Here is a 55,796-nt window from a genome sequence, read left to right as displayed (position 1 = left end):
ATATCCCGGCGCGCGTTGGCGTCGTAGTGTGCTTTCACAATCTCATAGGCTGTGCGCATCGTTCTGCCTTTCAGACGGGTTCCTGCCCGGGGAGATAGTAGGTCATCGACGCCTTGCGGATGAAGGCGCCAGCCGGGCTGTTCTGGATACGGCCATCGCCGGTGATGCCGAGGAACTTGCCGGTCGAACGCATATCCTTGAAATTGTAGAAGAATGTCGAGGCGACAGCGATCTTGAATTCCCGGAAGGTGAAGATGTACTGGTCCTCGTCGAACTTATAGGTGGTCGTCAGGTCGACGTCACCGTGCCCCCGTTGCACGCCGACAAGGCATTGCCACGCATAGCGTTGCGACGAGAGATAGGTATGTTCGTAGACGTGGTTCGGGCTATAGGTGAAATGCGCCCTCAGCCCGATCAGGTCGCGGCTTTCGGTCGGCACCGGTCCGCTGACTGCGCCGCCTTCGAGAATACCGGGTCGGAAAATCTGCGCCACCTGCGGCTCTCCGATGGATTGCTCCTTTTCGCGCACGATCGAGTAGATCGACAGAACGCGTCGGCTGGAAACGTTCAGGATCAAGGTCTCGGCTTCTTTGGGTCGACCCGCGAAAATGATTTCGACGAAGAAGGTGTCGGGCGCGACCTCGATGACTTCGACCTTGTCGGTTGCGCTGTCATCGCCGTCCGACCATTGCAAATTGTTATCGTGGAAGGTGAGTTGAAGCTTGCGAGCATCGTCAAAGACGATCGTGTGGGATGAGCCGGAAAGGGCATTCGTCGCCGGCAGACGGTTCGCGTCGATCCCATATGCGAACTGATCGTAGGTTTTCCAGTCTTTCGGATTCTGGTTCATTATTGTCTCCTCCTCAGGTGAATGCGAGTGTGGGCAGATCGACGGTCCCGGCTCCGCCGTCGACGGTCAGGATGGCGCCGTTGACCATCGTGGCTTCCGCCGAGGCCAAGAAGCAGACGGCATTGGCGACATCTTCAGGCCTTGCGGCACGGCCAAGCGGCACGTCCTTCGTCACCAGGGCATAAGCGTCCTCGATGCTCTTCAGCTTGAATTTTTCCATGATGAATTCCATCTGCTCGTCGGCCATCGCCGTCATCACCCAGCCGGGGCAAACGGTGTTGGTCCTCACGCCAAGACGGCCATAGTCCCGAGCCAGCGACTTTGCCAGGCCGATACAGCCGTGTTTCATGGTGACGTAGCCTGCGGCATCCGGACCGGCAAAAAGTCCCGCGATCGAGGCAAGCACGACGATATTGCCCTTGCTCTCGATCAGATGCGGCAACGTCTCGCGCGCGCTGACGAAGGCCGTGTTGAGATTGAGCCTGATGGCCAGATCCCAAGTCTCGTCCGACATGCTGACCGTTGGGCCGACACCGTGGCCCCCGGCATTGGCCACGAGAATATCCAGTCCGCCGAACTGCTCTGCGACGGTAAGGACGGCAGCCTTCATGCTGGTGCCGTCAGCTGCATCGGCGACAACGACCGCGGCTCCGATCTCTTCGGCAACGGCGTGAAGTGGGTCCGGACGCCGTCCCACAAGCGCAACGTTGCCACCCTCCAACCGAATCCGGCGCGCAACCGCCGCACCGATTCCCGTTCCCCCGCCCGTAATCAAGGCGGTCTTGTTCTTGAAGCGCATGATGTCTCCTCTCACCTAGAGGAACATCATGGCCGAAAGCAGCGGAGCCGTCGTGTCTACGTCTGCAATTGGTTTTGACTGAGCGTGCACAGATGTTGATTTCGAGCCTAAGGCCTCGCGCCGCTGGCCGAGCAAGGGCTTAGACCGGCAGCGCAATAGTGGTTATCTGCAGGGCTTGTTGCGATGCTGAAAACGTCGCCGAAACATCACCGCGGACATCCAAGCTTCTCAAAGTGAGAAAAGTGCAGCGCAGCTTTGCCGTCGAGTACGGATCTGCGCGGCGAATAGTCAATTCCAATCCGAATTGGATCTGGGGAGACATGGATCTCAAGTTCGTAATAGCCCAAGACGAATCTTGTCAGCATGAGATTCATCGGTGATCGTCCCAAGGGCCACCATAGCACAGGATTTGCGGTTCAATTCCCATCAACAGCGGGATGACCATCATTCGATCGTGGTCAGAAGTGCGACGCGAGGTGCTCCTGGGAAGATCCTTGAGACACGTCATGCCGATGACCTCGGCACAAGCCGTCCCCGCATGACAACCATTTCGGCATCGCGCTTGCCCGTTATCATTGCGACCATGGCGTTGATCATCTCGTCGGTGGGCTGTTCGTAGCTGGTTAGTTCGTAGGCAGGAGCCCCGCCGAGTTCGATATTGTCGAAGCCGACGACTGCCAAGTCTTGCGGAACCCCAAGACCGAACTCTCTGCGGGCAACGTCCATCGCTCCCAGCGCCAAAATATCATTTTCACACATCAAAACATCGATGCGCGATGCGGGCGAAGTTGCGTTCAGATAAGTGCGTGCCGCTTCGGCGCCGGCCCGGGCGCTGTATCGTTCCGCGGCCAATTCTGCAACGCCTTCGACACCTTTTCGTCGCCAAAAATTTGCATAGTGATGACGCCTGCCGAGCGCCGTCGACAGGGTTCTCGCCCCGGTCATGAAGCCGGGACGGCGATAGCCCTTGTCGAACAGGTAATCGACGATCTCGCTGAGAGCGATTTCTGCATCGCAGGCAATCGCGGGAACGCCGGGGATTTGGCTGTCTCTCGCAAGAACGAACATCGGGGGGAAACCTCGGCCAAGCCGTCGATCACCCAGCGTTTCCTCGCGAAAGGCCGTACCGAACAGGATCACGGCATCGAATTGTCGTTGGTCAGCATTGATCAAGGCGTGAACGTGATCGAAATGGCGGTTGATGTTGATCAATACTGTCAGCAGACCCTCCGCCTGCAGGCGCTCGGTCAACGTCTCCAGAACCGGAAGCTTATGCGGATTGGCGAAGTCGTCGACGAAGACGGCCACCTGATGGGTGGTGTTCGTCGCGAGGCTTCGGGCAAGCAGGTTGGGCGAATAGTTCAGGGTCTCCGCCGCCCGAAGCACCTTTTGCCGGCTTGCGTCCGCAATGGACGCACCTGGCGTGAACGCACGGATGACGGTCCATTTCGACACGCCGGCGGCTTCCGCCACCTCTTTCGCCGTCGCCCGTTTGCGCATGACTGCCTCCTCTTGAATGGAATGAATATTCCACAAAAAAATAAAAATGGAATGGATGCTTGATTTTTGTCGACAATAAAGTAGTTTTGTCGAGCTTGCTACCGGGTGCAATCGGCGTTGCAACCGGTAGCATTCTAAAGTTCGCATGGAGCGGACTGTGTTTTGGGAGGGTCAAATGAAATTCTGTGTGAAATCGCTTCTCACGAGTGCGGCCGTTGCTGCTGTGCTCATGTGCTCTTCGGCAATCGCCAACGCGGCTGACATTCGCATCGTCGCCGTCACCCACGGCCAAGCCAATGATCCGTTCTGGTCGGTCGTCAAGAACGGCGTCAACGCAGCGGCGAAGGACATGGGTGTCAGCGTCGATTATCGCGCTCCGGAAACCTTCGACATGGTGTCTATGGGGCAGCTCATCGATGCTGCCGTCAATCAGAAGCCCGATGGGCTTATCGTCTCCATTCCAGACGCCTCGGCACTCGGTCCATCCATCAAGAAGGCTGTCGCCGCCGGTATCCCGGTTATCTCCATCAATTCCGGTTCTGACGTTTCAAAGGAGCTGGGAGCACTTCTCCATGTTGGCCAGGACGAATATACCGCCGGCAAGGCCGCCGGCGCGAAGCTGCATGAGTTGGGCGGCAAGGAAGGCCTGTGCGTGAACCAGGAGGTCGGCAATGTTTCGCTCGATCTGCGCTGCAAGGGCTTTGCCGACGGTTTCGGCGGCAAGGTCACGGTGCTGCCCGTCAGCAACGATCCGGCAGATGTCCGCGCGAAGGTCAAGGCGGCGCTGAGTTCCAATACTGCCGTCGACACTGTCATGGCGCTCGGTGCCGGCACGGCCGGCGAGCCGTCCCTGGCTGCCGTCGAGGATGTCGGAATGACCGGCAAGATCAAGGTGGCGACATTCGACCTTTCAGCTGATTTCCTGAAGGCCGTTGCCGATGGGAAGGCAGCTTTCGCGATCGATCAGCAGCAGTTCCTGCAGGGCTATCTGCCGGTCGTATTTTTGGCCAACTACGCCAAATACGGGCTTATCCCGGGAGGGAATGTTCCATCCGGCCCGAACCTTATCACCAAGGAAAAGGCTGCCCAAGTTGTGGATCTTTCCGCCAAGGGCATTCGCTAACCGCAATTGCCGTAAGGCATTCTCCCAGACTCTCCTCCTCCCAGTGGGGAGGGGGTTTGGCTGACCGATCGCGCTGCCGAACAGCGCCCCGCCACCCTAAATCACGATCCAGTCGGAGGAGTTATGGCTTCGCTTGAGCAGAGAACGGCAGCTACGCCGAAGACCGATGAGCGCGTCAAACAAGTGAGTTTTCTGACGCATATGATGCGGCGGCCAGAGCTTGGTGCTGTGGCAGGCCTTGTTCTCGTCATCGTCTTTTTCTTTCTCACCGCAGATTCGACGATGTTTTCGCTTTCCGGCCTGATGACCATCATGGCGCCGGCCTCGCAATTGGGAATCCTTGCCATTGCAGCAGCGCTTCTGATGATCGGAGGAGAGTTCGATCTCTCGATCGGCTCGATGGTGGCCTTTGCCGGACTGATCTTCGGCGTCATCCTCACGAATTTCGGCCAGCCGCTTTCGGTTGCCATCGTCGTGACGATGCTCTTCGCCGCGTTCATGGGAGCGATCAATGGGCAGATCGTCATTCGCACGCGCCTTCCGTCCTTCATCGTGACCCTGGCATTCCTTTTCATTCTCCGTGGCCTGACGCTCGTCGGCCTGAAATGGGCGACGGGCGGTTCGACGCAGCTTCGCGGCATCAGCGATCGTGTCAAAGACAGTCCGCTGCTTGGCTTTTTTTCCGGCGATGCGCTGAAGGGCGCATTTGTCTGGCTCGCGGATCACGATCTGATCGACAAGTTCCCCAACGGCATGCCGAAGGTCACGGGCGTCCCGGTTTCCGTATTGTGGTTTGTCGCGCTTGCGCTGGCTGCGACCTGGGTCCTCCTGCGCACCCGCACGGGCAACTGGATCTTTGCCGCCGGTGGCGATCCCAATGCGGCTAGAAACTCCGGCGTGCCCGTTCACAGAGTTAAGACCGGCCTTTTTGCGCTGACAGCATGCGCGGCAGCTCTGGTTGCCATCATCACCGTGCTCGATGCTGGCTCGACTGACGCCAGACGCGGCTTTCAGAAAGAGTTCGAGGCGATCATTGCCGCCGTCATTGGTGGGTGCTTGCTGACCGGCGGCTATGGTTCGGCGATTGGCGCCTTCTTCGGCGCGATCATCTTCGGCTCGGTCTCTATCGGCCTGACCTACACCAAATTCGATTCCGACTGGTTTCAGGTCTTCCTGGGCTCGATGCTGCTGCTGGCCGTTCTCTTCAACAATTTCATCCGCCGCAAGGTTACCGGGGAGCGCTGATCATGTCTGATATCAACAATCGAACGCCGATCATCGAAGTGACCGATATCATCAAGCACTACGGCTCCGTGATTGCGCTCAACGGCGTGTCGATGCAGGTGTCGGCCGGAGAAGTACTTTGTCTCCTCGGTGACAACGGCGCGGGCAAATCCACCTTGATCAAGACACTCTCCGGCGTCGTCCGCCCAAGCGGAGGTTCGTTCCTGGTCGAAGGCAAGCCGGTCAATTTCCGCAGTCCGCGCGACGCGCTCGATGCGGGGATTGCGACTGTCTATCAGGACCTTGCCATGATCCCGCTGATGTCAATCACCCGTAACTTCTTCATGGGCCGGGAGCCTCGCAAAGGCTTCTTCCCTTTCCGTCACCTGGACCTTACGCATTGCAACGACGTCACGCGTGAAGAGATGCGCAAGATCGGCATCGATATCCGCGATCCCAATCAGGCAGTGGGCACCTTGTCGGGGGGCGAACGCCAATGCGTTGCGATTGCGCGTGCGGTCTATTTCGGCGCCAAGATCCTCATTCTCGATGAGCCGACTTCGGCGCTCGGCGTGGCGCAAACCTCGATGGTGCTGAAATACATCCACCAGGTCCGACAAAACGGATTGGGCGTCATCTTCATCACCCACAATGTTCGCCATGCTTACGCGGTGGCGGACCGTTTCACCATCCTCAATCGCGGCCAGACGCTTGGCACTTTTGCCAAGGCTGATATCGCGATGGATGAGCTTCAGAACCTCATGGCCGGCGGCAAGGAACTGCAGCAATTGTCCGAAGAACTCGGCGGCACGATCTAGCCGGCTTGCTTCCGAGGCGGCGTTCGATTGGCTTTCAAGGGCCGTCGCCGCCTTTCACTCAATCATCAATCATGGAATACGGTCATGTACGACGGCTCGTCGAATGCCTCATCCCCCTTCACGCTCGCCATCTGTGCCGAGATGGTCTTCAAGTCGCTGCCGGTCGTCGACAGGCTCAAGCGCATCACCGAACTCGGCTTTCAGGCCGAGATCTGGGATTGGACGAGACATGACATCGCCGCCCTTGCAAGATCAGGAGCGGTCTTCTCGTCAATGACCGGCTATGTGACCGGTACGCTCGCCGATGACGCGGGCGCAGACGAATTGCTGCGAACGGCCAAGCAATCGATCCCGATCGCCAGAGAGCTCAACTGCCCGCGCCTCAACCTGCATGGGACCGGTCTCGACGGCCAGGGTCTGCCGGTGGTCAAGGCCGACAAGGTGACGGGCGCCATGTGGCTCAAGGCGCGCGATACTCTTAGCCGTATCGCCGACCTCGGCGACAAAGAGGGCGTCACCTTCGTGCTCGAAAACCTCAATGAGGCAGTCGATCACCCAAAGACACCGTTTGCCAAGGCCGAAGATACGCTTGCGCTCGTTTCGTCGGTAAACCGACCGGCGCTGAAGCTCAATCTCGACCTTTATCACGCTCAGATCGGCGAAGGAAACCTCATCGAGCTATGCCGGCGCGCTCTGCCTCATATCGGCGAAATCCAGGTGGCGGATGTTCCGGGGCGCATGGAGCCGGGTACCGGAGAGATCAACTACAAGGCAATTGCTGGTGCGCTCAAGGATATGGGCTATCGCGGCACGATCGGCATGGAGGCCTGGGCTTCCGGCGACGATGAGACGGCGCTTGCCCGTTTCCGCGACGCCTTCACGGTTTGAAGATTTCGATAGTCAACACTTACATATCATGGAGAAATATCAATGATCAGGTTTGGAGTGATCGGCGCCGGCCGGATAGGCAAGGTGCATGCCGCGACTATTGCGGCGAACCCGAAGGCGAAGCTCGTCTATGTGGCGGATGCCTTCAAGGCATCGGCAGAGGCGCTTGCCGCGCAGACGGGCGCCGAGGTTGCCGATGCGGAGGACGTCATCAAGTCCTCAAACGTCGATGCGATCCTGATTGCGACACCGACCCCCAGCCACGCCGATCTCATCGAAGCGGCCGCGAAGGCCGGCAAGGCAATCCTCTGCGAAAAACCGGTGTCCCTGTCGGTCGAGCGCATCAATGCCTGCCTCGACGTCGTCGAGAAGAACAAGTCGACCTTGATGATCGGCTTCAATCGCCGGTTTGACCCGAATTTCGCCAGTGTGGAAGCGCGCCTGCGCCGCGGCGATATCGGCGAAATCGAAATCGTGACGATCACCAGCCGGGATCCCGCGCCGCCGCCTGCCGATTACGTCAAATCCTCCGGCGGTCTGTTCCGCGACATGATGATTCATGACTTCGACATGGCCCGCTTCCTCATCGGGGAGGAATTCATCGTCGTGAATGCACTTGGCTCCTCGCTCGTCGACAAGGCGATCGGGGCCGAGGGCGATGTGGATACCGCCGCCGTGCAGATGCAGACGGCATCCGGGCGCATTGCCGTCATCACCAATTCGCGCCGGGCGACTTATGGCTACGACCAGCGCATCGAAGTCCACGGAGCTGCCGGCATGCTTGCGGCGAGGAATATCCACGCAACCAGCGTCGAGCTTTCCAATGCGCATGGTGTTAGCGGCGATCCCGTCCAATATTTCTTCCTCGAACGCTACGCCCAGGCCTACGCCAGTGAGATCAATGTTTTCATCGATGCGATCGACAGCGGCAACCGCTCACCGAGGCCCGGCGGACTCGACGGCCTCCAGGCTCAGAAACTGGCGGAGGCCGCCACTGTCAGTTGGCAGACAGGAAGGCCCGTGCAGGTCGATTAACAAGCTTCGATGCGATGCGGCCATGTTGTCACACTGTCGCATCGCCACCGGGGGTGACGTGCCGCCTTCCAATGTGCATCCGGGTCGCACCGAAATTGCCGGAAGACGGCCTTTGGAAAGTGAAGCGCAATGCTACAGGATAGAGACCATCGCCCTCCTGCGACTCTGCAGGAACTGAAGTACCTGATCGCCAAACGGCAGATCGTCTTTCCAAACAGTCTCGAACAAGTTGCGAGGCAGGTCATTGAACGGCCGGAAATAATTGCATTCGAAAGTGCCGCTGTGATTGCGCGCAATTGCAAGGTTTCTCAAACGACGGTTCACCGACTTGCACAGCACATCGGGTTTCGAACATTGCGCGAGTTTCGCGCGATGATAAGAGATCATCTCCGCAAGATTTCCGCGAATCATCGCTAGGGGCTGTCTGGCTCCCTGTTCGACGAAGGCCGTTCCGCATGAGGTCACAAGGCTCCCGGCATCGAGGCCGTCGAAGCCGTTGCCTCTACCAGTTCGATGACGCGTAACTTCTCGAGAAGGATTCAAGTCGTCTGGGGATTCCGGCGGCCGCTGCTGCCGTCGAGAGAAATTCGCAAGCGCTCGGCGAGATGCCCCACTGGGCGCAGGTCACGCTCCATCAAAACTTCGTCTGACCCCATCAGTCGGTGCGTCGTGCTACGAAAATCACAACGCCGGGCGATCTGAAACTTCAGCTATGCGCGGTGGAATTTTGAAATTCCGAGCACACATATGGACCTCTTGAAGATCAAGACGCTGATCGACTTTGTCGGACGATCGAACATTACCGAGCTGACCGTGACGGAGAAGGACGTGACGGTTCGGATCTTCCGCACGTCGCCGGGTCAGGAGGCTGCTGCCGAGCCCGAGCAAGAGGGATCGACGACAAGCCTTGCCCAGAATGCCGGCGCCGATACGCCTTCGAAGCCTGAAAAAACCCATGCGGTGAAGGCGCCGGTCTTCGGCGTTCTGCACCGGACCCCGGCACCCGGGGAGCCGCCATTCGTCGCAATCGGTGAAGAGGTGGAAGAGGGGCAAACGCTTTTCATCATCGAGGCGATGAAGGTCTTCAACACGATCGCGGCGCCGCGATCGGGGCGCATCACCCATCTCACCGAAATCGACGACGGCGAGGTCGAGACCGGCGATCTGCTGGCGGAGATTGCCTGATGCCGGAAACGCCTGAACAATCTCCGAGCGGCCGCTTCGATACCGTCCTCATCGCCAATCGCGGCGAGATCGCAGTCCGGATTCAGCGCGCCTGCCGCGAGCTCGGCCTGAAGACAGTCGCGATCTGCTCCGAGGCGGACAGGGAAGCGCCTTACGGCAGCACCGCCGACAGCTTTCTCTGCATCGGCCCGTCGAGTGCTGCCAAGAGCTATCTCAATCAGGATGCCATCCTTCTGGCGGCGCGCCTGGCCGGTGCGGGCGCCATCCATCCAGGTTACGGTTTTCTATCGGAAAACGCCGCCTTCGCCGACGCTGTCGAAAAGGCCGGCCTGGTCTTCATTGGCCCGACCACCTCCTCGATTGCCATCATGGGCGACAAGATATCGGCAAAGCGCGCGATGATGGCAGCCGGAGTTCCCTGCGTTCCCGGTCCGGATACCGCGCTGCCCGATGACCCCGCCACGATCGAGCGCCTAGCGCTCGAAATCGGATATCCCGTCATCATCAAGGCAGCCGGCGGCGGCGGCGGACGCGGCATGCGCGTCGTGCCAAAGGCCGATTTGCTGCATGAAGCAATTGCGCTGACGCGGGAAGAGGCCCGCAAGGCCTTCGGCTCACCCGCGCTCTACATGGAGAAATTCTTAGGGCATCCGCGCCACATCGAGATCCAGGTCATTTGCGACGATCACGGCAATGCCGTGTGGCTCGGACACCGGGATTGCTCGATGCAGCGCCGCCATCAGAAAGTGGTGGAAGAGGCGCCGGCGGCGGGAATTGTGCCCGACATCATCCAGCCGGTCGGCATGGCCTGCGTGCAGGCCTGCCTTCAGATCGGCTACCGGGGTGTCGGAACCTTCGAATTCCTCTATGAGGACGGTGCTTTCTATTTCATCGAGATGAATACGCGACTTCAGGTCGAGCATCCCGTCACCGAGATGACGAGCGGTGTCGATATCGTCCAGGCGCAGATAAGGGTGGCTCAGGGTCACGTTGTCGATCTCGTCCAAGGCGATGTGACCTGCGAAGGCCATTCCTTCGAATGCCGCATCAACGCCGAGGACCCGGATAGCTTCCTGCCCTCGGCAGGTGTCGTCACCCATCTGGTTCTGCCCACGGGGTCAGGCATCCGCGTCGATACGCATATTCATGCCGGCTACAAGGTCTCGCCCTATTACGATTCGCTGATCGCAAAGCTGATCGTCCATGCGCCGACGCGGGCGGAAGCGATGGCAAGAATGCGCGAAGCGCTTGCCGGCACTGAGGTCGACGGAATTTCCACCAATATCCCCTTCCTGCGCGCCCTGTTCGAGGACGGCGTATTCGCGCAGGGCGAGACTGACATTCACCATCTCGAACAATGGCTGAAGCTGCGGAGGGCGGCATGAGCGCGATCGACTTCAGCGATCCGGCGACCATCGCATTCCTCACCGACGCGCTGACGGCCGCCGGCGTGAACGGCCTCGAAATCTCCCGGCCGGGCGGACAGCTTCGCATTATCGTCGCTGGAGAAAGTGGCGCCCGGATCAGCTCGACCGACGCGACGCCCCGCGCTCCCGGCTCCGCATCGACCGTCGTGAAGGCGCCAATGGCGGGCCACTTCTGCCTCGATCATCCGGCCTCCTACGCCATGTCGCAAGATCTACCGCGCTCCGTATCCGATGCGGATATCGTCGGCTTCGTCGGGGTAGGGCATATCCTGCTTCCCCTTCGCGCCGGCCGTTCCGGTGTTTTGACCAGGCTGTTCGCCGAGCCCGGAGCGCTGGTCGGCTTTGGCGATCCTCTGTTCGAAATCGAGCTCCCATCATGATCGCCACGACGAACAGACATGCATCGCAACGCGAGATCGTTCCGGCCGCCAAAAACCAGGCGCGGGTTTCCTCGATCGGCGCCAGATCCTTCCTGCTCGAGGCGCCTGGCGACTTCGATCTCGCCGCGCAGCGGCGGATCTGGGCTCTGTCCCAGAGCATGAAAGGTTGGGCGGACCTTGCCGAAAACATTCCCGGCATGACCAACCTGCTGGTGATCTTCAAGGAGACGCCCGAAGATCCGGATGCGGTGGTCGCCCGGCTGCTGGAGGCATGGGAGAATGCGCGCAGCATCGACCTCAACGGCAAGACCATCGAGATCCCCGTCGATTATGGCGGCGAATATGCGACGGATCTGCCGGCCCTTTGCGATCTCTCGGGCTTGAGCGATCGCGAAGTTGTCCGCATCCATCATGAAGCGACCTACCGTGTCTTCGCCTTGGGCAGCGCGCCCGGTTTCGGCTACCTGCATGGCCTCGATCCGCGCATCTACATGCCGCGAAAGACCGTGCCCTCGCTGAAGATGCCGAAGGGCTGCGTGACCATTGGCGGCATGCAGACCGGCGTCGCCATGCTCACGGGCCCCAACGGCTGGAATTCCATCGGCTTCGCGGCACTTGAGATGTTCGACCCCGCCTCATCGAGCCCCGCCATGATGGCGCCTGGAGATACGGTGCGGTTCCTGCCGGCGAGGATCGAGCTATGATCGAGATCTTGGAAAGCGGTCCGTTCAACACGGTGCAGGATCTTGGCCGCCCGGGCTATCGCGATATCGGCGTATCGGCCAGCGGCGCGATGGATCCGCTGGCGGTCCGGATCGGCAACATTCTCGTCGGCAATGATGAAAATGCCGCCGCGATAGAGGTGCAGACCTTTCCGTTCAGCCTGCGTTTCGAGCAGCGCATCGTCTTTGCCGTGACCGGCGCCGACGGCAAACCTCATCTGGACGGACTGGAATTACTTCCCTGGTGCGCTTACATCGCGGAGCCCGGACAGGTTCTCGAACTGAAACAGCCTCCACGGCTGGCGCGCTCCTATATTTCGCTCGGAGGCGGGCTGGATATTCCCGTTGTCATGGGTTCGCGAAGCACGTCGCTGCGCGGCGGCTTTGGCGGCAATTCAGGCCGGCCTCTGGCGAAGGGAGACCGGATCGCGGTCGGCAAGGATGCAGAGATCGCCATACTGCCGACCTCGGGTCTTGCCGTCGTCGAACCGGCCGTGGCACTGCGCGATGTCTTCCCGGCTGCTGTCGACGGCACGCTGCCGATCCGCGCCTTGCCTGCCGGTGAGCACGATCTTTTCGCAGGCGACGGCGAAGCTTTCTGGAGCCGGACCTGGAGGATTTCCTCCCGAAGCGACCGGACGGGCTACCGCCTGTCCGGCGAGCCCATCACGCCAACGACGTCCATCGAGATGCGCTCCCACGGCGTCGTGCCCGGCGTGATCCAGGTTCCGCCCGGCGGCGAACCGATCGTGCAGATGAGCGACGCCAACACCGCCGGCGGCTATCCGAAGATCGCCGGCGTGATCGAATGCGATCTCTGGCGGCTCGGGCAAGCCCGCATCGGCGCACGCCTGAAGTTCGTTCGCTCGACGCATACGGAGGCCCGTGCGGTGGAACAGGCTGTCGCCCGCTATGTCGACGACGTCGGGCAGACATCCCGAATGGTCAAGCGCGCCTTGAAGGCGATGGCCTAATGGGTGCCGCCAAGAGGCCGTCAAAAGGAGGAGCTGATGAAGATCGATCTGAATTCCGACATGGGCGAAGGATTTGGCCCCTACCGGCTGTGCGACGACGAAGCGATGATGAAACTCGTCTCGTCGGCCAACATCGCCTGCGGTTTCCATGGCGGCGACCCCGATACGATGGGGCGTATGGTCCGGCTTGCGAAACTGAACGGCGTCGGCATCGGCGCGCATCCGGGCTTGCCCGACCGGCTCGGGTTCGGTCGGCGCGAAATAGCGTTTTCGGCAGATGAGCTTCGCCAGCAGATGCTCTATCAGCTCGGCGCCCTGATGGCGATCGCCAAGGCCGAGGGTGTCACGGTGTCCCATATCAGCTTCCACGCGGCCATGGGCAATATGGTCAATCGCGATCCTCTGCTCGCCGACCTGATGATGGATGCGATCGCCGCCGTGGACGCGGGCCTCGTCGTCTTCGTGACGTCAGGCAGCGAGATCCAACAGGCGGCCAGACGCGCAGGTTTGAAGACGCTGGCGCTTTTCCTGGCGGACCGGGCCTATGACGCCGAGGGCAGACTCGTCGCGCGCGGACTCGCCGGCGCCGTCATCAAGGACGAAGCCTCGGTGCGTGCACGCGTACGGAAATTCCTGCTCGAAGGAAGCGTCGAGACGATCGACGGAGCGGTGATCGCAATGCCGGCCCGCTCCATTCTCGTCCACAGCGACACCCCGGGCGCCCTGGAGCTTGCCGGCATCGTGCGCGGCGAGATCGAAGCCACGGGCGCGACCCTCGCGCCTGCCGCCGAACTCGCCGATTGATACAATCCTGATCGCCTGCGGGCGGTCTCCCGTTCCAATCCCTCATCGAAGGACCTTCTTGATGTCCGCTGCATCAGACCGCCTGAAAAACGTCTCCATATCCGCATCCGCCGCCATGACCCAGCGCGCCAGGGAACTGGCCGCCAACGGGATCAAAGTCGTCAGCCTCTCGTCTGGCGAGCCGGATTTCCCCACTCCGGGCCACGCAATCGAGGCGGCTCATGCGGCAGCTCTCGCGGGCGATACGAAATATCCTCCGATGGACGGAACGCCGGCGCTCAAATCCGCCATCATCAGGAAGTTCAAACGGGACAATAATCTCGACTATGAGGCGAGCCAGATCGTCGTCTCGGGCGGCGGCAAGCAGGTGATCTTCAATGCCATGCTGGCAACCTGCAATCCAGGCGACGAGGTCGTCATTCCCACACCCTCCTGGGTCAGCTATGCGGATATCGTCAAATTCGCCGGCGGCATCCCGGTCGCCGTCCCCTGCCACGAGCAGACCGGCTTCAAGCTGCTTCCCGAGGATCTGGAGGCGGCGATCACGCCGCGCACGAAGTGGCTTTTCCTCAATTTCCCGAACAATCCGACCGGGGCCGCTTGCTCTCGGGCGGAGATGGCTGCCATCGCCGAGGTCATGCTGCGTCATCCCAATGTCTGGATCATGACCGACGATATCTACGAACACCTGGTCTATGACGACTTCCAGTTCTGCACGATCGCCGAAGTCGAACCCAGGCTCTATGAGCGCGTCCTGACGATGAACGGCGTTTCCAAGGCTTACGCAATGACAGGCTGGCGGCTCGGCTTTTGTGCGGGTCCGAAAGAGCTGATCTCCGCCATCAGCAACGTCAACGGCCAGAATGGCGGCGGGATCGCAACGCTGACCCAGGCTGCGGCGACCGCGGCGCTCGACGGTCCTCAGGATCTGTTGAAGGAGCGTGCGGCGAGCTACAAGGAAAGACGCAACTTCGTCCTCGACAGATTGTCGGAAGTGGAAGGGTTGCGCTGCCATAGGCCAGAAGGCGCCTTCTACCTCTATCCCAACATTTCCGGGCTGATCGGCAAGACCAGCAGGGGTGGGCGAAAGATCGAGACCGATGTCGATTTCGTCATGGCGCTGGTGGACGAGCATCATGTCGCGACCGTGCAAGGAGCGGCTTACGGAATGAGCCCGTTCTTTCGCATTTCCTACGCCACGAGCATGGAGAAACTCGGCGAAGGCTGCGCGCGCATAGCTCAATTCTGCAGGGATATGCGCTGATTGGCAACGCGTTTCAGTTTTTCAAGCGTGCGGTCAACTCAAGAAGGATGTCCCGGACAGCAAGGGCCGGTTCCGATAGGGGATTCTGGTCGGACACACACAGCGACAGGGTTTCTTCGATCCGCGGCGAGACGAGCCGGCAGATCAGCGGTTCGCTCGATTCCGATACGATGCGGTCGGCGATGGCTTTCGGCATGATCGTCGCGCCGAGACCGCTGCCCACCGCGCGGGCAAGGGTACGGACGATCTCGACTTCCGCCACGACTTTCAAATTGGTGCGGGTGCGGGTGAAGGCTGTATCGACCGCGCGGCGGACGAAATTATAGGCCGGCGGCAACAGCAGCGGTATCCCGTCGAGAGTATTCACCGGAACGGGTTTCGCATCCGCTTCGATCGCAAAGTCCCGATGCGCGACAAGGAAAAACTCTTCGCTGAGGATCGGTTCGAACCGGACACCTTTGATCGGTCCGGTTCCGTGGAGAAGCGCCATCTCCAGCCGGCCGTTCATGATCATCTGGCTATAGGTCTGGCCGACGCTTTCGGTCAGGTGCAGCAGAATACCGGGATGCCGTTTGCGGGTCTCCGCCAGGAGGTCGACCGACAGCGTAGCGGCACTGCTGAAGGGCACGAGACCAACGGACACGCGCCCGGCAAGCGAATTGCCGGCTGCCGAGGCATCCGCTTGCGCCTGCTCCATCTGCCGAAGGATAATCTGCGCATGGCGATACACCGCATGCCCCGCATCGGTCATGCTGACGCCCTGCTGGCTGCGGATCAGCAGCTTCTGGCCGAAATGCTCCTCCAGCGCCGCAAGCTGCTGGCTGAGCGCCGGCTGGGCGATATGCAGAAGGTCCGCCGCTCGCGTGATGCTGCCGCTGTCGACGATCACGATGAAAGATTTGAGGCGTCTGATGTCCATGAGGATCGGGGTACCGTTCTGCTCTGCGCGGCTTACATGTTTGCAGACGCGCATTGCTTTTGCAACGCGACGCCGGCGCCAGAACGGGGGACGCCTGAGGCACGGACGCCGCGAGGCGATGCCCGTGCATCAGCTCTGTCGTTTCTTCAGCAGCCTGCGCCGGCTCCATAACCGTTGCTTATTGCTCCAGAGATAATCGGTCTTAGGCAAGGGGTTTAAGCTTCGCTACTGTCTCGATCAACAACAAGGGAACGACAATGCCATTCTCCGACTACAAGACCGCACTGGTGACCGGCGCATCCTCCGGTATCGGCGCAGCCGTGGTGGAGCGGTTCCGCCGGGAGAACATCGAGGTCCATGCGGTTGCCCGTAGCGCCGAAGCGCTGCAGCAGCTGGCCGCGCGAACGGGCTGCATCGCCCACGTCATCGATGTGACCGACCGTCAGGCTATGGCCGAGCTCACGCGTCGAGTGGAGTTCGATATTCTCGTCAACAATGCCGGCGTCGACCGACCGAAGAAATTCCTGGAAGCCGACGAGGGCGATATCGATCTCCTCGTCGACGTCAATCTCCGGGCGGTCCTGCACATCTGCCGCATGGTCGTGCCCGGCATGGTGGCGCGCGACCGCGGACATGTCATCAACATCTCGTCGATTGCCGGCGCCTATAATTTCGGTGGCAACTCATCCTATCACGCCACCAAGGCCGGCGTGAGCATGCTGTCCAACCAGCTGCGGATCGACGCTTTCGGCAAGCGGGTAAGGGTCACGGAAATCTGCCCCGGCCGGGTCGCCACTGACATTTTCAATCACGTCCATGGCGATGACCCCAGCATTAGGGAACGGTTCATCGATGGCTTCGAACTGCCGCAGGCGACCGATATCGCCGACGCGATTGCCTTCGCCATAGCGGCCCCCGTCGCCGTCAACATCGGGCATATGGAGATTACGCCGACGCTGCAGGTCATGGGCGGCCTGCAGACAGCAAAGCCCCAACCTGCGGCGAAGACAGATCAGTCCGGGGAGCCAAACCCGTGAGCGGATTCGACCTTTCGGCAATCCTCGGAAATCCGGAATATACCGCCATGCTGCTGCATGGCATCGAGATGACCTTCATCATCTATGCCGGCTCCTGGTCTATGGCGATGGCGCTGGCGCTTCTGCTGCTGGCATTACGTTTGTCGCCCTTTCGCTTCGGCGATCCGTTAGTTGCCGCTTACGTCTCCTACCACCGCAACGTCCCCACCCTGGTTCAGCTGATGCTGTGGTATTTCGGGATTTTCACCCTGATGCCGAGCGGGGTAGCCGAATGGCTGGCCGTCCATAATGCCGAGGCCATTTTCGCGGTGATCGGGCTCGGGCTCTGCCAGGCAGCCTATTTCAGCGAAGATCTTCGTTCCGGCGTGCGCTCGGTCAGTCCAGGCCAAATGCAGGCAGCCCGCGCGCTTGGCCACGGCTATGTCTCGGCGATGCGCTTCGTCATCATGCCGCAAGGCATGCGCAACGCGCTGCCGCCGCTCATCAATCACAGCGTTTCCCTGTTCAAGAACAGCAGTCTCGCCGTCGTCATCGGAGCCTCGGAGCTGACGCATGCCGTCAAGGAAATCGAGAACCTTAGCTTCCGGACCTTCGAGATCTACCTGATCGGCACGGTTCTCTACCTTTTCTTCTCGCTCGTGATCATGAGCATCGGCGCCTATCTGTCGATGCGCACGGATCCTGCCCGGAGCGCGCGGGCATGATCCACGATATGATCGCCATCGTCCGAGACTACTGGCTGCTGCTGCTGATCGGCCAATATCCGAACGGACCGCTTGGCGGGCTCGCCAACACGCTGATCCTTTCGGCGCTCAGCATCGCTCTCGCCTTTCCGGTCAGCATCCTCTTCGCATTGGCGCGGCTCTCCAGGTCGCCGCTGCTGCGCTGGCCGGTCACGGCACTCGTCTATTTCACCAGGGGCGTGCCGCTCTTGATGCTCATCCTGTGGAGCTATTTCCTCGTTCCGCTGCTGACCGGCGCCGATGTGCCGAGCTTCGTCACGATGCTGACGACGCTCGTGGTCTATCAGAGCGCGTTCCTGAGCGAAGTCGTGCGTGCCGGCATCGTCGCGCTCGGACCAGGCCAGATGGATGCGGGGCGTGCGCTTGGCCACAGCTATATCGGTGCGATGCGCTTCATCATCCTGCCGCAGGCGCTCTACAACATGATCCCGAGCATCATCTCCACCTTCGTCTCAACGATCAAGGACACGACGCTCGGCTACGTGATCAACGTGCCGGACCTGACCTTTGCCGCAAGCCAGGTCAACAACCAGCTCCTGACGCAGCCTTTCCAGGTCTTCCTGATCCTGGCGATCGTCTACTTCGCCATCTGCTGGACGCTCACCTACTTCGCAAATCGCCTTGAGCGGAGCATCACGCGGCGGCGTGCGGGACTTTCCAACCTTCCTGCCGCCGCTTTGGTCGCGCCATCGAAAATCATATCGGAGCAGCCATGACCATGTCGGTTTCAGCACAGGAATTGCAGACGATTCGGCTGTCGCAGGTCTGCAAGAGCTACGGCGACTACCCGGTCCTGAAAGAGATCGATGCGCAGGTCTCGCGCGGCGAGGTCGTGGTCATCTGCGGGCCGTCCGGTTCGGGAAAATCGACGCTGATCCGCACGATCAATCGCCTCGAGGAGATCAACAGCGGATCGATCACGCTCGACGGGCAAAACATTCACGCCGCCATGCGGGCAAAAGAACTCAATGCACTGCGCAGCCGGATCGGCTTCGTATTTCAGAACTTCAACCTGTTTCCGCACCTTTCGGTGATCGAAAACGTGTCGATGTCGCCGATCCGGGTGAAAGGCGTGGCGCCCGATGTTGCTGAGGACAAGGCCCTCAAGCTTCTCGATCGGGTCGGTCTCGCCGACAAGGCGCGGGCCTATCCCGGTCAACTCTCCGGCGGCCAGCAGCAGCGGGTGGCAATCGCCCGCGCTCTTGCCATGGAACCGCCCGTGATGCTGTTCGACGAGCCGACCAGCGCGCTCGATCCTGAAATGGTCGGCGAAGTGCTGGCCGTCATGAAGAGCCTGGCGTCGGAAGGCATGACCATGCTCTGCGTCACCCACGAAATGGGTTTTGCGCGCGACGTCGCCGATCGGGTCTGGTTCATCGATGCCGGCCAGATCCTCGAAATGACGACGCCTGAGGAATTCTTCAACAATCCAAGTCACCCCCGGGCGCAGCGTTTCCTCGCTGATCTCAGGCATTGATACCAACCACCAAAAACAAAGGAGAACAGCAATGAACTGGAAGTGTCTAACCCTCACCGTCGCATTTGCCGGCATGGCGGCAGCCGTGCCCGCAAAAGCCGATCAGCTCGACAACATCATCTCGGCGAAAACCTTGCGCTGCGCAACTTTCGCCGACGTTCCTCCCTTCGCGTCACCCGATCCGAAGACCCGCGAGATGGCCGGTTTCGACGTCGATCTCTGCGGCGCCATCGCCAAGGAATTGGGCGTCAAGGCTGAAATCAAGCCGGTTTCGGTCGAGGCGCGCGTGCCCGAGGTCAAGCTCGGCCGGGTCGACATCACCGTTGCCAACCTTGCCTATACTCTAAGCCGCGCCGAGCAGATCCAGTTCAGCGATCCCTATTATCTCGCTAAGGAAATGCTGATCGTGCCGGCCGACGATGCCGGCAAGAAGAAGGCCGATTACGCGGGTCAGCGCATCGCTTCGACCAAGGGTTCGACCTCCGAGATGTCGATCAAGCTCAACAAATCCGACCCGCTGACCTTCCAGGACACCGCCTCGGCCTATCTCGCCGTCCAGCAGGGCAAGGCGCGCGGCATGGTGGCCAACACCATGACGACGACCAAGTTCGTCAATGAATCGAAGAGCAAGGGCAAGGAAATGCGGATGATCGAGGAGCCGATGCTGTACCAGCCGATCGGCATCGGCATGGCCAAGGATCAGCCGGCGCTGACCGCCAAGATCAACGAGATCCTTCGCAAGCTCGACACATCGGGCGAGATCAACAAGATCTGGGACAAGTGGCTCGGCCCGGATACCGAATATAAAATGACCCGTACCGACAAGGTCGTATCGCTCTCCGAGCTGAAGTTCGACCCGATCCCGTAAGCCGATCGGCAGCGGCACCATCCAATGACGATATCCAAACGAAATCAGACGGCGGGACATGCCCGCCGTCGACCAACGATGTGAGGCATCCATGATCCATATTAAAGATATTGCCGAACGGCCTGATAAAGCCGATATCGACGCCGTTTCCAAATTTTCACCCGCAACGATCCACGAAGCCCAAGGGCGCCGCGGAGCCCTTTCCTCCCGCCTCAAGCCCATCGATTACCGCATGAAACTGTGCGGTCCGGCCTTTACGGTGAAATGCGCGCCGCGTGACAACATCATGCTGCAGCTCGCCATCAACTACGCAAAACCCGGCGATATTATCGTCGTATCGGCGGGCGAATACGAAGAGGCCGGATCCTTCGGCGATGTGCTTGCCAATGCCTGCCTGGCAAAGGGCATCGGCGGCCTGGTGACCGACACCGGCGTGCGCGACACGCTGCAGCTGAGGGAACTCGGTTTCCCGGTCTTCTCGCTCAGCGTCTGCATCAAGGGGACGGTGAAGGAAACCATTGCGGCGGTGAACGAGACGATCATCGTCGGCGGCGAAATCATCCATCCCGGCGACATCATCGCCGGCGATGCCGACGGCCTGGTGGTCGTGCGCCGCCAGGAAGCGCAGGAAGTCGCCCGGCTTTCGCAGGCCCGCGAAGATGCCGAGGCCGGCTATATCGCGGCATATAAGCAGGGCAAATCGGTCATCGAGGTCAGCAATCTGGAATTGGTGCTGAAAGCCAAGGGCCTCTTCGTCGACATCTGACGCGACAGCGCAATAGCTATCAGCCCTGCCACTTTACAGACAAAACCCGCTACTCCGCAGGCCAGGTGCCCGTGCTCAAAGATCGGTCTGGACACTATTATGGACACATGTTCTATAAAGTAGACAGATTCGACGGGAGCATTCCATGCATCTTTCCATGTGGACTTACCCTTGGGATATCCAGGACCAGGGGCTCGACGCCTTTGCCGCCGAGCTTCGCGGCCGCGCCGGCCTTAACACGGTCAGCTTGGCGACCTCCTATCACGCCGGCCGCTTCCTGCAGCCGCGGAGCCCGCGGCAGAAGGCCTATTTCCCCGAAGACGGAACGGTCTACTTCCAGCCGGATGAAAGCCTGTGGCAGGACAAGCTGATCCGGCCGCTGATGGCTGGGAATGTCACTGAGCGCGGCGACATGCTGGAAGCCCTCGTCCAGGGACGCGATACGACCGGCCTCAAGGTCTCCTGCTGGACGGTCTGCCTGCACAATACCCGTCTCGGCATGCTGCATCCCAATCACGTGACGCGGAACGCCTTCGGCAATCCCAATTATTACAATCTTTGCCCCTCCAGCCCGGCCGCGCGGGCCTATGCCGTGACTCTTGTGCGCGACATCACGACCAACTACCAGCCCGATATGGTGGAACTCGAGAGCCCGAACTTCATGGGATTCGCGCATGAATACCATCACGAGAAGGACGGCGTCGGCCTGAATGCCGAAGACGATTTCCTGCTGTCGCTCTGCTTCTGCGACCATTGCACGGCGCGCGCCGAAAAGGCCGGCGTGCCGGTCGAAGGTGCGCGCCGATCGACCGCGCGCTTCATCGCTGAACTCTCCGAACGAGCTGTCCCGGAACGGCAGTTCCCGGACTTTCCGGCCGCCGGCATCGATGCCTTTCGCGACCATCCCGATCTGCATGCCTATCTCACCTGGCGCAGCGAACCGGTGACCAGCCTGATCGGCAAAATCAAGGCGGCCGCCGATCCGGCGACACGCATCGTGCTCATCGACCTGAAGGACGGCTGGCTTGGCGGCGTCGAGCTGACAGCGGTCGGCAAGCTCTGCGACGGCGCGATCCTCTGCTGTTACGACATGGAACCGGATGCCGTCGCCGATGTCATCCGGACCGGCCGGGCGGCAATCGGACCGGGAAAGCTTCTGGGCATTGGCCTGCGCGTCTTCTATCCCGAAGTAAGCGGGCCGGCGGTGCTCGCCGCACGCGCCAAGGCTGCCGTTGACGCCGGCGCTGACGGCGTGAACTTCTACAATTACGGCCTGATACCGGCAAAGCGCCTCGACTGGGTCAAGGCAGCGGTCGACGCAATCACTTAAGCGGATCAGCGCTCCTCAGGATGCGATGGGTTCGGCGATCTGGATCAGGCAGTCGCCGGCCTGGCTGTCGCAGTGCAGCCTATGGGAAATGACAATGCCGCTCTCGGCAAAGCGCAGTTCCTCCTCCAGCTGCTCCAGGCGTTCCAGGTCATGATACCATCCGGCAAGCTCACCAGTGGCAACGGTGGCGCCGAGGGCCACGGCCGGCTCGAACCAGCCTCTGCGGTTCGCATAGATGCCCTGGCTGTGCCGGGACAGTGACAGCAGCTGCAATGGCCCGGGCTCGGTGAGCGGCGTACGCGACAGGACTGGACGCTCGACGATGCCGAGTGTGACGAGCAGCCGGTCGATCGCCGTCGCCGTGAAACCCATTGTCTCAGGCGTCACGGTGCCGCCGCCGCCGAATTCGCCGGAAAGACCCACGGTTCCCGCCCGCCCTGCCGCCCCCATCGATGTCGGTGCCGTCGGCCCGTTATCGGCGATGAAGGCATGCGCGGCGCCCATGCCGCGCATCAGCGAAACGGACCGTTCGAAGCGGGCGGCATCGGCCTGCCGCTCGATCAGCGTGCAGGGCAGGTGGGCCATGGAGGTGCCGCCCGAATGCAGATCGAGCACGACGTCATGGCGCTGAAAAAGCTCATGCTCGAGAAAATGCGCCATCCGCGCCGTCGGAGAGCCGGTGGGATCACCGGGAAAGGCTCGGTTGAGATTGCCGCCGTCGAAGGGCGAGCAGCGCTTGGCCGCCATCACCGCCGGCAGGTTCGCCATCGGCAGGATGGTGACGGCGCCGCGGATTTCGGCGACATCCAACAGGCGCATCAGCCGGCCGAGCTGGAGTTCGCCCTCATACTCGTCGCCATGGTTGCCGGCCATCAGCAGCAAAGACGGCCCATCGCCGTTTGTGAGACGAAGGATCGGAATGCGGATCTGATAATAGGGCGACCGGTCGATCGAATAGGGAATGGCGAGGTGGCCGGCCTGCCGGCCCTCGCGAGAAAAGTCGATCGGATTGACGAGACCGCTATGCATGATGTCTCCAATGCGGGCGGTTTGTGATGCCGCTACAGCGCCGCGCGTCTTTCAGACGCGCAAAGGTCGCTGTAACACTTTGAATCGACGCATCGTGCTTTCCGAAAATCGATTCCGATTTTCGGGCCGATGCGCTAGAGGGCGGCGACGGCTGTCATTTCGACGCGCAGATCCGGATCGGCGAGGCGCGCCTCGACGCAGGCGCGGGCCGGCGGGTTTTCGAGGTCGATCCAGTCATCATAGACGCTGTTCATCGCCTCGAAATCGACGATCGCCGGCAGGAAGACGTTGACGGCGATCAGGCGCGATCGGTCGATACCGGCTTCTTGCAACAGGGCGTCGATCTTGCCGAGCACGTCGCGGGTCTGATCCTCGATATCAGCTTTGCGATTTTCCGCGACCTGGCCGGCGATATAGACGAGACCGCCGTAGCTGACGGCTTGGCTCATACGCGAACCTTTCTGATAACGCTGGATCATGGCGGATTTTCCTTTTCTTGCTTTTGGAGGAAGGGGTCAGCCGAAGCTGGTCAGATAGGCCGCGGTCACCGAATGGTCCGGGTCGAGGCCGTAGAGGATGGCATGCCGGTCAAGGCAGGTGCAGGGATGCGAGATGCCGCACTCGATGACGTCGCCGACCGCGACGTCGCTGCCGTCGGCAAGGGCGACGAAGGCGTGTTGATCGTTGAGGCGGAACACTTCGGCTTTTCCGAGATCGGCGAGAAACGCCCCATTGCGATAGAGCGCCAAGGGCCGCGGCAGGCCCTGGTCCATCGCGACGTCGCGCATGCCCATGCCGCAGATAGCAAGCCGCGGCTCCGGCCGGGAGAGGACCTCGGCCCAGACCCGCAGCGCCGGACGGAAGGCTTCGGCGGCCGAGATCGTCTCGCCGCCGATGCGGAAACCGCCGCGTGCATCGAGGCCGGCAAGGCCGCGCTCGTAAATGCCGTGATCGTGGAAGAAGATCGCGCCGCTGCGCAGCACCAGCCGGCAGGCGGGATCGGCCGCAACGGCGGCTGAAAGCCTGGCAATCACAAGGTCGAAAAACACCGAGCCGCCTGATGTGACGAGGAGCGGCCGCTCGTCGCCGATGCGGGCGCGCAGCTTCGGCAGGAAATCGGATGTCACCGCCATCAGCGCGTCGATGCGACGCATCGTCTCCTCCGCATCGGCGGTCGCCGCCGCACCCTCATACGCGGCGATGCCGGTCAGCCGGAAGGCCGGCGTCTCCGCCGCAAGGATCGCCTCCAGAATTGCCTCGGCGGCGGCGACGCCGCGGGCACCGGCGCGGCCGGCGCCAAACTCCACCAGCAGGCCGAGGGGCGGCAGATCTGTATGCTCCTGCCAGGCGGAGCGAAGAGCCTCGGCGAGTGCGGTCGAATCCACGAAGATATGAAGTTCCGCATCGGGATAGTGGGCAAGCAGGGCCGCGAGCCGACGAGCGGCGGCGGCCCCGCCGATCTCGTTGGCGAGGATCAGCCGGCGCTGTCCCGCCTTAAGCAGGACGGCGGCCTGGCGGATATCGGCGATCGTCGTGCCCCAAGCGCCTGCCGCCAGAAGTGCCTCCGAGAGCGCCGTCGACATCGGCGTCTTGGCGTGCGGCGCGATATCGGCGCCGCGGCTCTTCACATAGGCCATCATCAGTTCGACGTTTTGGGAGAAGGCCTGCCGGTCGAGCGAGATCAGCGGCAGGGCCATCCTGCCGTCATAGGGCCTCCATCCCTGCTTGCCGATTGCCGCAAGGGCAAGCGGCGGATTTCCCGGCGGAAAGCCGCGCATCCGCTCGTCGATCAGCACGTTTTCCGTCACGGTATGAAGGTCAGACATGGCAGCCACTCCTGATCTCGGCCGGGTCGGCGATGCCGAGGCGATAAGTGTCGTTGGCGGTGGCAAAGAACAGGGCGCGCTGCTCGTCGTAAGAAAGCTGCGAGGCGACCGTGCGGAAAACCTGGTAGACCTCGTCGAAAGAGGCGTGCAGGCCCGCGACCGGGAAGTCGCTTGCGAACATGGCGCGCGCCGGGCCGAAACAATCGAGGCAATGCTCGATCACCGGCCGCAGGCCTTCGAGCGTCCAATTGTTGTCGTAGGCAACGAGGTCGGAGATCTTCAGACGCATGTTCGGCTCGTTACCGAGTGCCCGCAGACCACGGCGCCAGAGCGCCATTCCGTCCTCCGTCCGATCAATGGGGCTTCCGCCATGGTTGAGCACGAAGAGGGTTTGCGGAAAAGCGCGCACCAGTTCGAGCGCCTCATTCATCTGCCAGGGATAGAGCATCAGGTCGAAGACCAGCCCGAGGCCCGTGGCATGGGCAAGACCCGCCCGCCAGGCGGGATCGCCCATACGGTTCGGACGCGGAGCAAAACTCTTTGCCACATCGGGATGCCAGCTCAAAATATCACGGATGCCGACAACATTCGGGTTTGCCGCTTCCGCCTCGAGCAGGCGCATGGCATGGAGCCCATCGAGTTGAACGCGCGCGATATAACGATGCGACACTCCGGAACTGCGGTCGAGACCATCCAGCCAGCGACTCTCTTCCAGCGGGTGCCCGTCAGACCAGCCCGCCTCCACATGCACGGTTGCAATCACGTTCTGGCGGGCAGCATCGGCGCGATAATCGTCGATGCGATAGTCACGCAGGATCGGTGCGAGGCTTGCGAAAACCATCTCCTCGGCGGAAGCTCTGGCCTTCTGCAGCCAGGGATGGCGTTCTAGGCTGAGATCCCAGAGGTGGTGATGCGGGTCGATCACCGGCCCATCGTAGCGCTCCGTCATCTGCCCGCCTCGCGGCCGGAAACCAGCAGAAGGGCAAGGATCAGCGTGCCGAACATGATCGACCGCCAACCGGGCGAGGCGTTGACGACCGTGATCAGCGCCGCCGCCGTGACGAGCAGAATTGCCCCGGGAATGGTCCCTGCATAGGTGCCGCGGCCGCCGAGGATGGAGGTACCGCCGAGCACGACGGCAGCGATCGAGGTCAGCAGATAGGGGTCGCCGATGCCGACATAACCTTGCCGGTTCATCCCGAGCACCAGAATGCCGGCAAGCCCTGCGAAAAAGCCCGACAGAGTATGGACGATCAGCGTGTTGCGCGTGACGCTGACGCCGGAAAGTCGGGCCGCCAGCGGGTTTGCCCCAAGCGCCAGGAAACGGGCGCCGATCGGCATGCGGTGGACGAGCAGCAGGACGACGATCGAGACGGCGAGCCACAGAATGATGCCTGAGGGAATGCCGAGCGGCCGCGCCTGCCCGAGCAGAATGACCGCCGGATTGCTGACGGTAACCGCGCTGCCGCCGGCGACGATGACGAGCAGCCCCTGCAGGAAGGTGGCCATGGCAAGCGTCATGATGATTGGCGGCACGCGAAGATAGGCAGCACCGGCACCGTTCATCAGGCCGATGCCGGTGGCAATGGCAAGGGCCGCCGCTATGCCGGCGAGACCGGTCGGGTCCCAGGCGGGCGAGATCAGCGGCAGCAGGATCGCCGTGACTGTTATGACCGCGCCGACGGAGAGATCGATGCCGCCCATCAGGATGACGAGCGTCTGGCCGGCGGCGGCAATGCCGATCACCGCGGCGACTTCGAGCAGGTAGCGCAGGTGGCCATAGGCGCCAAAACCACGCAACGAAAAGCTTGCGGCGATCCAGACGAGCGCGACCAGAAGCAAGGTCAGCAGCGGCGGATTGCGGAACGCGGACCTGATGACGTTCATCGCCTTGCCCTCCAAGCTCCAAGAAGTTCCGGCACGGCGACCGCGCCGACGATAATCAACCCTTGGGCGACATATTGGGCGACCGGCGGGAAGCCTAGGAAGAACATGACGTTGATCATCACCGAGAGCAGCAGGCTGCCGCAGATCGCGCCGCGCATCGTGCCTTTGCCGCCGAGGAAACCCACGCCGCCGAGGACGGCAGCGGCGATCGAGTTCAGCGTGAAGGGCGTGCCGATAACAGGATCACCCGAGCCGGTCTGCGCAGCAACGAAGAGACCGGTCAGGGCTGCGAGAAGACCGGACAGCGCGAAGGCTGCGACCTTCACCCGTTCGACCGGGACACCGGAGCGGAACGCGCCGACCGGATTGTCGCCGGCCGCATAGATGCCGAGGCCGAGCGGGGTTGCAAGAAAGGCCTTCCACAGTACGAGGATCACGACGAGCAGCAGGAACGCGACAGGCGTATGGCCAGCCAGCACCGTCGACAGCCAATCGGGAATGAACCCGCCCGGCCGCGGCAAGAGGATGAGTGCGACCCCACCGATGATGAAGGAGCCGGCGAGCGTAACGATGATTGCAGGCAGCCTCAGATAGGTGACGATGGCGCCGATGACAGCCCCGATCGAAAGGCCGGCGAGGGAGACCGCAAGAATGCCGCCCGGCACGCCAAGCGCTCCTTCCATTGTCGTCGCGGCGATCACCGCTCCAAGGCTGACGAGCGGGCCGATCGCCAGCGTGATGCCGCCGTTCAGCATGAGCAGCGCCTGCGCCATGGTGACGAGTGCGAGCGGGAACCAGTTCTGCGTGAACTTCGAAAAGCCGCCGATCGAAAGGATGCCGGGAAAGAGCAGCGCATAGAGGATGAGAAAGGCGGCGACGACCAGATAGAGGCCGGCAAGGCCGCGGTTGCGGCGGAGCTGGATCGAGCCGTACAGCCGGGATGACGAACTTGCGCTCATGCCGCCTCTCCCTGCGTCGTGGCCGTGATGCCCATGGCCGCGCCGACGATCGCTCCTTCGCTGATTTCATCCTGCGACAGCACGGCCGCGATCCGCCCCTCGCGCAGAACCACAACACGGTGGCAGAGATGCACGAGCTCAGGCGTATCGGAGCTGGCCAGGATGACGAGCCGCCCCTCGGCGGCGAAGGCGCGGAGCATAAGGTAGATTTCACGCTTGGTCTCGATGTCGACGCCGCGCGTCGGATCGTTGAGGAGCAGAACGGAGGGATCCAGCGGCAGCCATTTGGCGAGCGCCACCTTCTGCTGATTGCCGCCGGAAAGCGCCTGCACCGGGCGGGCCGTATCGCCCTTGATCGTCAGCCGGCGCGTGAGATCGGCGACCAGGCCGGTTTCTGCCGGCCGGTGGCGTAAGCCCTTGCGGGCGAGCAGTCCAAGCGAGGGCAGGATGAGATTGGAGGCGATGGAGTGCGGCAGTACCAGCCCCTCATGCTTGCGGTCGGCCGGGACATAAACGATGCCGGCGGCATTCGCCTCGCCGACATCAGCGGGCAGGGTGGGTTTGCCGGATACATCCGTTCGACCGGCCGAGGCTGGAATCGCGCCGTAAAGGCCAAGCAGCAAGTCTTCCTGCCCTTGTCCCACGAGCCCACCGATGCCTACGATTTCGCCGGCGCGGGCGGAGAAGCCGATGTCACGCACCATGCCGGCGGAAAAACCTTCGACGCTGATGCGCATCGGGCCGGGTGCTGCGGACAGCCGCGGCGGGAACAGGTCGCCTGTCTCGCGACCGACCATCAGGCGCACTAGCCCTTCGCCGTCGATGCCGGACAGCGACTGGTCGGCGGTGACCAGGCCGTCCTTCAGCACCGTGACGTGCGAGCAGAGCGCCTGCACCTCGTTGAGGCGGTGGGAAATATAGAGAAGTGCCGTGCCGCGGTCCTTGAGCGTCCCGATCAGGCGGGCAAGGATGCCGGCTTCGTGGGCGGAAAGCGACGAAGTCGGCTCGTCCAGAATGAGCACGCGGGGCTTGCGAAACAGGGCCTTGGCGATCTCCACCATCTGGCGGCGGCCCAGTGCCAGATCGGTGACCGGCATGTCGAGCGGCTCGGTAAGCCCCACCATATCGCAGACATCTGACACGCCGCGATGGAGCGCTCTGTAATCAATGAGACCGAACCGGCGCGGAAAGGCGCCGAGCCCGATGTTTTCGGCTATCGAGAGACTGGCCGTGAGGCTCAGCTCCTGCTGAACCACAGCAATGCCGGCAGCGCGCGCGGCCGCCGGGCTGAAGCGCTCGACCGGCTTGCCGTCGACCAGGATGGAACCGCCGTCCGGCTGGAGAGCGCCGGACAGGAGGTTGATCAGCGTGGATTTGCCGGCGCCGTTTTCGCCGAGCAGGGCGTGAACCTTGCCTGGCAGAAGGGCGATATCGACGCCCTTCAAAACGGGATTGCCGAAAAATCCCCTGAACACCTGCCGGGCTTCCAGCAGGGGTCTTTCTTCCGTCATGACGGCTTCCTCTGCGCGGGGACTACTTGGCGGCAAGCAGCTTGTCGAAGAGCGCCTTGTCGTAGTCCGAGTAGATATAGCCGTCAGCCGGGAACTTGTCGGCCCGGGCGAGGTAGCTGCCGATCGTGCTGTCGTCGATGACAGGCAGCGGCACCTTGACGAAGGGCGGAACGTCCTTGCCTTCCAGCGCCTGCACGGCGGTGTAAACGGACAGCGCGCCGAGCCAATTGGGCTGCATGGTGGCCCAGCCCTTCAGGCCCTTCTCCTTCCAGAGCTCCAGGAACTGCCTGGCGTTTTCGCCTGTTGTCGGCACCTGGTCGCGGCCCTGACGCTCGAAGGCCATGACGGAGCCGGCCGACAGCGCGCCGCCGAGCGACAGCACGCCGTCGATTTCGGGATTGGCGAAGAGCAGGCTCGTCATCGCTTCCTGTGCCGGGGCGACATTATATTCCGTGTTCGTCTCGGTGATCACCTGGAGACCGGGATTGGCGTCAAGGACCGGCTGGGCGCCCTTGCGGCGGTCATCGCTCACCGAAATGCCGGCTGGGCCGTTCATGATGATGATCTTGCCCTTGCCGCCGAGCTGGCTGACCATCCACTTGGCAGCGGTCGCGCCCCATTGACTGGAATCGGTGTTGATCTTCGCCGTCACCTTGTCGGTGTTGACAAGGCTGTCGAAATTCACAACGGCGATGCCCTTGTCGCAGGCATCGGATATGACGCGGTCGAGTGCGTTGGAGGAACCGGCGATCACGACGATGGCGTCGACATTGGCGTCGATCATCGACTGGATATGCTGGATCTGCGTCTGGGCGTTACCCTGCGCGTCCGTGATCATCAGGTCCTTCACCAGGCCCGCCTTCTTCAGCTCTTCCACTTCAGCCGTGATGGTGCCTTCGGTCTGCTTCATCCAGGTCGGCACCGAATAGATGTTTGCCCAGCCGATCGTATAGGGCGCCTTCCTGTCACCCTTGATGCAATTGGCGGCCGCCGAGGCTGTGCCGGTGGAAAAGACGAGGAAGGCAGCGGCGGCAGCGGCGCCGGCGAGAAGGCGGCGGCGCAGTGAAACGGAAATGCTGTTTTCAAAATTCTTCATGTCGATCCCCTTTTTTGTGCGGCAGCCTTGACGGCTGGCCATCAATGTCCAATATAATGTACATATGATCCTTATAACGGACTGCGTGATCTTATGCCGATTTTTCCGCCTCGCAAGAGGGATGAAAAAACTTTTCGTTTGTTCGGAGTGGCGGGGGTCGGTTGACAGATGCGACAGAGGATTTGAGAAGCTTGGCCGAACAGAAATTGGGATCGACAGCAATGGATGCAGTTCAGGACGAAGCAGCCGGCAAACGCGCCCGCGGGCTTGACCGCGCCTTCGAAATCCTCGATTTCCTGCGCCAGAAACGGCAGGCTCTGAAGCCGAACGAAATCGCAGCGCAGATCGGCGCGCCGCGCTCCTCGGTCTACGAGCTCGTCAACCTGCTGTTGAGCAACGGCATTCTCGAATTCACCGGCGGCGAGGGGCGGGTCTATCTTGGCCGCAAACTCTATTTCCTCGGCGCCGCCTATGAAAATCATTTCGATTTCACCCGCGAATGCGAGACGGCGCTGGAACATCTTGCCGACGAGACGCGGGAGACGGCACAGTTCTGCATGCTGGACGGAAACAGGTACACGGTCGTGCGCATGCGCGAAGGCGCGCGCCCCTTCCGCATTTCGACGGATGTCGGCCAGTCTGTGCCGATCCCGTGGACGGCGTCGGGCCGCCTGCTCGTCGCGCATCTGTCAGATCAGGACATTCTGAATTTCATTCCGCCGCAGGATTTCCGCCTGCCGGGCGGCGAATGGCTCGAGCCGCAAACCTTCATCGCCGAAGTGCGCCAGGCCGAGCGTGAAGGCCTCTTCACCTTCAACAGCATCGTCGATAGTTTCACTCATTGTTTTGCCGTGCCGGTGCGCGGCGAGGAAGGCCATGCAGCCGCAACGCTCTGCCTGGTCACGCCACGCGACGACGGCATTGCGAACCGGGACCGCTATCTCGACTGCCTGAAGAAGGCCGCCGCCGGCCTGGAACATGCCCCGGCCCGGCCAAAACGGGGCTGATGCCCGTAACTCATGAGGATCTATATCCGGCGTCACGGACGTGATGACTAAACCTGTCATCCCGCATGCTTCCTTGATCGTGCAACGCTCGCCTCGCGATCGGTTTGCCGGATGCCTGCATATCCGCCGGCCCGACCAAAGACATCAACGATCAGGCCAAGACCAGCTGCCCGCCGGCTGGCGACCCGGATCGTTGATTTCCAATTTTCCCCCGATCTCGAAAATCTATTCACTCTTCTTCCGAAACTATGAAATTAAGTTTCTCTATAAAATCTATGGGGAACATATCCTAGTGGCTCGATAGACAGATTTATACCTGCCCTCGCAGAGGAGCCGGGCTGTTCAGGGCAAACGGAGAGGACGCGAAATGACACGGAAAATCAGGCTTGGGGCATTTCTTCCCGGTGGCGGACAGCATGTTGCGTCATGGCGGCATCCGGACCAGCCGGCCGACGGCGCGACCAGTTTCGAGTTTCACAAACAGCTCGCCTTGACGGCTGAGCGTGGCCTCTTCGATGCTTATTTCCTCGCCGACGGACTGGCTGTCGGTTTTGGCGGTGCGCGTGAAGGGGGCAACGCCCGCGTGGCCGGCTTCGAACCCGTGACATTGTTCTCCGCCCTTGCGCCTTTCACCACCCATCTCGGCTTCATCGCCACGTCCTCGACCACCTACGAAGAGCCTTACACGACCGCCCGCAAATTCGCCTCGCTGGATCTGATCTCGGAGGGCCGTGCCGGCTGGAATGTCGTGACCACGACGGGCGACCTGACGGCGCAGAACTTCAACCGCGATAACCAGCTTCCGCACGCTGACCGATATCGCCGCGCCGCCGAGCACGTCGATGTTGTCCGCAAACTCTGGGAAAGCTTCGAGGACGACGCCTTCATCCGGGACAAGCAATCCGGCGTGTTCTTCGACCCGTCGAAGTTGCACGACACCGACCACCTCGGCGAGCACTTCCAGGTGCGCGGTCCGCTCAATATTTCGCGCTCGCCCCAGGGGCATCCCGTCATCGTCCAGGCCGGGCAATCCGAAGACGGCCGCGGGCTCGCCGCAGCAACGGCCGAGGTCATCTTCACCGCCCATCAGCATATCGAAACCGCCCAGGAGTTCTATCGGGACATCAAGGCACGCGCCCGCGCTCTTGGCCGAAACCCCGATCATATCCTCGTCATGCCCGGCGTATCCGCTTTCGTCGGTAGGACCGAGGCGCAGGCGCGCGAGAAATACGACTGTTTGACCTCGCTCATCGTCGAAGAGGACGGGATCGGCCTGCTCAATGGCCTGACCGGCGGCACGCTCGACCTGCACGGCTATGACCTCGACGGGCCTCTGCCGCCGGCACCGCCGACGGAAGGCATGAAGAGCCGCCAAGCCCTCATCCGCCAGATCGCCGACGAAAACAACTTCACCATCCGCCAACTCTATCAGTGGATCGCGTCTGCCCGCGGTCACTACACCGTCGTCGGCACGCCCGAACAGATCGCCGATACGCTGCAGAAATGGTTCGAGAACGAAGCTGCGGACGGCTTCAACATTCTGCCGCCCTGGCTGCCGACGGCGCTCGACGATTTCGTTGATCTGGTCATACCGGAACTGCAGCGTCGCGGCCTGTTCCGGACGGCCTATGAGGGCAAGACGCTTCGCGAAAACCTAGGCCTGCCTTTCCCGACCAATCGGTGGGCTGCAGGACGTGCAACTCTTCAGGCAGCAGAGTGAGGAGCGGGCGATGTCCTATGAAATCAACCAGGTTCTTCCGAGAAGCTTCGGCCGCCTGAAAAGCAGCGAAAGCCATATTTCCATTCTCGCCTCGCATCTGCGCGGGGTGCTCGCATCGCTTTTGCCGCGTTATGGCCTTCTCATCGGCTTCCTCGTGTTCTGGCAAGTGTCGAGCACCAGGGGCTGGGTCAATCCCGCTATCTTCCCGCCCTTGAACGTGATCCTGTCCGCTCTTTGGACCAATCTGGCCAACGGCGCGCTGCTCGATGATATCGCCATCAGCCTGCAGCGATCCGGAACCGCCTTCGCCTTTGCCGTGGTGATCGGCATTCCGCTCGGCCTGTTCATGGGCCAGGTTCGTGCGGTCGAACAGGCGCTCGATCCGATCCTGCAGCTCTTCCGCCAGACCTCGGCGCTGGCGCTCTATCCGGTCTTCATCCTGCTGCTTGGCCTCGGCGAAACATCGAAGATCTTCGTGATCTTCTGGGCGACGCTGTTTCCGGTGCTGCTCGCCACGATCGGCGGCGTCAAGGAGGTGGACAAGAAGCTCATCGAGATGGCGCGGACCTATGGCGCCGGACCGCTGACCATCTTCCGCCGCGTCATCCTGCCGGCGTCGGTGCCGGCAATCTTCGTCGGTCTGCGTCTTTCGGCGACGACGGCACTTCTCCTGCTGATTGCCGCCGAGATGATCGGCGCCAACAAGGGCATCGGCTTCCAGGTCATGAACGCCCAATACAATTTTCAGATCCCGCTGATGTTTGCGGCGATCCTTCTGCTCGCCTTCCTCGGGCTTGCCGCCAATGCCTTGCTCGTTCTCTTGCAGCGCCGTCTCTGCCGCTGGTCTCAGCCCAGCCGCTGACCCGCTTTCACCGATTTTCCTCTTCCGAAAGGCACCGCCACATGACATTCCATCCTCGCAACCTTTTCCTGCCGGCAGTGATCGCCCTTGGTCTTGCGACGCCGGCCGCAGCCACCGACACGGTGAAGCTGCGCTACCTCGCCAGCCAGGGTGGTCTTGCCGCCCATGAACTCGCCGCCGAACTCGGCTATTTCGACGGAACGGGCATCACGCTGGAAAATGTCGGCTACGCCCAGGGCGGCCCGGCCTCCCTGATCGCCCTGGCATCGGGTGATGTCGAGATCGGCAGCGCCGCAACCTCCGCCGTTTTGAATTCGATCATCGGCGGCAATGATTTCGTCGCCGCCTATCCTTCGAACGGCATCAATGACGAGGTCCAGTCGACCTTCTACGTGCTGGAAGACAGCCCAATCAAGAGTATCAAGGACATTGCCGGCAAGAGCATCGCGGTCAATACGCTCGGCGCGCATCTCGACTACACCATCCGCGAAGCCCTGTATTCCGTCGGCCTGCCGGCCGACGCAGCCAATCAGCTTGTCGTTCCCGGGCCGCAGCTCGAGCAGGTATTGCGCTCCAAGCAGGTCGATATTGCCGCCTTCGGTTACTGGCAGACGACCTTCGAGGGGGCTGCACTGAAGAATGGCGGCCTGCGTCCGATTTTTGACGATACCGACGTGCTTGGCGACATCGCCGGGGGGTTCGTGGTCCTGCGCCGTGATTTCGCTCGCGAGCATCCTGAAGCTGCAAAGATTTTCGTCGAGCAGTCGGCCCGCGCCCTCGACTATGCCCGCGAACATCCCGAAGAAACCAAGAAGATCCTCGCCAAAGCGCTTAGCGAGCGTGGTGAGAACGCTGATATCGCCCAGTACTTCCGAGGCTATGGGGTGCGTGCCGGCGGCCTGCCGGTCGAGCGCGACATCCAGTTCTGGATCGACGTCCTGGTTCGCGAAGGCAAGCTGAAGCAGGGCCAGCTGGCGGCTAAAGACATCCTCTTGACCACCGATGCCAGGCCGGCAAGCAACTGAGGAATGATGATGAGCATCGCTGAGGACACGCGCCGCGGAGAGGTGACGATCCGTCACCTTTCCAAATCCTACAGGTTGAACGGAGCACCGCTGCAGGTTCTCAGGGATATCAACCTCCACGTCCGCTCCGGCGAGAGCCTCGCAATCGTCGGCGCAAGCGGCTCGGGTAAGACGACCCTGCTCAGGATTCTGGCCGGTCTTGAGGATTCCGACACGGGAGAGGTCCTCGTCGATGGCAAGGCCGTGCGAGGCGTCGGCGCAGAGCGCGCCGTCATCTTCCAGGAACCGCGCCTTCTGCCCTGGCTTGATGTGCTCGACAATGTCTCCTTCGGGCTGGAAACTAGCGGCCTGTCGCGTGAGCAGGCGAGGGGGCGGGCGCGCCATTATGTCAAGCTCGTCGGCCTGCAGCAGTTCGAGGCTGCCTATCCCCGGCAGCTCTCCGGCGGCATGGCCCAGCGCGTCGGCATCGCCCGGGCTCTGGCCGTCCAGCCCGAGATCCTGCTGCTCGACGAACCGCTCGGCGCGCTCGACGCGATGACCAAGATCGGCATGCAGCAAGAACTCGCACGGATCTGGCGCGATGAGGACGTGACGACCATTCTCGTTACCCATGATCTCGAGGAGGCAATCTATCTGGCCGACCGGATCCTGATCCTGCCACGGGAGAAGGGCGGCGAACCGCGTCTCATCGAAATCGATCTGCCCCGTCCTCGCGACCGCAGCGCACAGGAATTCGTTCGACACCGCGAAGAGTTGCTGAACCTGTTCGGACTGCATTGACGTCTTCAAGCGTCAGCGCGGCGCATGGGACCTGATCCATGCGCCGCGCGGCAGTAGCAGTAGCGATGCGGAGGACGCCCGCGGACCGCTACCGCGACTTGCTCTTCGAGCCTGCGGTGAGATATGGGCGCCGATCCAATTCCGCCGACCTGTAGGAACTGCGCAGCCGCAGCAGATCCTTGCGCGCGATCAGGCCGCATAATTTCCCTGAAGTCGGATCGACGATCGGAATGCGTCCGTCGCCGGTCGACAGCATCAGGTCGGCGATGAATGCGACCGTATCGTCAGGATGGCCCACCGGAACGGAACCGTCCGTCACGTTTTCCGCAAGCGTCTGACTGGCGAGGTCTGAATTCCCCTGCCAGAGAAGAGCGTCGGCTCTCGATACGACGCCGGACAGCCTGCCTGCTGCGTCGATCACCGGATAGATCCGGTGCGTTTTCTGCTGCGAGGCAAAGAAGTCGCACGCCTCTCCCACCGTCATGGTACCGGGAAGCGTGTCGACATCGCTGATCATGATCTCCCTTGCGCGCGACAGTTCGAACGGATCGACGCCATATTCGCGGGTGATATGCTGCCCGCGGCGGGCGATCTTCTCGGTGAGGATCGAGCGGCGCAGCAGCAGGACGGTGACGGCATAGGCCACCACGGTTGCGGCGAGCAGCGGAACGAGGGTGCTGACGTCGCCGGTGATTTCCATTGCAAAGAAGGTGCCCGTCAGCGGCGCACGCATGGTTCCACCCATCATCGCCGCCATTCCGAGCAGCGCCCAGAAGCCGGGGTCATTGCCCGGCATGACAATACCGACCAGCCATCCGAGAGCCCCGCCGAAAATCAGAAGCGGCGCGAGCACGCCACCGGAGGTGCCTGACGACAGGGCAAAGAGCCAGATGATGGTCTTCACCAGCAGGATCGACATGACAGCCGGGGCGAGCAGCCGATTGTTGAGCAAGCCATCGATGATGTCGTAGCCGACGCCCATTGCCCGCGGTTCGATCAGGCCGCCGAGACCGATGACGAGACCGCCGAGTGCCGGCCACCACATCCAGTGGATCGGCAAGGCTTCGAAAAGGTCCTCGATCCGGTAGAGCAGCGTCGTCAGCAATCCCGATTGCAGGCCGGAGATGATGCCCATCGCCGCGCAGGCGAAAATACCCCACCAAGGTAAGGCCACCTGGAAGTGGGTCGGGAACAGCGGGCCTACGTCGAACAGCAGCGGGCGCCAGCAGATCGACACGCAGGCGGCAACGGCAACGGGAATGAAGCTGCGCGGCTTCCATTCGAACAGCAGCAGTTCGACCGCCAGCATGACCGCGGCGATCGGCGAACCGAAGATGGCCGTCATGCCTGCGGCGGCGCCGGCCACGAGCAGCGTCTTCCGCTCGGCGGCACTCATGTGAAAGAATTGCGCAAAAAGCGATCCGATCGCACCGCCCGTCATGATGATCGGCCCCTCGGCGCCGAACGGGCCGCCGGTTCCGATGGAGATTGCCGACGACAGCGGCTTCAGCACCGCGACCTTCGGCGACATCCGGCTACCGCCGATCAGAATGGCCTCGATCGCCTCAGGAATGCCGTGGCCGCGGATCTTCTCCGACCCGAAACGGGCCATCAATCCGATGGCAAGTCCACCCAGCGGCGGAACCAGCACCACCCACAGCGAGCGCGGCACGGCAGCGAGAGAGGCGGGCTGGATGCCGATCTCCCCGAACCAGATGACATTCGTCACCAGCGCGATCAGGCTGACGAGACACCAGGCAGCAAACGCGCCTGATGTGCCGACAATGATGGACATGCCGACCAGGAGGAGGACCCGCCGGTCGGTGGTGAAATCGCCGGCCTCGCGCCGGGAAAGACCGCCGGTGAAATCGTGCGGCCGGTTGCTGGGTGGATGCTGCGCCATGGAAGCCTCTGCTACGCCGGAATGGATACGCCTGAGGCGCGTCAATATATCGTGATGCGATATAAATCAACGGGTGAAAGCATGAAGGCGAAAATGTCCGATGAAGATGCCTCACTTGACCGGCTGGCGACTGCCCATCTATTTGATGATGGCGGCATGGGCTGCCGACCCCGGCAGCCGTTGCGGCAGAGGAGAAGTGCTTTGAAGAAGACCGCGCCGCCGCTGAGACAGGAGGATTACGAAGCTCTCGCCGACCTCCGATTTGCGCTTCGCCAGTTCATGGACTTCAGCGCCTCGGCCGCCCAGTCGGAAGGATTGCCCGTACAGCAGCATCAGGCCCTTTTGGCGATCAAAGGACAACGCGGCGACGCCATGACGATCGGCATGCTGGCCGAGCGGCTGATCATCGCGCCGCATACGGCGACCGAGCTTGTCGGGCGGCTGTCGGATGCCGGATTGGTCGAACGCCATGCCGATCCGGCCGACAGGCGCCGCCAGACGGTTCTCCTGACGGACAAGGCGGATGCGCTTCTGACGAGACTGAGCGCCGTCCACCTTTCGGAAATCAGGGAGATGGCCCCGAAGCTGATCGAGCTTCTGCTCGAACTCCAGAAGACGGCGTCAAACACCAAATGACAATTGCGACATAGCCGATCTCCTGATCGTGCCGCTTTAATCCAAAAGCGTCTTCTTCAGGCGATGGATATGGGCAGCGCCGATGCCGCAGCAGCCGCCGATGATCGTCGCGCCGGCCTCGGCCCAGGAGCAGGCATAGCGCGAATAGGCATCGTCGTTCAGATCGTTTCGGGTCTCATGCAGGCCTTCATTGGCGGCTGCCTCGCCTGTTTCCCCTTCGAAGGCATTGGCATAGACGCCGATTTCGATGGAAGCGTCCATTGTCCTGAACACGCCCGCCGCCGTCTCCACCGCCGCCTGCATGACCTCGGGCTTGCTGCAATTGAAGAGGAGGGCTTCGGCGCCCGATGAAACCGTCCAGGATGCCGCCTCCTCGACCCTTTCCTCGGAGCGAAGCTTCGGTTCGCCGCCCCTTATGGCTGCCTCGTCGTCCGCCAATGTGAACGAAATCCAAAACGGCTTGTCCGACGTCGCCACCGCCTTGCGAACAGCCTCTGCCTCGGCAATCAGGCTCAACGTCTCGCCGAGCCATATATCGACGAAGGGAGATAGGTTTTCGACAAGCACCTTGAGATAATCCTGCACCCTCGAAGGCTGAAAATTCTCAGGCTCATATGAGCCGAAGATCGGCGGCAGCGAGCCGGCGACCAGCACCTTGCGATCCGTGGCGGCATCGGCCGCCTCGCGCGCCAGGCGACCGGCGAGACGGATCAGCGCCGCCCCCTCCTTCCAGAACCGGTCCTCGCCGATGTGAAAGGGCACGAGCGCGTAGCTGTTTGTCGTAATGACCTCAGAGCCGGCGGCGATGAATTCCTGATGTACCCTACGGACGATATCCGGCGCGTTGATCAGCGCCAATGCCGACCATTCCGGTTGTTTCAGCTCGGCACCCAGCCGCAGCAGTTCGCGGCTCATGCCGCCATCGAGAATTCGCGTCGTGCTCATCAAGAGGTCTCCATTCAACCTGTCGCGCCGTCAGCGGCGCCGGGCTTTTCATAACAAGGTGGGCGGGGTGCACGTGGTTCGTACGCCAGGGAATTCATGGACCAGTCCTTTTCCGTCGGCCTAGCGGCGAACCGGCACCTGCGCTTCGAGACCTCGAAAGACGTGGGCGATCACTGCGGTCAAGGCGAGATAGAAGAGGGCGACGACCAGCAGCGGTTCATAGACGAGCAGCGTGTCCTGGCGAACCTTGTTTGCCACGGCGTAAAGATCCATCACCGTCACCGTAAAGGCGAGCGGGGTCGCCTTGAGCTGCATGACGATCTCTCCTGCAATCGTCGGCAGGGCGGTGCGAATGGCGCGAGGCAACCAGATGCGGCGGGTCAGCATCCAGGGCGACAGGCCGAAGGCCCGGCCCGCTTCGAGCTCGCCCTTGGGAACGGCAAGCAGCGCGCCGCGCAACACCTCTGCCTCATAGGCTGCATAGTTCAGGGTAAAACTGACGGCGGCGAAGAAGAAGCCTTCGCGCAGGATCGGCCAGAACAGGCTCTGGCGGATGCCGGGGACCATGGGCAGCAGCGAGCCCACCCCGTAGTAGAGAAGCCATAGCTGTATCAGCAACGGCGTGCCGCGAAAGAAGGTGCAGTAACTGCGCGCCAGGAGCCGCGTCAGCCTGCCGCCGCTGACCTGCGCAAACGCCAGGCCTATGGCGATGATGAAGCCGAACACCACGGAGATCACCAGCAGGCAAACGGTCTGCCAGGCGCCTGTCAGAAGCAGCGGCCAATAGGAAGAGATCCAGGTGAAACTCATGGGGCGCTTTCTTCAGGCAAGGCGCGGCTGTCCCCGCCGTACCCGTCCCTCGATCAGTTTGAAGACGACGTTGGAAACAAGCGTGATGGCGAGATAGAGAAGGGCCGAAGCAAGGAAAAAGACGAAGTAATGCTTGGTGCTTGCCCCGGCAAGACGGGTGGCGAGCGCCAGTTCCTGGTAGCCGACGACGGCGACCAGCGCGCTGTCCTTGGTGACCGACATCCACAGATTGGCAAGGCCCGGCAGCGCGTTTGGCAGAAGCGCCGGCAGCAGGACACGGCGGAACCTCCGCACCGGCCCCATGCCGAAGGCTTTGGCGGCCTCGATCTGGCCGACGGGAATGGCGAGGATCGCACCGCGCAGCACCTCCGTCATGTAGGCACCCTGGACGAAGCCCAGCACGGCGACGGCTGCGACAAAGCCGTTCACATTGACCGGCGGCAGCTCCAACGCGGCGAGCAGCCGGTTGAGGCCATCGGTGCCGGCATAATAGAGCCCGACGATCAGGATCAACTCGGGAACGGCGCGGATCAGCGTGGTATAGAGATCGAGCAGCAGGCGCAGCATGCGGTTACCAGAGAGCTTTCCCAGCGCGCCGCCGGTGCCAAGCAGCAAGCCGATCGCAAAAGCGCAAGCCGAGATGGCGACCGTGGAGACCGCACCTGCCAAAAGGACGCCGCCCCATCCCGGAGGATAGGGAGACAGCAGGTCCAGAATACCTTGTTGCGCAGTCGCCATCGTTCCGGCTGCTTACTTTGCGCCGTAGATGTCGAAATCGAAGTATTTCTTGTTGATAGTATCATACTGGCCACTGGCACGGACGGCAGCGATCGCCGTGTTCAGCTTGGCCTTCAGCTCAGTGTCTTCCTTGCGCAGGCCGCCCGAAACGCCAGCGCCGAGAATCTCCTTGTCGTCGGCAACGTCGCCCATCTTGGCGCAGCAATCCTTGCCGCCATCGCTTTTGAGGAAAGCATCAAGCGCCAGTGAATCGCCGAAGACATAGTCGATACGGCCGGAGGCGAGGTCCTGAAACGCCTCATCGAGCGTCTGGTAGGTCTTTTCCTCGGCAGCGGCGGCGAAATACTTCTTGTAATATTCCGACTGGATCGTCGACACCTGGATGCCGATGGTCTTGCCTTTCACGTCCTCGGCAGTGGCGCCCGGCTTCTGGTCCTTGGGGCCGATCAAGGTGCTCGGCGTGTTATAATATTTGTCGGTGAAGTCGATCACCTTCGAGCGTTCCGCGGTGTTCGACATCGACGACCAGATCACGTCGAACTTCTTGCTCTGAAGAGCCGGAATGAGACCATCCCAGGAAATTTCGACGATCGAGCATTTCTCCTTCATCTCCTCGCACACAGCGTTCATCAGGTCGATCTCCCATCCCTGCCATTGGCCGGAGGCGTCCTTGGCGAAGAAGGGCGGATAGGATTCGTTCATGACACCGAAGCGGACTTCGGCCTGTGCGGTGACGGCGGAAAGCACGAGTGCCGCGCCGGCAAAAAGCGTGGGGAGCAGTTTCATTCGCAGGATTCTCCTGGTTTGTGTTGTCGATGATGCGCATCAGTGGGCGCTGAGGCCGGTGAACTCCCGGCAGCGGGCGCTGACCGGCGCCCCGAATATCTGCTCCGGCGGGCCTTCTTCCTCGATCCGTCCCTGATGGAGGAACAGGACACGGCTGGATACATCGCGGGCGAAGCGCATTTCATGCGTGACGATCAGCATGGTCCGGCCTTCTTCCGCGAGATCGCGGATGACCTTCAGGACCTCGCCGACCAGCTCCGGATCGAGCGCCGATGTCGGTTCGTCGAACAGCATGACAGCAGGGTCGACGCAGAGGGCTCTCGCAATCGCCGCGCGTTGCTGCTGGCCGCCGGAGAGGAAAGCGGGGTAGGCGTCGCGTTTATCGAAGAGCCCGACCTTGTGGAGCAGGGCCTCCGCCTTTTCGATGGCCTCGCGCCGTGAAATGCCCATGACGTGCACCGGCGCCTCGATGACGTTTTCCAGCACCGTCCGATGAGCCCAGAGATTGAAACTCTGGAAGACCATCCCCAGTCCGGTCCGTATCCGTTCGATCTGCCGCCAACTGCGCGGCTGCAGCCGGCCGCCCCGCCCCATCTTCAGCGCGATCTCCTCGCCGTTCACCGCGATGCGGCCGCGATCCGGCGTTTCCAGGAAATTGATGCATCTGAGAAAAGTGCTCTTGCCGGAGCCCGACGAGCCGATGATAGAAATCACATCGGACTTCTCGGCCTGCGTCGAGATACCCTTGAGAACCTGTTGCGAGCCGAAGCTTTTATGGAGATCTTCGACGCGAAGAGCAGGAAAGGGTTGATCTGGCATGCATGGTTCCGGCTGAGTTGAGCTTGCGAAGGATAATGATGAATTAACGCGGTTTTTTCCCGCAGTTTTCATCTATTCTGCATATTTTAGGCAAAATAATCTTCTTCATGCGGCAAGTACGGCAGAATGCGCGAATTGCTGCGGCGAGAACTAGGATTTGACAATGGAACAGCTCGATCGTTTTGACCGTGACATTCTCGATATCGTTCAGCGCGACTGCCAGCTGAAAGCCGAAACGATTGCCGAACGGATCGGACTGTCGGTGTCGGCCGTGCAGAGGCGGTTGAAGCGGCTGCGCGAGGAAGGGATCATCAAGGCGGAGGTCGCCGTCGTCGACCGCAAGGCGACGGGCACAGCGATGGTGTTCATCGTCGGGATGGAGATCGAGCGGGACAATTACGACGCGCTGGCGAAGTTCCGCCTCTGGGCGGAAAAGCAGGATCATATTCAGCAGGTCTATTATGTCACCGGTGCGGTCGATCTGATCGCGATCGTCACCGCCCGCGACGTCGAGCATTATGACGATATCGCCGCCCTGATCATGGCTGACAATCCGCAGATCCGCCGCATGCACACGAATGTCGTGCTGCGGGACGTCAAGCTCGGCCTGTTCGTGCCGCTGGACTAGCGCGGAGGCGATGCCCCGCCGGCATTGCTTCCCGCGCGACAGATGGGCAGCGACAAGCCGCTGGACTCGCATTTGACAAAGGGCATAATTCCCGGCGCAAATTCTCGGGAGGAATGATCGTTGACGTTACGACACCAGATCATCGCATTGGCGATCGTTCCGCTCGTCATTTCGATCCTTGCGATCACCACCTTCATCACCTGGCAATCGGCAAACCTTGCCAAGAACAGCATCGACACGTTCGAGCAGAACATGCTGAAGACCAAGGAAGCCGAGATCCTCAATCTGACCAACCTTGCCCTGTCCGCCATCCAGACGATCTATGACAATGCCGGTGCCGACAACGAAGCCGCCAAGCAACAGGTGGCGGCGATCCTGACTTCGCTCGACTACGGCAAGGACGGATATTTCTTCGTCTACGATTACGACGGCAACAACATCGTCCATCCGCGCCAGAGCTTCCGACATGGGCACAATTGGCTCGACCTCACCGATCCGGATGGCGACAAGGTCATTGCCGAGCTGATCGCCACGGCAAGAGCAGGCGGGGGCCTGCATCAGTACAAATGGCAGAAACCATCGACCGGACAGATCGCCGACAAGCTCTCCTTCGTTGTCAGCCTCGACAAATGGCACTGGGTCGTCGGCACCGGCGTTTATCTGGATGACGTCTTTGCCCAAAGTGCCACCGCCAACGCGGTTATGCGCGCCAACATAAAACGGACCTTTGTCATCGTCGCGCTGATCGCCGTGCCTTCGGTGCTTGTCGTTTTCACCACCTGCATGCTGCTGACGTTCCATGAGCGCCGCATGGCCGACAGCCGGCTCAAGCAGCTGACACAGCGGGTCATCGATACGCAGGAAGAAGAGCGCGCGCGGCTTGCCCGCGAGTTGCACGACGGCATTTCCCAAAATCTCGTCGGCGTGCGTTATGCGATGGACCTTGCCGGCCGCAAGGTCAGGACCAATGTCGACGATGCGGCTGTCACCATCGACCGCGGTGTCGAGGCGCTGAACGGCGCCATCAAGGAAATCAGGCGGCTGTCGCACGATCTGCGCCCGCGTGTGCTCGACGACCTCGGCCTGACGGCGGCGCTGGAGGCACTCTGCTATCATTTTGCCGAGCGGACGGGGATCGAGACGAAGATCGACGCTTCGAACTTCACCGACACGCTGAAGGCCGAAGCCAATACCGCACTTTATCGTGTCGCCCAGGAAGCGTTCAACAATGTCGAACGCCACTCGGGCGCCTCCAAGCTTGCGGTCAAGCTCTGGAGCGACGGCGGTCGGGCTCGCATGACGATCACCGACAACGGTACCGGCTTCGACGGCATTAAAGACGGGGTCTCCGGCAGATCAGGTCTCGGCCTGCGCAATATGCAGGAGCGGATGGCCCACTTCCGCGGCCTGCTGTTAATCAACAGTAGCGAGGCCGGCACGACGCTGACGGCGATGCTGCCGAAATCGGCCAATCTCCCCGCCGGCAAGCAGGCAGAAGCCGCATGACGGAACGCCCGAAAATCAGGGTGCTCTTGATCGACAACCATCCGCTGGTGCTGGATGGGTTGAAGGCCGTGCTCGAAACATTCGACCATATCGAAGTCGCCGGCACGGCGGGGCTCGCGCAAGCGGGGCTGGAGATCGGCCGGCAAGTTCTGCCGCAGGTCGTGCTGATGGACATCAACATGCCGAAGCTGAGCGGCATCGATGCGATCGAATTGTTCAGGAACGAACTTCCCCAGGCGCGGGTGGTGATGCTCTCCATGCATGACAGCCGCGAGTATATTTCCTCTTCGGTCATGCACGGCGCTGCCGGTTACATCCTGAAGGACGTTTCGACCGACGAGATCGTCTCGGCCATCGAGACCGTGGCGGGCGGGGGGACATATTTCTCCTCCGGCGTCTTCGACGCGCTGATGGGCGAACGCGCGGAGGAGGGAACCGATCCCCTGACGCCGCGCGAACGCGACATTCTCGGGCTGATCGTTGCCGGCAGAAGCAACAAGGAGATCGCCGAAACGCTCGGGATCACCTCCGCCACCGCGGAAACCCATCGCAAGAACCTCAAGAAGAAGCTCGGTATCGCCACTACAGCGGGCCTCATCCGCTATGCGCTCGATCACGGCATCGTCTCGAAAGTCGGATAAATTGCATCTACCCACTTCTGGGTAGGCCCCGGCATTTCAGCGCCGCCTCGATCTTGCGAGCTTAAAACCGGCGCCATAGGACTCCATCCACGGCTGGCCAAGTGCGAGCCGTTGGGAGGAATTCACATGCGTTATATCAGCTTCCGATCGGTCGGAAAACCTCGAGCGACCCAAGCTGGGCCTGCTGCGGCCGCCGGCTGACAGACCTGCCTTCCACGCCGACAACTGGAACATGGCGACCGCCGCCCGCGGCGCCTGAAAGGTATTCCGACATGGAAAAACCACGTAGCAAGGCAGCGCTCTGGCTGCTTGTCATTCCCTACATAGGTCTGCTCTGGCCGCCATTTTACAATGTCCGCGAGCCGTCTCTTTTCGGCTTTCCCTTCTTCTATTGGTATCAGCTTCTCTGGGTGCCGATCACCGCGACGTTGACCTGGATCGCCTATCGGAGCACCCGCCATGACGACTGACATCAACGGCACGGCGCTTGCCGTCTTCATCTTCTTTTTCGTTTTGGTCACGGTCATGGGCTTCGTCGCCAGCCGTTGGCGTAAGCCCGAGACACTGGCCCATATCGATGAATGGGGTCTCGGCGGACGCAACTTCGGCACCTGGATCACCTGGTTCCTCGTCGGCGGCGATTTCTATACCGCCTACACCGTGATCGCCGTCCCGGCGCTGGTCTATACCGTGGGAGCCTACGGCTTCTTTGCGCTGCCCTACACCATCGTCGTTTATCCCTTCGTCTTCATGGTCATGCCTGTGCTGTGGAAACGCGCCAAGGATTTCGGCTATGTGACGGCTGGCGACGTCGTCCACGGTCAATACGGATCGCGCGGTCTCGAACTCGCCGTCGCGGCAACAGGCGTCATCGCCACCATGCCCTATATCGCCCTCCAGCTCGTCGGCATGACGGCGGTGCTGAAGGCGCTCGGGCTGCATGGCGAGTTGCCGCTGGCGATCGCCTTTATCGTGCTGGCGCTCTACACCTACTCCGCCGGCCTGCGCGCGCCGGCGCTGATCGCCTTCGTCAAGGATATTATGATCTATATCGTCGTGATCGCGGCCGTCGCACTGATCCCATCGAAACTCGGCGGTTACGCCAACGTCTTTGCCTCGGCCGATGCGGCTTTCCAGGCCAAGGGTTCCGGCAACCTGCTGCTCGGTGGCAACCAGTATGTCGCCTATGCCACGCTCGCCTTGGGTTCGGCGCTCGCGGCCTTCATGTATCCGCATACGCTGACCGGCATCTTTGCCTCCAACAGCGGCAAGACGATCCGTAAGAATGCGATCATGCTGCCCGCCTATACGCTGCTGCTCGGCCTTCTGGCGCTGCTCGGCTATATGGGGCATGCCGCCAACCTGAAGCTCGACAGCGCCAATGACGTCGTTCCGACGCTGTTCAAGACGCTGTTTTCGGGCTGGTTCTCCGGCTTCGCCTTTGCGGCGATCGCCATCGGCGCACTGGTGCCGGCAGCGGTAATGAGCATCGGCGCCGCCAATCTCTTCACCCGCAATTTCTGGAAAGCCTATGTCGATCCTGACGTCAGCGATGCGGGCGAGGCGAAGGTTGCAAAGATCACCTCGCTCGTCGTGAAGATCGGTGCGCTTCTCGTCATCATCTTCCTGCCGACGCAATTCGCACTCGACCTGCAGCTGCTCGGCGGCATCTGGATCCTGCAGACGCTTCCGGCCCTGGTCTTCGGCCTCTATACCAACTGGTTCCGTGCACCCGGCCTGCTTGCCGGCTGGTTCGTCGGCTTCTGCGGCGGTACTTTCCTCGTCTGGGATGCCGGCTGGAAGCCTCTGCATCTGATTAGCCTCGGAGGCGAACCCTTCACCGTCTATACCGGACTGCTGGCGCTTGCAGCCAACATCGCCGTTGCGGTTGTTGTCAGTGCCCTGCTTCCGGTCAAGACTCCGGCTCGGGCATAAGATTCAAATGCGAAGGGCAGCAAACGCTGCCCTTCGCAAAATTATGCCGCTTTGGCGTTCCAGCATAGGCTGGAGGGAAATCAGGGCGACTTAAAATTCTTCCCAATCGCCGGCCAATGCTGCATTCCCGTTCGTCTGGAACGACTTACCTACCTTGGCAATCATCTGGCGGGCAGGCGAGGGCGCCGGTTGAGAACGGGGCGCCGCGGCAACGGGCTGCGAGGCGCGCTTTGGTGCCACTACTCCACCAATGTTGAACTGGCCCAGCAGCTGAAACAGCGCATCGGCTTCCTTGGCGAGCTTGTGGGCCGCCGCTGTGGCTGCTTCCACCATGGCGGCGTTCTGCTGCGTCCCCTGATCCATCTTGTTGACGGCGGTATTGATCTCTTTCAGCCCCGTCGCCTGCTCTTGCGAAGCGCCGACGATGGCCCCCACATTGCCGTCGACCTGCTGTACCTGCTCGGCAATCTCTTTCAGCGCCCTTCCGGTCTCGCCAACCAAGGCCACGCCGCTTTTGACGTGGCCGTTCGAAGCGTTGATAAGTTCCTTGATTTCTTTTGCCGCCTTGGCGGAGCGTTGCGCCAGCTCGCGGACTTCCTGAGCGACGACGGCAAAGCCCTTACCTGCCTCGCCGGCACGGGCGGCTTCGACGCCGGCATTGAGCGCCAGCAGGTTGGTCTGGAAGGCGATTTCATCGATGACGCCGATGATGCTGCCGATTTCGGTGGCGGAGGATTCGATCTTGCCCATGGCATCGACCGCATCCCGAACGACACTGCCCGACCGCTCGGCACTATCCTTCGTCTTGCGGACGAGCTGGCCGGCTTCCTGAGCCTTGTTGCTCGAGTCGGCAACGGTGGTCGTAATCTCTTCCAAGGCAGCGGCGGTTTCCTCGACCGAGGCTGCCTGCTGTTCGGTCCGCTTGGCGAGATCGTCCGAGGAGGAGCGGATCTCCTGTGCACCGGCAGCGATGGCGCTGGCGTTCTGGGCAACCTTCTGCATGGCGGCACGAAGCTTTTCGACCGCAGAATTGAAGTCGGCTCTCAGTTTTTCCAGAGACGGAATGAACGGAGTGCCAATCTGCTGTGTGAGGTCGCCGTCAGCCAGCGCCTGCAGCGCATCGCCAAGCTGGCCGACAGCCTTGTCCGTCTGCTCGGCGAGGGTGCGGCGTTCATCTGCATCCTGCTCGAGCCGATGCCGCTCCGACACAGCTCTCTTCGCCTCGGCGTCAGCTTCCCGTTCGGCCTTTGCCGAAATTGCGTCGCGCAGCCCTGCCACCGCCCGTGCAAGCTTGCCGATCTCGTCGCCCCGCGCTTCGAGGCGGCGATCACCGTTAAGATTGCCGTCCGCCATCGCTTTCAGCGAAAGCTGAAGTTTTGCCAGCGGGCCGACGATCGTGCGTGCGGTCACGGCGGCGGCAACCAGTGAAAGAACAGCCGCAATGCCAAGCGCGGTCAGCGCCAATGGCTTGAAGCCGCTTGCCGTGCTGCGAACCTCGCCACCAATCGATTTGTTCAGCGCTTCCTGATAGTCGATGAATTTGTTGATGGCGCCAAGCCAGGCAACGAAGGCCGGCCGAGCCTGTTCGAGCAGGATCTTGCGAGCGGCCTCGCCGTCGCCCTTCTCCTGCAGCGCAATGATCTGGGCGACCAGAGGATTGGTCTTCGCCTGGATGTCTGCAATCTCACCGAGAATGGTCTTTTCCTGTTCCGTCGCACCGGCCGGAGATGCAACCATATCCGCCATGCGCTTTTCATTCTCGGCGTAGGAGGCGGCCAGCTTTTCGATCAATGCCTCGGCGGTCTTCCGCTCATCGGCAGACGTCACCAGAGTGACGTCGCGGATGGCGATCGCCCGATCGTGCACGCTGCCGCGATAGTTGATGGCAAACCGCTGCTTCACGCTGTTGACGTCGTTGATGGTGCCAAGCTTATCGTTGATCTGCGCAACTTTTTCGGTCGAATAGATGGTCAAGCCGACCATCAGCAAAAGGAGAACGCTGAAGCCAAGCGCCAAGCGCGCCACAACTCCGAAACTCACGATATTCTTCATATGCACTCTCTCCTCGCGGTGAGGTTTGTTGGAAGGATGTCTCGACAGCCAGGATTGCTTGTCATATCTCATTCAAATGCAGAGCCTCGGTGTCTCCGAGTGCATCCGACAGGCACCTCGGTGCCCGGAATTGCGCTTGAGATACGGGACATCCGTCAAAGCAATAAAAGCCGATTTCGTACGAAATTCGGGTGCCTGACCCGCCCTCATGGCGAAGGTGACTATCCTCAAGAACGTCGCCCCGATATCTAAAAAATTAGAGTAATATATTTTAGAGAGTGTAAACGGAGCCGGCGGAGCAGGGCTATAGCGCTCTATTTGGATAGCATTTGCGCCTTTCGGATGGACAATTTGACGAGCGCTCTCCCGGTGGTTGCGAAATCTTCAACCTCCCCCCGCACAGCAAGGCTCTGCGGCTTGCCTGCGACTAGCCGACGCCGTTCTGGCATCGGCTAGTGATTTGCCGAAAGGTCTCGGCAGTTGGCATGAATTGCAGCTGCGGTGCCGCAGCTCTGGTGCTCCCGCCTCAGCTACGTAGCAGCGGAAGCAGCTGATCGCCCTGCCGCTTGATTTCGGAGAGATAGGGCGTGTCGGACAGCACGAAGTGGGTGATGCCGAGATCCTGGTATTTGCGCAGCGAGCGGGCGACGTCTTCCGCCGACCCGACCAGCCAGGTGGTGCCGGCTCCGCCGCCGCCGAATTTGCCCGGCGCGGTATAGAGGTTGTCGTCGAGGACGTCGCCGCGCTCGTGCAGATCGAGCAGCCGCTGCTGGCCGACGGCGAGCACCCGCTGGTGATCGTGCCAGCCGCTGCCCTTGCTTCTCGCCATCTCGGCGACCTTCGCCTCGGCGTCAGTCCATGCCTGTTCCGTGGTGTCGCGGACCAGCGTCGTGATCCGCAGGCCGAACTCCAGCGGCGGGAGGTCGCGGTCCAGCTCCCCGCTCAACGCCTTGAGCCGCGCGATCCGTTTGCGGACACCCTCGAGCGGCTCGCCCCAGAAGAGCTGGACATCGGCCTCGGTGGCGGCCACCCGCTCGGCCGCCTCCGAAGCGCCGCCAAAATAGAATTTGGGGTGCCAACGGTCGCCGCGGACCTGGATGTGCGGCACCACGGTGGAGTCAGCGACCCGGAAGTGCTCGCCCCCGAATGTGACGTTGTCTTCGGTCCACAATCTGCGGACCAGCCGCATGAACTCCTTGGTCCTGGCATAACGGTGTGCCTGATCTCCCTCGCTGTCGCCGTAGGCAGCCGGGTTGTCCTTGCCAGACACGATGTTGATCCGCACGCGGCCGCCAGTCAGATGGTCCAGCGTCGCCGCTGCGGAAGCGAAGTTCGCCGGTCGCCAATAGCCTGGGCGGATCGCAATGAGCGGCTCGAAGGTGGTGGTCCGGGCGGCGAGCGAGGCCGCAACGGTGAACGTGTCGGGGCGGCCCCAACCGGTGCCGATGAGCGCGCCCTTCCAGCCATGCTCTTCCAGCGCCCTTGCTTGGCTGGTCAGCGTATCCAGGCTGTTGTGGTTCTCGACGGCGGAATCACCGCGATGACCGGCTTTGACGTCGTTCGGAATATACCAAAGAAATTCGGAATTATTGCTCATGCGATGCTGCGGTTCTGTGTGTGATTGGAACAAAACGAGGGGGAGGAAGGCCCCTCTAGAGATCATACGGCTGCCTGCGCCTGCTGCTGCCCCGCCTGAACCACAAAGCCATTTGGCGGGCGTTGAAGGCCAAGGTTTTCCCGCAGCGTCGTGCCTTCGTATTCGTGCCGGAACAGGCCGCGCTTGCGCAGGATCGGGACGACCTGATCGACGAAATCGGTCAAAGCGGTGGGCAGGATCGGCGGCATGATGTTGAAGGCGTCGGCAGCACCGTTCTCGAACCAGCTTTGCATCGCATCGGCGATCTGCTCGGGTGTTCCAACCACCGTCCGGTGGCCACGAGCGGTGGCGACCGCCAGATAGAACTGGCGCAGCGTCAGATTGTTGCGCGATACCAGATCGGAAACCAGCTTGAGGCGGCTTTTGTTGAGTTCGGTATTATCAGGCAGGGGAGGGGCGGGATCGTCCAGCGAGTAGCCGGAAAGATCGACGCCCTTGTAGTGGCGCGCAAGGATATTCCAGGCGATGGAGGGATGAACCAGCGATTGGAGATGGTCGTAATTCGCCCGGGCTTCCGCTTCCGTGCCGCCGAGCACCGGGAATATGCCGGGACTGATCAGCAGTTCGTCCGGCCGGCGTCCGTAGCGGGCGAGCCGCCCTTTGACGTCGGAATAGAATTCTTGCGCATCCTCGAAGGTCTGGTTGGCAGTAAAGATCATCTCGGCGGTGCGGGCGGCAAGTTCGCGCCCCGGTTCCGATGCGCCGGCCTGCACGATGACAGGATAGCCCTGCACCGGGCGGCCGACGTTGAGCGGACCGGCCACCGAGAAGAACTTGCCCTTGTGATCGACGAGATGCACCTTGTCAGGATCGAGATAGACCCCGCTTTCCTTGTCGCGGATAAAGGCATCGTCCTCATAAGAATCCCACAGGCCCTTCACCAGATCGACGAATTCCTCGGCCCGCTCATAACGATCGGCATGGGCAGGATGGCCCGCGATTGAAAAATTCTTCGAAACATCCGCACCCGTCGTGACGACGTTCCAGGCGGCGCGACCCTTGGAAATATAGTCGAGCGACGCGAACCTGCGGGCGAGAAGGTAGGGGTCCTCGTAGGTCGTCGATGCCGTGGCGACGAAGCCGATATGTTTGGTCACCTGGGAGAGGGCCGCCCAGAGGGTCAGCGGCTCGAAATGCGCGCCCTGGGCGGTGCGGCGAAACGCTTCCGGGTCCTTGGCGCGGTCCCATCCCGCCGGACTGTCGGCGACGAAGACGAGATCGAATTTGCCGCGTTCGGCGATCTGCGCGAGCTCGCGGTAGTGATCGATATTGAGACCGGCATCAGCCTGCGCCTCGGGATGGCGCCAGGCGGCGATATGATGGCCGGTCGCCATGATGAATGCGCCAAGCCGCATTTGCCTTTTCGATGTGCTCATTGGCTTATCCCTAAGATCAAATTGAACTGTTGCTGATGTCAGGCGGCCTTGCGGCCCGGAAGCTCGACCCCGAGCCGGCTGAGGAGGTGGATGCGAAATTGCGCAAAGCGCGGACCGCCGTGATCGCGCGGCGTCGGCAGATCGATCCTGAGATCCTCGATGAGGCGGCCTTCATCGAGAACCAGTATGCGGTCAGCCAGCGAAATCGCCTCGTCGACATCGTGGGTGACGAGCAGCACGGCAGGACGGTGTCTGGCGCACAACTCCCGCAGCAGATCGTGCATTTTCAGCCGGGTCAGCGCGTCGAGCGCGCCGAACGGCTCATCGGCGAGAAGCAGGGCCGGTTCGCGCACCAGCGAACGGGCAAGAGCGACCCTCTGCTGCTCGCCGCCCGAAAGCTGGTTCGGCCACGCCGTTTCCCGGCCTTCAAGTCCTACCTCCGCCAAAGCCTTCCGTCCGGCTTCCTGGCCGGAGACGCCGGTCAAGCCGAGCGTGACGTTCTGAATGACGGTGCGCCAGGGCAGCAGACGGGCGTCCTGGAAAACCACCGAAAGGCTCTCCGGCGTCTCGAGGGTGCCGGTTCCCTCGACACCGTGATCCAGACCGGCAAGAGCCCTGAGGAACGTGCTTTTGCCGGAGCCACTGCGGCCAAGCAGGGCTACGAACTCGCCTGCCTCGATATCGAGATCGACGCCGTCGAGGATCGTCTTCATCGCAAACCGCCGTGCGAGATCTCGCACGTGGACGGCTTTGTTTGCGGGGTTCAGTTTGCCAGGGTGCGGCGCCATGAGAGGGCCCTCCGTTCGATGAGGCGGACGAGACCGTCCGAGATGAGACCGAGCAGCACATAGACCACCAGGCCGACGAGAATGACGTCGGTCTGCCCGTAATTGCGGGCAAGATCGATCATGTAACCGAGCCCGCTGGTGGCGTTGATCTGCTCGACCACGACGAGAGAAACCCAGCAAAGGGTGACGGCAAACCGCAGACCCAGAAGGAAACCCGGCAAGGCACCAGGCAGCACGACCTGAAGGATGAAGTCCTTCTGGCTCATCCGCAGGGTTTCGGCCAGTTCGACATAACGGCTGTCGATGCTGCGGAGCGCGTTGTGGGTGTGGATATAAATCGGCACGATCACGGCAAGCGCGATGGTCGTAACCTTCATGCTCTCGCCGATGCCGAACCACAGGATCAACAAAGGGATCAGGGCCAGCGTCGGTATCGCGCGCTTGATCTGCACCGGCCCGTCGATCAGGGCTTCGCCGATCCGCGAAAGGCCGGCGATCACCGCCAGGATCGTGCCGACCAGCAATCCGATGCTAAGGCCGAGCAGGGCGCGTGTCGCCGATGTCACGAAGTTATCCTGCAGGCGACCCTGCTCGATGAGCCTTACGAAAGCCTCGACCACCGTCCACGGCGCCGACAGGATCCGCGGGTCGATCCATCCGAGCGCCGAGCCAACGACCCAGGTCAAGACGAGCAATGCCGGCCCGATCTGCAATCCGAAAGGGATCGCCGGTCCGGGGCCTAACCTGCGCCGGGCACGGGGACCAGTGGAGCCAGCCGGTTTTACGAGGCGAGAACCTGCCCTCACAATTCGACCGCCGGACGACCGCGACAGTTTCGCCTCATCTGCATCCCAAGTAGTTGCCATGCTTCAAATCTCCTCTCCGAAGGGGTGTCGAGCGTTACTGGCTCTTGGCCAAAGCCGCAGCGCCGAGCTTCTCGAAGCGATTGTCGAAAATCTGCTCCACATCGAAAGGCTTGTAGCCGAGCTCGTCTGCCAGCAGGTCGATGGTTTCCTGGTGACGCTTCTTCACTTCGCTCCAATCGGCGGGAACGATCTGTTCGCCGGTCAGCTTGACGAGATATTCCCCGTCCTCCTGGCTGAGGCCCTGCTGGCCAACGTAATATTCCTTGATCCAGAGGCCCGGGTTGCGGTTCACCCATTCGGTGGCGCGTGCCCACAGACCGACATATTCGGCGAGAGCTGCCGCCTTGGCGGGATCGTCCAGAACCCATTGCGGCGCATAGAGATGGCTCGGATCGTCGCGCAGGCCATGCTCCACGAGGGTGGCGCCATCAGGTCCGTATTGGGTGATGTAGCGCCTGATGTAGACGCCGCCGAGCGGTGCGATGTCGACCTGCTTGCTCGCCAATGCCTTCGGGTAGACGTCGCTGGTGCTCGGCAGTTCCACCAGAGTGACGTCGCCGCTCTTCAAGCCTGCGGCATGGAGGGCACGCAGAACCAGCGTGCCCTGGGCCTGACCCGGGCTGAAGGCGATGCGCTTGCCGCGGAAATCCGCGAGCGTCTTGACGGCCGCGCCTGGCGCGATGCCGAAGCGGTAGATGGGATTGGCGATCGGGTCACGGCGTTCGCGATAGGCGATGTTGCGGACGGGCAGATTGTTCCAGTTGGCGAAGATCGAGGGGATCTCGGCCACCGATCCGACATCGAGCGCATGGGCGCGGAAAGCTTCCGACGTCTGCGGCCCGCCGCTGAGATTGGCCCATTTGACCTCGAAACTGAGCTCCTTGCCGAGGCCCGACACTTCGAGCGCTTTCTGCGTGACCGGATCGCCGATCGTCAGCACCGTGCCCGGCGGCACTTTGGGAAGCAGGGGAGCGTCTGCCTGGGCAGCCGCCGGACCGTGAATGGCACTGAGACCAAGCAGACTGAACAACGCAATTTTGAATGTCTTTGCCAATGTCATCGTCGATCTTCCCGTTTCCGATTGCTGATTGCAGGAGCGATGCACGGTAAGATGGAATATAATCCACCAAATCGATAGACTATTTAGTTTAATGAAAGTGGCGCTGAGGGAAAAATGTCCTCAAAAGTCGGGCAACCGGAACGATCGCATCCGGCGCGTCGGCACGAGAGTCGATGTATCCAGGCGTGAAAAAGCGCCTGGGACGTTCGTCCACGGCGCTTTACGGGGCCTTGTTTAACCCTGCTCTTGATAAAGGCTTGGCAGCAAACCGCAGTGACCGCCCTTCAGACGCCAAGCCGTCGCGGACGTCGGGATCGCCTTGTGTCAGGCGCTATGCGGCGCGTATTCGTTGGCCGAGAAGACGTGATGATGCACCTTGCCGGTAAAGAGCTGCAGGAGTTCGCCGGTGACCTCACGGCTCTGCGACCGCACATCGGAGAGAAGTGCCGCGTTCACTGCATCCATGTCGGGATAGCGAATGGCGAGCGCCATGGCATAGATCGGGGCGCCTTCGTCGCGCTCCATCCCGTCCAGCACCCGGATTTCCTCGGCGCCTGGAAATTTCGTCCAGAGAGGGACGAGCCGCTGCCGCACGAATTCGCGGAATTCCCCTTCTTTACCGGGATGGATTTCGCCTTCAAACAAAGCATAACGAATGATCATAGGTTCTCTTTTCCAAAACTCGCCGGAGCTGGATCGATGTTGGAGTGTTATCGTGAGATCGGGGCGTATCGATCGATACGCCCCGATCGGAAAGGGTTATTTGCCCCAGATTTTCTTGTATTGATCGCGATAGCCGTTGTCGGGATCGAAGC

General features: G+C 61.5%; 58 protein-coding genes and 1 pseudogene (2 of these 59 cut by a window edge). 32 read left to right on the top strand and 27 right to left on the bottom strand.

Annotation, left to right across the window (positions count from 1 at the left end):
• The 3 genes in view from N2600_RS32870 to N2600_RS32860 are tightly spaced (at most 13 nt apart) and all read right to left on the bottom strand, a layout consistent with a single transcriptional unit that may run on beyond the window.
• Positions 1-59 carry the 5' end (the start) of a nuclear transport factor 2 family protein gene (locus tag N2600_RS32870; protein WP_260112055.1) on the bottom strand. It extends 331 nt beyond the left edge of the window, so 59 of the gene's 390 nt are visible here — the first part of the coding sequence; its start codon is at positions 57-59; its stop codon lies beyond the left edge, outside the window.
• Positions 60-70: 11 nt separating this feature from the next.
• Positions 71-850: a molybdenum cofactor biosynthesis F family protein gene (locus N2600_RS32865; RefSeq protein ID WP_260112054.1), complete on the bottom strand. Its 780-nt coding sequence runs from the start codon at positions 848-850 to the stop codon at positions 71-73.
• Between the two features lie 13 nt (positions 851-863).
• Positions 864-1,649 (bottom strand): SDR family NAD(P)-dependent oxidoreductase, encoded by a 786-nt coding sequence (locus N2600_RS32860; RefSeq protein WP_260112053.1) that lies wholly within the window; start codon positions 1,647-1,649, stop codon positions 864-866.
• Positions 1,650-1,882: 233 nt separating this feature from the next.
• Between N2600_RS32860 and N2600_RS32855 the strand changes: the two are divergent.
• Positions 1,883-1,999: pseudogene (locus N2600_RS32855) on the top strand (transcriptional regulator); the annotation flags it as partial.
• 154 nt (positions 2,000-2,153) lie between these two features.
• Here N2600_RS32855 and N2600_RS32850 read toward each other — a convergent pair.
• Complete coding sequence (locus tag N2600_RS32850; RefSeq protein ID WP_170260151.1) at positions 2,154-3,149, bottom strand: LacI family DNA-binding transcriptional regulator; 996 nt, start codon at positions 3,147-3,149, stop codon at positions 2,154-2,156.
• 175 nt (positions 3,150-3,324) lie between these two features.
• Here N2600_RS32850 and N2600_RS32845 point away from each other — a divergent pair, with 175 nt between their 5' ends.
• From N2600_RS32845 to N2600_RS32785, 13 genes are all read left to right on the top strand, one after another.
• Positions 3,325-4,272: a sugar ABC transporter substrate-binding protein gene (locus N2600_RS32845; RefSeq protein WP_260299728.1), complete on the top strand. Its 948-nt coding sequence runs from the start codon at positions 3,325-3,327 to the stop codon at positions 4,270-4,272.
• Between the two features lie 123 nt (positions 4,273-4,395).
• On the top strand, positions 4,396-5,517 hold the full coding sequence (locus N2600_RS32840; protein ID WP_260299727.1) for an ABC transporter permease: 1,122 nt from the start codon (positions 4,396-4,398) through the stop codon (positions 5,515-5,517).
• Between the two features lie 2 nt (positions 5,518-5,519).
• A complete protein-coding gene (locus tag N2600_RS32835) occupies positions 5,520-6,314 on the top strand; it encodes an ATP-binding cassette domain-containing protein (protein WP_017968730.1) in 795 nt (264 codons plus the stop codon).
• An 84-nt stretch (positions 6,315-6,398) separates the two neighbouring features.
• The gene (locus tag N2600_RS32830) at positions 6,399-7,202 is read left to right on the top strand and encodes a TIM barrel protein (RefSeq protein WP_170260110.1); all 804 of its coding nucleotides are present in this window, start codon (positions 6,399-6,401) and stop codon (positions 7,200-7,202) included.
• A gap of 42 nt (positions 7,203-7,244) precedes the next feature.
• On the top strand, positions 7,245-8,237 hold the full coding sequence (iolG, locus tag N2600_RS32825) for an inositol 2-dehydrogenase (protein ID WP_260112052.1): 993 nt from the start codon (positions 7,245-7,247) through the stop codon (positions 8,235-8,237).
• Positions 8,238-8,366: 129 nt separating this feature from the next.
• The gene (locus tag N2600_RS32820) at positions 8,367-8,654 is read left to right on the top strand and encodes a MurR/RpiR family transcriptional regulator (protein ID WP_017968727.1); all 288 of its coding nucleotides are present in this window, start codon (positions 8,367-8,369) and stop codon (positions 8,652-8,654) included.
• 330 nt (positions 8,655-8,984) lie between these two features.
• Positions 8,985-9,422, top strand: coding sequence for an acetyl-CoA carboxylase biotin carboxyl carrier protein (locus N2600_RS32815; protein ID WP_162117630.1), 438 nt, complete (start codon positions 8,985-8,987; stop codon positions 9,420-9,422).
• Positions 9,422-10,807, top strand: a complete 1,386-nt coding sequence (locus tag N2600_RS32810; RefSeq protein WP_260112051.1) for an acetyl-CoA carboxylase biotin carboxylase subunit — start codon at positions 9,422-9,424, stop codon at positions 10,805-10,807. Before N2600_RS32815 ends, N2600_RS32810 begins: the two co-directional genes overlap by 1 nt.
• Complete coding sequence (locus N2600_RS32805; RefSeq protein ID WP_260112050.1) at positions 10,804-11,229, top strand: acetyl-CoA carboxylase biotin carboxyl carrier protein; 426 nt, start codon at positions 10,804-10,806, stop codon at positions 11,227-11,229. Before N2600_RS32810 ends, N2600_RS32805 begins: the two co-directional genes overlap by 4 nt.
• Positions 11,226-11,933 carry a 5-oxoprolinase subunit PxpB gene (pxpB, locus tag N2600_RS32800; protein WP_260299726.1) on the top strand — a complete coding sequence of 236 codons (708 nt, stop codon included), beginning with the start codon at positions 11,226-11,228 and terminating at the stop codon, positions 11,931-11,933. The genes N2600_RS32805 and pxpB overlap by 4 nt, the downstream gene beginning before the upstream one ends.
• Positions 11,930-12,925, top strand: coding sequence for a 5-oxoprolinase subunit C family protein (locus N2600_RS32795; RefSeq protein WP_260112048.1), 996 nt, complete (start codon positions 11,930-11,932; stop codon positions 12,923-12,925). The genes pxpB and N2600_RS32795 overlap by 4 nt, the downstream gene beginning before the upstream one ends.
• A 36-nt stretch (positions 12,926-12,961) precedes the next feature.
• Positions 12,962-13,729, top strand: coding sequence for a 5-oxoprolinase subunit PxpA (locus N2600_RS32790; protein WP_170282747.1), 768 nt, complete (start codon positions 12,962-12,964; stop codon positions 13,727-13,729).
• A gap of 61 nt (positions 13,730-13,790) precedes the next feature.
• Positions 13,791-14,993, top strand: a complete 1,203-nt coding sequence (locus N2600_RS32785; RefSeq protein ID WP_222280570.1) for a pyridoxal phosphate-dependent aminotransferase — start codon at positions 13,791-13,793, stop codon at positions 14,991-14,993.
• 13 nt (positions 14,994-15,006) lie between these two features.
• Here N2600_RS32785 and nac read toward each other — a convergent pair whose 3' ends face one another.
• Positions 15,007-15,966: a nitrogen assimilation transcriptional regulator NAC gene (gene nac / locus N2600_RS32780; protein ID WP_017968719.1), complete on the bottom strand. Its 960-nt coding sequence runs from the start codon at positions 15,964-15,966 to the stop codon at positions 15,007-15,009.
• A gap of 203 nt (positions 15,967-16,169) precedes the next feature.
• Here nac and N2600_RS32775 point away from each other — a divergent pair, with 203 nt between their 5' ends.
• The 7 genes from N2600_RS32775 (at position 16,170) to N2600_RS32745 (ending at position 22,133) form a co-directional block, all read left to right on the top strand.
• Positions 16,170-16,949 carry an SDR family oxidoreductase gene (locus N2600_RS32775; RefSeq protein ID WP_221988814.1) on the top strand — a complete coding sequence of 260 codons (780 nt, stop codon included), beginning with the start codon at positions 16,170-16,172 and terminating at the stop codon, positions 16,947-16,949.
• Positions 16,946-17,653: an amino acid ABC transporter permease gene (locus tag N2600_RS32770; protein WP_222384888.1), complete on the top strand. Its 708-nt coding sequence runs from the start codon at positions 16,946-16,948 to the stop codon at positions 17,651-17,653. Before N2600_RS32775 ends, N2600_RS32770 begins: the two co-directional genes overlap by 4 nt.
• Positions 17,650-18,408, top strand: coding sequence for an amino acid ABC transporter permease (locus N2600_RS32765; protein ID WP_222384887.1), 759 nt, complete (start codon positions 17,650-17,652; stop codon positions 18,406-18,408). Before N2600_RS32770 ends, N2600_RS32765 begins: the two co-directional genes overlap by 4 nt.
• Positions 18,405-19,169 (top strand): amino acid ABC transporter ATP-binding protein, encoded by a 765-nt coding sequence (locus N2600_RS32760; RefSeq protein WP_260112047.1) that lies wholly within the window; start codon positions 18,405-18,407, stop codon positions 19,167-19,169. The genes N2600_RS32765 and N2600_RS32760 overlap by 4 nt, the downstream gene beginning before the upstream one ends.
• A 31-nt stretch (positions 19,170-19,200) precedes the next feature.
• Positions 19,201-20,037 carry an ABC transporter substrate-binding protein gene (locus N2600_RS32755; RefSeq protein WP_017968714.1) on the top strand — a complete coding sequence of 279 codons (837 nt, stop codon included), beginning with the start codon at positions 19,201-19,203 and terminating at the stop codon, positions 20,035-20,037.
• Between the two features lie 91 nt (positions 20,038-20,128).
• A complete protein-coding gene (locus N2600_RS32750) occupies positions 20,129-20,803 on the top strand; it encodes a 4-carboxy-4-hydroxy-2-oxoadipate aldolase/oxaloacetate decarboxylase (protein ID WP_222280573.1) in 675 nt (224 codons plus the stop codon).
• 145 nt (positions 20,804-20,948) lie between these two features.
• Positions 20,949-22,133, top strand: a complete 1,185-nt coding sequence (locus N2600_RS32745; protein WP_222384884.1) for a hypothetical protein — start codon at positions 20,949-20,951, stop codon at positions 22,131-22,133.
• 15 nt (positions 22,134-22,148) lie between these two features.
• Here N2600_RS32745 and N2600_RS32740 read toward each other — a convergent pair whose 3' ends face one another.
• The 8 genes from N2600_RS32740 to N2600_RS32705 all read right to left on the bottom strand — a co-directional run bounded on the left by N2600_RS32740 (position 22,149) and on the right by N2600_RS32705 (position 30,441).
• Positions 22,149-23,162, bottom strand: coding sequence for a succinylglutamate desuccinylase/aspartoacylase family protein (locus N2600_RS32740; protein ID WP_260299725.1), 1,014 nt, complete (start codon positions 23,160-23,162; stop codon positions 22,149-22,151).
• Between the two features lie 134 nt (positions 23,163-23,296).
• Positions 23,297-23,641, bottom strand: a complete 345-nt coding sequence (locus N2600_RS32735; protein ID WP_017968710.1) for a RidA family protein — start codon at positions 23,639-23,641, stop codon at positions 23,297-23,299.
• A gap of 36 nt (positions 23,642-23,677) precedes the next feature.
• A complete protein-coding gene (locus N2600_RS32730) occupies positions 23,678-24,988 on the bottom strand; it encodes an alanine racemase (protein ID WP_260112045.1) in 1,311 nt (436 codons plus the stop codon).
• Positions 24,981-25,937 carry an amidohydrolase family protein gene (locus tag N2600_RS32725; protein ID WP_260112044.1) on the bottom strand — a complete coding sequence of 319 codons (957 nt, stop codon included), beginning with the start codon at positions 25,935-25,937 and terminating at the stop codon, positions 24,981-24,983. Before N2600_RS32725 ends, N2600_RS32730 begins: the two co-directional genes overlap by 8 nt.
• The gene (locus N2600_RS32720; protein ID WP_260112043.1) at positions 25,934-26,875 is read right to left on the bottom strand and encodes an ABC transporter permease; all 942 of its coding nucleotides are present in this window, start codon (positions 26,873-26,875) and stop codon (positions 25,934-25,936) included. Before N2600_RS32720 ends, N2600_RS32725 begins: the two co-directional genes overlap by 4 nt.
• On the bottom strand, positions 26,872-27,834 hold the full coding sequence (locus tag N2600_RS32715; protein WP_260299724.1) for an ABC transporter permease: 963 nt from the start codon (positions 27,832-27,834) through the stop codon (positions 26,872-26,874). The genes N2600_RS32720 and N2600_RS32715 overlap by 4 nt, the downstream gene beginning before the upstream one ends.
• Positions 27,831-29,345 (bottom strand): sugar ABC transporter ATP-binding protein, encoded by a 1,515-nt coding sequence (locus N2600_RS32710; protein ID WP_260299723.1) that lies wholly within the window; start codon positions 29,343-29,345, stop codon positions 27,831-27,833. Before N2600_RS32710 ends, N2600_RS32715 begins: the two co-directional genes overlap by 4 nt.
• Before the next feature lie 22 nt (positions 29,346-29,367).
• Complete coding sequence (locus tag N2600_RS32705; protein ID WP_170255305.1) at positions 29,368-30,441, bottom strand: ABC transporter substrate-binding protein; 1,074 nt, start codon at positions 30,439-30,441, stop codon at positions 29,368-29,370.
• A gap of 221 nt (positions 30,442-30,662) precedes the next feature.
• On the opposite strand from N2600_RS32705, the gene N2600_RS32700 reads away from it, so the two are divergent.
• The 5 genes from N2600_RS32700 (at position 30,663) to N2600_RS32680 (ending at position 35,835) form a co-directional block, all read left to right on the top strand.
• Entirely contained in the window at positions 30,663-31,448 is a 786-nt protein-coding gene (locus N2600_RS32700) for an IclR family transcriptional regulator (protein WP_017968703.1), read from the top strand.
• Between the two features lie 367 nt (positions 31,449-31,815).
• Positions 31,816-33,168 (top strand): LLM class flavin-dependent oxidoreductase, encoded by a 1,353-nt coding sequence (locus N2600_RS32695; RefSeq protein ID WP_260299722.1) that lies wholly within the window; start codon positions 31,816-31,818, stop codon positions 33,166-33,168.
• Positions 33,169-33,178: 10 nt separating this feature from the next.
• Entirely contained in the window at positions 33,179-34,030 is an 852-nt protein-coding gene (locus N2600_RS32690; RefSeq protein WP_170281771.1) for an ABC transporter permease, read from the top strand.
• A 41-nt stretch (positions 34,031-34,071) separates the two neighbouring features.
• On the top strand, positions 34,072-35,055 hold the full coding sequence (locus N2600_RS32685; RefSeq protein WP_260299721.1) for an ABC transporter substrate-binding protein: 984 nt from the start codon (positions 34,072-34,074) through the stop codon (positions 35,053-35,055).
• A 9-nt stretch (positions 35,056-35,064) separates the two neighbouring features.
• Positions 35,065-35,835: an ABC transporter ATP-binding protein gene (locus tag N2600_RS32680; RefSeq protein ID WP_170281773.1), complete on the top strand. Its 771-nt coding sequence runs from the start codon at positions 35,065-35,067 to the stop codon at positions 35,833-35,835.
• Positions 35,836-35,923: 88 nt separating this feature from the next.
• Here N2600_RS32680 and N2600_RS32675 read toward each other — a convergent pair whose 3' ends face one another.
• On the bottom strand, positions 35,924-37,738 hold the full coding sequence (locus N2600_RS32675) for a chloride channel protein (protein ID WP_260299720.1): 1,815 nt from the start codon (positions 37,736-37,738) through the stop codon (positions 35,924-35,926).
• A gap of 201 nt (positions 37,739-37,939) precedes the next feature.
• Here N2600_RS32675 and N2600_RS32670 point away from each other — a divergent pair, with 201 nt between their 5' ends.
• A complete protein-coding gene (locus tag N2600_RS32670; RefSeq protein WP_026154621.1) occupies positions 37,940-38,374 on the top strand; it encodes a MarR family winged helix-turn-helix transcriptional regulator in 435 nt (144 codons plus the stop codon).
• 36 nt (positions 38,375-38,410) lie between these two features.
• Here N2600_RS32670 and N2600_RS32665 read toward each other — a convergent pair whose 3' ends face one another.
• The 5 genes from N2600_RS32665 to N2600_RS32645 all read right to left on the bottom strand — a co-directional run bounded on the left by N2600_RS32665 (position 38,411) and on the right by N2600_RS32645 (position 42,472).
• Positions 38,411-39,319 (bottom strand): homocysteine S-methyltransferase family protein, encoded by a 909-nt coding sequence (locus N2600_RS32665; RefSeq protein ID WP_017968696.1) that lies wholly within the window; start codon positions 39,317-39,319, stop codon positions 38,411-38,413.
• 120 nt (positions 39,320-39,439) lie between these two features.
• A complete protein-coding gene (locus N2600_RS32660; RefSeq protein ID WP_260299719.1) occupies positions 39,440-40,129 on the bottom strand; it encodes an ABC transporter permease in 690 nt (229 codons plus the stop codon).
• A 12-nt stretch (positions 40,130-40,141) separates the two neighbouring features.
• Positions 40,142-40,867: an ABC transporter permease gene (locus N2600_RS32655; RefSeq protein ID WP_162117611.1), complete on the bottom strand. Its 726-nt coding sequence runs from the start codon at positions 40,865-40,867 to the stop codon at positions 40,142-40,144.
• A gap of 12 nt (positions 40,868-40,879) precedes the next feature.
• On the bottom strand, positions 40,880-41,653 hold the full coding sequence (locus tag N2600_RS32650) for a transporter substrate-binding domain-containing protein (RefSeq protein WP_018070682.1): 774 nt from the start codon (positions 41,651-41,653) through the stop codon (positions 40,880-40,882).
• Between the two features lie 39 nt (positions 41,654-41,692).
• A complete protein-coding gene (locus N2600_RS32645; RefSeq protein ID WP_017968692.1) occupies positions 41,693-42,472 on the bottom strand; it encodes an ABC transporter ATP-binding protein in 780 nt (259 codons plus the stop codon).
• A gap of 163 nt (positions 42,473-42,635) precedes the next feature.
• Here N2600_RS32645 and N2600_RS32640 point away from each other — a divergent pair, with 163 nt between their 5' ends.
• The 5 genes from N2600_RS32640 to mctP all read left to right on the top strand — a co-directional run bounded on the left by N2600_RS32640 (position 42,636) and on the right by mctP (position 47,182).
• Positions 42,636-43,100 (top strand): Lrp/AsnC family transcriptional regulator, encoded by a 465-nt coding sequence (locus N2600_RS32640; protein ID WP_003555489.1) that lies wholly within the window; start codon positions 42,636-42,638, stop codon positions 43,098-43,100.
• Positions 43,101-43,220: 120 nt separating this feature from the next.
• Positions 43,221-44,606, top strand: a complete 1,386-nt coding sequence (gene mctS / locus N2600_RS32635; protein ID WP_260112034.1) for a sensor histidine kinase MctS — start codon at positions 43,221-43,223, stop codon at positions 44,604-44,606.
• Entirely contained in the window at positions 44,603-45,247 is a 645-nt protein-coding gene (gene mctR, locus N2600_RS32630; RefSeq protein WP_017968690.1) for a two-component system response regulator MctR, read from the top strand. The genes mctS and mctR overlap by 4 nt, the downstream gene beginning before the upstream one ends.
• A 272-nt stretch (positions 45,248-45,519) precedes the next feature.
• Entirely contained in the window at positions 45,520-45,717 is a 198-nt protein-coding gene (locus N2600_RS32625; RefSeq protein ID WP_130689074.1) for a DUF3311 domain-containing protein, read from the top strand.
• Positions 45,707-47,182: a sodium:solute symporter family monocarboxylate transporter gene (mctP, locus tag N2600_RS32620; RefSeq protein ID WP_260112033.1), complete on the top strand. Its 1,476-nt coding sequence runs from the start codon at positions 45,707-45,709 to the stop codon at positions 47,180-47,182. Before N2600_RS32625 ends, mctP begins: the two co-directional genes overlap by 11 nt.
• 90 nt (positions 47,183-47,272) lie before the next feature.
• Here mctP and N2600_RS32615 read toward each other — a convergent pair whose 3' ends face one another.
• From N2600_RS32615 to N2600_RS32580, 8 genes are all read right to left on the bottom strand, one after another.
• Positions 47,273-49,234, bottom strand: a complete 1,962-nt coding sequence (locus N2600_RS32615; RefSeq protein WP_260299718.1) for a HAMP domain-containing methyl-accepting chemotaxis protein — start codon at positions 49,232-49,234, stop codon at positions 47,273-47,275.
• A gap of 526 nt (positions 49,235-49,760) precedes the next feature.
• On the bottom strand, positions 49,761-50,831 hold the full coding sequence (locus tag N2600_RS32610) for an LLM class flavin-dependent oxidoreductase (RefSeq protein WP_260299717.1): 1,071 nt from the start codon (positions 50,829-50,831) through the stop codon (positions 49,761-49,763).
• Between the two features lie 62 nt (positions 50,832-50,893).
• Complete coding sequence (locus tag N2600_RS32605) at positions 50,894-52,267, bottom strand: LLM class flavin-dependent oxidoreductase (RefSeq protein ID WP_260299716.1); 1,374 nt, start codon at positions 52,265-52,267, stop codon at positions 50,894-50,896.
• A 38-nt stretch (positions 52,268-52,305) separates the two neighbouring features.
• Complete coding sequence (locus N2600_RS32600) at positions 52,306-53,055, bottom strand: ABC transporter ATP-binding protein (RefSeq protein WP_260299715.1); 750 nt, start codon at positions 53,053-53,055, stop codon at positions 52,306-52,308.
• Positions 53,031-53,921, bottom strand: coding sequence for an ABC transporter permease (locus N2600_RS32595; protein WP_260299714.1), 891 nt, complete (start codon positions 53,919-53,921; stop codon positions 53,031-53,033). The genes N2600_RS32600 and N2600_RS32595 overlap by 25 nt, the downstream gene beginning before the upstream one ends.
• Before the next feature lie 34 nt (positions 53,922-53,955).
• The gene (locus tag N2600_RS32590) at positions 53,956-54,981 is read right to left on the bottom strand and encodes an ABC transporter substrate-binding protein (protein ID WP_260299713.1); all 1,026 of its coding nucleotides are present in this window, start codon (positions 54,979-54,981) and stop codon (positions 53,956-53,958) included.
• A gap of 324 nt (positions 54,982-55,305) precedes the next feature.
• Entirely contained in the window at positions 55,306-55,644 is a 339-nt protein-coding gene (locus N2600_RS32585) for a hypothetical protein (protein WP_222280595.1), read from the bottom strand.
• A 96-nt stretch (positions 55,645-55,740) separates the two neighbouring features.
• Positions 55,741-55,796 carry the 3' end of an ABC transporter substrate-binding protein gene (locus N2600_RS32580; RefSeq protein ID WP_222280596.1) on the bottom strand. The gene runs 1,042 nt beyond the window's last position, so the window shows 56 of its 1,098 coding nt (coding positions 1,043-1,098); its start codon lies beyond the right edge, outside the window; the stop codon is at positions 55,741-55,743.

The sequence above is a fragment of the Rhizobium sp. WSM1274 genome (assembly GCF_025200775.1).
GTDB lineage: Bacteria > Pseudomonadota > Alphaproteobacteria > Rhizobiales > Rhizobiaceae > Rhizobium > Rhizobium leguminosarum_I.
The sequence above is the reverse complement of the archived record's forward strand: the minus strand, read 5'-3'. Positions and strand labels throughout refer to the sequence as shown.

Excerpts from the sequence above, each read along its gene's own strand:
- N2600_RS32790 (WP_170282747.1), top strand. The coding sequence starts at position 12,962 with ATGAAGATCGATCTGAATTCCGACATGGGCGAAGGATTTGGCCCCTAC.
- N2600_RS32745 (WP_222384884.1), top strand. The coding sequence starts at position 20,949 with ATGCATCTTTCCATGTGGACTTACCCTTGGGATATCCAGGACCAGGGG.
- N2600_RS32700 (WP_017968703.1), top strand. The coding sequence starts at position 30,663 with ATGGATGCAGTTCAGGACGAAGCAGCCGGCAAACGCGCCCGCGGGCTT.
- N2600_RS32685 (WP_260299721.1), top strand. The coding sequence starts at position 34,072 with ATGACATTCCATCCTCGCAACCTTTTCCTGCCGGCAGTGATCGCCCTT.
- N2600_RS32840 (WP_260299727.1), top strand. The coding sequence starts at position 4,396 with ATGGCTTCGCTTGAGCAGAGAACGGCAGCTACGCCGAAGACCGATGAG.
- N2600_RS32865 (WP_260112054.1), bottom strand. The coding sequence starts at position 850 with ATGAACCAGAATCCGAAAGACTGGAAAACCTACGATCAGTTCGCATAT.
- N2600_RS32600 (WP_260299715.1), bottom strand. The coding sequence starts at position 53,055 with ATGGCGCCGCACCCTGGCAAACTGAACCCCGCAAACAAAGCCGTCCAC.
- N2600_RS32730 (WP_260112045.1), bottom strand. The coding sequence starts at position 24,988 with ATGTCTGACCTTCATACCGTGACGGAAAACGTGCTGATCGACGAGCGG.
- N2600_RS32740 (WP_260299725.1), bottom strand. The coding sequence starts at position 23,162 with ATGCATAGCGGTCTCGTCAATCCGATCGACTTTTCTCGCGAGGGCCGG.
- N2600_RS32760 (WP_260112047.1), top strand. The coding sequence starts at position 18,405 with ATGACCATGTCGGTTTCAGCACAGGAATTGCAGACGATTCGGCTGTCG.
- N2600_RS32655 (WP_162117611.1), bottom strand. The coding sequence starts at position 40,867 with ATGGCGACTGCGCAACAAGGTATTCTGGACCTGCTGTCTCCCTATCCT.
- N2600_RS32845 (WP_260299728.1), top strand. The coding sequence starts at position 3,325 with ATGAAATTCTGTGTGAAATCGCTTCTCACGAGTGCGGCCGTTGCTGCT.
- N2600_RS32835 (WP_017968730.1), top strand. The coding sequence starts at position 5,520 with ATGTCTGATATCAACAATCGAACGCCGATCATCGAAGTGACCGATATC.
- iolG (WP_260112052.1), top strand. The coding sequence starts at position 7,245 with ATGATCAGGTTTGGAGTGATCGGCGCCGGCCGGATAGGCAAGGTGCAT.
- N2600_RS32830 (WP_170260110.1), top strand. The coding sequence starts at position 6,399 with ATGTACGACGGCTCGTCGAATGCCTCATCCCCCTTCACGCTCGCCATC.
- N2600_RS32720 (WP_260112043.1), bottom strand. The coding sequence starts at position 26,875 with ATGAACGTCATCAGGTCCGCGTTCCGCAATCCGCCGCTGCTGACCTTG.
- N2600_RS32805 (WP_260112050.1), top strand. The coding sequence starts at position 10,804 with ATGAGCGCGATCGACTTCAGCGATCCGGCGACCATCGCATTCCTCACC.
- N2600_RS32610 (WP_260299717.1), bottom strand. The coding sequence starts at position 50,831 with ATGAGCAATAATTCCGAATTTCTTTGGTATATTCCGAACGACGTCAAA.
- N2600_RS32675 (WP_260299720.1), bottom strand. The coding sequence starts at position 37,738 with ATGGCGCAGCATCCACCCAGCAACCGGCCGCACGATTTCACCGGCGGT.
- N2600_RS32680 (WP_170281773.1), top strand. The coding sequence starts at position 35,065 with ATGAGCATCGCTGAGGACACGCGCCGCGGAGAGGTGACGATCCGTCAC.
- N2600_RS32690 (WP_170281771.1), top strand. The coding sequence starts at position 33,179 with ATGTCCTATGAAATCAACCAGGTTCTTCCGAGAAGCTTCGGCCGCCTG.
- N2600_RS32775 (WP_221988814.1), top strand. The coding sequence starts at position 16,170 with ATGCCATTCTCCGACTACAAGACCGCACTGGTGACCGGCGCATCCTCC.
- N2600_RS32795 (WP_260112048.1), top strand. The coding sequence starts at position 11,930 with ATGATCGAGATCTTGGAAAGCGGTCCGTTCAACACGGTGCAGGATCTT.
- N2600_RS32585 (WP_222280595.1), bottom strand. The coding sequence starts at position 55,644 with ATGATCATTCGTTATGCTTTGTTTGAAGGCGAAATCCATCCCGGTAAA.
- N2600_RS32645 (WP_017968692.1), bottom strand. The coding sequence starts at position 42,472 with ATGCCAGATCAACCCTTTCCTGCTCTTCGCGTCGAAGATCTCCATAAA.
- mctR (WP_017968690.1), top strand. The coding sequence starts at position 44,603 with ATGACGGAACGCCCGAAAATCAGGGTGCTCTTGATCGACAACCATCCG.
- N2600_RS32755 (WP_017968714.1), top strand. The coding sequence starts at position 19,201 with ATGAACTGGAAGTGTCTAACCCTCACCGTCGCATTTGCCGGCATGGCG.
- N2600_RS32725 (WP_260112044.1), bottom strand. The coding sequence starts at position 25,937 with ATGACGGAGCGCTACGATGGGCCGGTGATCGACCCGCATCACCACCTC.
- N2600_RS32715 (WP_260299724.1), bottom strand. The coding sequence starts at position 27,834 with ATGAGCGCAAGTTCGTCATCCCGGCTGTACGGCTCGATCCAGCTCCGC.
- N2600_RS32665 (WP_017968696.1), bottom strand. The coding sequence starts at position 39,319 with ATGAGCACGACGCGAATTCTCGATGGCGGCATGAGCCGCGAACTGCTG.
- N2600_RS32660 (WP_260299719.1), bottom strand. The coding sequence starts at position 40,129 with ATGAGTTTCACCTGGATCTCTTCCTATTGGCCGCTGCTTCTGACAGGC.
- N2600_RS32785 (WP_222280570.1), top strand. The coding sequence starts at position 13,791 with ATGTCCGCTGCATCAGACCGCCTGAAAAACGTCTCCATATCCGCATCC.
- pxpB (WP_260299726.1), top strand. The coding sequence starts at position 11,226 with ATGATCGCCACGACGAACAGACATGCATCGCAACGCGAGATCGTTCCG.
- N2600_RS32765 (WP_222384887.1), top strand. The coding sequence starts at position 17,650 with ATGATCCACGATATGATCGCCATCGTCCGAGACTACTGGCTGCTGCTG.
- N2600_RS32605 (WP_260299716.1), bottom strand. The coding sequence starts at position 52,267 with ATGAGCACATCGAAAAGGCAAATGCGGCTTGGCGCATTCATCATGGCG.
- N2600_RS32735 (WP_017968710.1), bottom strand. The coding sequence starts at position 23,641 with ATGATCCAGCGTTATCAGAAAGGTTCGCGTATGAGCCAAGCCGTCAGC.
- N2600_RS32650 (WP_018070682.1), bottom strand. The coding sequence starts at position 41,653 with ATGAAACTGCTCCCCACGCTTTTTGCCGGCGCGGCACTCGTGCTTTCC.
- N2600_RS32850 (WP_170260151.1), bottom strand. The coding sequence starts at position 3,149 with ATGCGCAAACGGGCGACGGCGAAAGAGGTGGCGGAAGCCGCCGGCGTG.
- N2600_RS32615 (WP_260299718.1), bottom strand. The coding sequence starts at position 49,234 with ATGAAGAATATCGTGAGTTTCGGAGTTGTGGCGCGCTTGGCGCTTGGC.
- N2600_RS32695 (WP_260299722.1), top strand. The coding sequence starts at position 31,816 with ATGACACGGAAAATCAGGCTTGGGGCATTTCTTCCCGGTGGCGGACAG.
- N2600_RS32590 (WP_260299713.1), bottom strand. The coding sequence starts at position 54,981 with ATGACATTGGCAAAGACATTCAAAATTGCGTTGTTCAGTCTGCTTGGT.
- N2600_RS32810 (WP_260112051.1), top strand. The coding sequence starts at position 9,422 with ATGCCGGAAACGCCTGAACAATCTCCGAGCGGCCGCTTCGATACCGTC.
- N2600_RS32820 (WP_017968727.1), top strand. The coding sequence starts at position 8,367 with ATGCTACAGGATAGAGACCATCGCCCTCCTGCGACTCTGCAGGAACTG.
- N2600_RS32750 (WP_222280573.1), top strand. The coding sequence starts at position 20,129 with ATGATCCATATTAAAGATATTGCCGAACGGCCTGATAAAGCCGATATC.
- N2600_RS32710 (WP_260299723.1), bottom strand. The coding sequence starts at position 29,345 with ATGACGGAAGAAAGACCCCTGCTGGAAGCCCGGCAGGTGTTCAGGGGA.
- N2600_RS32640 (WP_003555489.1), top strand. The coding sequence starts at position 42,636 with ATGGAACAGCTCGATCGTTTTGACCGTGACATTCTCGATATCGTTCAG.
- mctP (WP_260112033.1), top strand. The coding sequence starts at position 45,707 with ATGACGACTGACATCAACGGCACGGCGCTTGCCGTCTTCATCTTCTTT.
- N2600_RS32860 (WP_260112053.1), bottom strand. The coding sequence starts at position 1,649 with ATGCGCTTCAAGAACAAGACCGCCTTGATTACGGGCGGGGGAACGGGA.
- nac (WP_017968719.1), bottom strand. The coding sequence starts at position 15,966 with ATGCGCGTCTGCAAACATGTAAGCCGCGCAGAGCAGAACGGTACCCCG.
- N2600_RS32625 (WP_130689074.1), top strand. The coding sequence starts at position 45,520 with ATGGAAAAACCACGTAGCAAGGCAGCGCTCTGGCTGCTTGTCATTCCC.
- N2600_RS32595 (WP_260299714.1), bottom strand. The coding sequence starts at position 53,921 with ATGGCAACTACTTGGGATGCAGATGAGGCGAAACTGTCGCGGTCGTCC.
- N2600_RS32815 (WP_162117630.1), top strand. The coding sequence starts at position 8,985 with ATGGACCTCTTGAAGATCAAGACGCTGATCGACTTTGTCGGACGATCG.
- N2600_RS32705 (WP_170255305.1), bottom strand. The coding sequence starts at position 30,441 with ATGAAGAATTTTGAAAACAGCATTTCCGTTTCACTGCGCCGCCGCCTT.